The organism is Alloprevotella rava, assembly GCF_014195585.1.
In the GTDB taxonomy this organism is placed as follows: Bacteria; Bacteroidota; Bacteroidia; order Bacteroidales; family Bacteroidaceae; genus Alloprevotella; species Alloprevotella rava.
In genome coordinates, this window is record NZ_JACICA010000007.1 from 1 (window position 1) to 57,671 (window position 57,671).

General features: G+C 40.1%; 42 protein-coding genes and 2 pseudogenes (1 of these 44 running past the window's edge). 17 read left to right on the top strand and 27 right to left on the bottom strand.

Annotation, left to right across the window (positions count from 1 at the left end):
- The 5 genes and pseudogenes from FHS60_RS06735 to FHS60_RS06755 all read right to left on the bottom strand — a co-directional run.
- A pseudogene (locus tag FHS60_RS06735) lies at positions 1-417 on the bottom strand (DUF4372 domain-containing protein); the annotation flags it as partial.
- 616 nt (positions 418-1,033) lie between these two features.
- Complete coding sequence (locus FHS60_RS06740; protein ID WP_183696835.1) at positions 1,034-6,097, bottom strand: hypothetical protein; 5,064 nt, start codon at positions 6,095-6,097, stop codon at positions 1,034-1,036.
- 446 nt (positions 6,098-6,543) lie between these two features.
- Positions 6,544-7,800: a MobV family relaxase gene (gene mobV / locus FHS60_RS06745; protein WP_183696839.1), complete on the bottom strand. Its 1,257-nt coding sequence runs from the start codon at positions 7,798-7,800 to the stop codon at positions 6,544-6,546.
- A 332-nt stretch (positions 7,801-8,132) separates the two neighbouring features.
- Complete coding sequence (locus FHS60_RS06750; RefSeq protein WP_183696842.1) at positions 8,133-9,065, bottom strand: toprim domain-containing protein; 933 nt, start codon at positions 9,063-9,065, stop codon at positions 8,133-8,135.
- A 358-nt stretch (positions 9,066-9,423) separates the two neighbouring features.
- On the bottom strand, positions 9,424-10,617 hold the full coding sequence (locus FHS60_RS06755; protein WP_183696844.1) for a VapE domain-containing protein: 1,194 nt from the start codon (positions 10,615-10,617) through the stop codon (positions 9,424-9,426).
- A gap of 444 nt (positions 10,618-11,061) precedes the next feature.
- On the opposite strand from FHS60_RS06755, the gene FHS60_RS06760 reads away from it, so the two are divergent.
- The 5 genes from FHS60_RS06760 (at position 11,062) to FHS60_RS06780 (ending at position 15,560) form a co-directional block, all read left to right on the top strand.
- The gene (locus FHS60_RS06760; RefSeq protein WP_097626523.1) at positions 11,062-11,337 is read left to right on the top strand and encodes a helix-turn-helix domain-containing protein; all 276 of its coding nucleotides are present in this window, start codon (positions 11,062-11,064) and stop codon (positions 11,335-11,337) included.
- A gap of 8 nt (positions 11,338-11,345) precedes the next feature.
- Entirely contained in the window at positions 11,346-11,648 is a 303-nt protein-coding gene (locus FHS60_RS06765) for a helix-turn-helix domain-containing protein (RefSeq protein ID WP_097627585.1), read from the top strand.
- Positions 11,649-11,860: 212 nt separating this feature from the next.
- Positions 11,861-13,369, top strand: coding sequence for a 3'-5' exonuclease (locus tag FHS60_RS06770; protein ID WP_183696848.1), 1,509 nt, complete (start codon positions 11,861-11,863; stop codon positions 13,367-13,369).
- Between the two features lie 2 nt (positions 13,370-13,371).
- Entirely contained in the window at positions 13,372-14,034 is a 663-nt protein-coding gene (locus tag FHS60_RS06775; protein ID WP_097627589.1) for a DarT ssDNA thymidine ADP-ribosyltransferase family protein, read from the top strand.
- Entirely contained in the window at positions 14,031-15,560 is a 1,530-nt protein-coding gene (locus FHS60_RS06780) for an ADP-ribosylglycohydrolase family protein (protein ID WP_183696851.1), read from the top strand. The genes FHS60_RS06775 and FHS60_RS06780 overlap by 4 nt, the downstream gene beginning before the upstream one ends.
- 136 nt (positions 15,561-15,696) lie before the next feature.
- Here FHS60_RS06780 and FHS60_RS06785 read toward each other — a convergent pair whose 3' ends face one another.
- From FHS60_RS06785 to pheS, 11 genes and pseudogenes are all read right to left on the bottom strand, one after another.
- Positions 15,697-16,872, bottom strand: coding sequence for a site-specific integrase (locus FHS60_RS06785; protein WP_183696854.1), 1,176 nt, complete (start codon positions 16,870-16,872; stop codon positions 15,697-15,699).
- A gap of 4 nt (positions 16,873-16,876) precedes the next feature.
- Positions 16,877-18,105 (bottom strand): annotated as a pseudogene (locus FHS60_RS06790) (site-specific integrase).
- 697 nt (positions 18,106-18,802) lie between these two features.
- Positions 18,803-20,572, bottom strand: a complete 1,770-nt coding sequence (locus tag FHS60_RS06795; RefSeq protein ID WP_183696858.1) for a MutS-related protein — start codon at positions 20,570-20,572, stop codon at positions 18,803-18,805.
- Between the two features lie 414 nt (positions 20,573-20,986).
- On the bottom strand, positions 20,987-21,802 hold the full coding sequence (locus FHS60_RS06800) for a Cof-type HAD-IIB family hydrolase (protein WP_183696861.1): 816 nt from the start codon (positions 21,800-21,802) through the stop codon (positions 20,987-20,989).
- A gap of 122 nt (positions 21,803-21,924) precedes the next feature.
- Positions 21,925-23,670 (bottom strand): alpha-1,3-galactosidase-related protein, encoded by a 1,746-nt coding sequence (locus FHS60_RS06805; RefSeq protein ID WP_183696864.1) that lies wholly within the window; start codon positions 23,668-23,670, stop codon positions 21,925-21,927.
- Between the two features lie 61 nt (positions 23,671-23,731).
- Entirely contained in the window at positions 23,732-24,793 is a 1,062-nt protein-coding gene (locus FHS60_RS06810) for a DUF4831 family protein (RefSeq protein WP_183696867.1), read from the bottom strand.
- Positions 24,790-26,343 carry an NAD(P)H-hydrate dehydratase gene (locus FHS60_RS06815; RefSeq protein ID WP_183696870.1) on the bottom strand — a complete coding sequence of 518 codons (1,554 nt, stop codon included), beginning with the start codon at positions 26,341-26,343 and terminating at the stop codon, positions 24,790-24,792. The genes FHS60_RS06810 and FHS60_RS06815 overlap by 4 nt, the downstream gene beginning before the upstream one ends.
- A 45-nt stretch (positions 26,344-26,388) precedes the next feature.
- On the bottom strand, positions 26,389-26,838 hold the full coding sequence (locus tag FHS60_RS06820) for a BT0820 family HAD-type phosphatase (protein ID WP_009346772.1): 450 nt from the start codon (positions 26,836-26,838) through the stop codon (positions 26,389-26,391).
- A 29-nt stretch (positions 26,839-26,867) separates the two neighbouring features.
- Positions 26,868-28,589: a hypothetical protein gene (locus FHS60_RS06825; RefSeq protein ID WP_183696873.1), complete on the bottom strand. Its 1,722-nt coding sequence runs from the start codon at positions 28,587-28,589 to the stop codon at positions 26,868-26,870.
- A complete protein-coding gene (rfbA, locus tag FHS60_RS06830) occupies positions 28,579-29,454 on the bottom strand; it encodes a glucose-1-phosphate thymidylyltransferase RfbA (RefSeq protein WP_183696876.1) in 876 nt (291 codons plus the stop codon). The genes FHS60_RS06825 and rfbA overlap by 11 nt, the downstream gene beginning before the upstream one ends.
- Positions 29,455-29,655: 201 nt before the next feature.
- The gene (gene pheS, locus FHS60_RS06835) at positions 29,656-30,696 is read right to left on the bottom strand and encodes a phenylalanine--tRNA ligase subunit alpha (RefSeq protein WP_183696878.1); all 1,041 of its coding nucleotides are present in this window, start codon (positions 30,694-30,696) and stop codon (positions 29,656-29,658) included.
- A 100-nt stretch (positions 30,697-30,796) separates the two neighbouring features.
- On the opposite strand from pheS, the gene FHS60_RS06840 reads away from it, so the two are divergent.
- The 10 genes from FHS60_RS06840 (at position 30,797) to FHS60_RS06885 (ending at position 45,770) form a co-directional block, all read left to right on the top strand.
- A complete protein-coding gene (locus FHS60_RS06840) occupies positions 30,797-31,624 on the top strand; it encodes a DUF4348 domain-containing protein (protein WP_183696881.1) in 828 nt (275 codons plus the stop codon).
- A gap of 2 nt (positions 31,625-31,626) precedes the next feature.
- Positions 31,627-32,643 carry a UDP-N-acetylmuramate dehydrogenase gene (gene murB / locus FHS60_RS06845; RefSeq protein WP_183696884.1) on the top strand — a complete coding sequence of 339 codons (1,017 nt, stop codon included), beginning with the start codon at positions 31,627-31,629 and terminating at the stop codon, positions 32,641-32,643.
- A gap of 16 nt (positions 32,644-32,659) precedes the next feature.
- Positions 32,660-33,496 (top strand): MBL fold metallo-hydrolase, encoded by an 837-nt coding sequence (locus tag FHS60_RS06850; protein ID WP_183696887.1) that lies wholly within the window; start codon positions 32,660-32,662, stop codon positions 33,494-33,496.
- Between the two features lie 102 nt (positions 33,497-33,598).
- Positions 33,599-35,980, top strand: coding sequence for a transglycosylase domain-containing protein (locus tag FHS60_RS06855; protein ID WP_244957460.1), 2,382 nt, complete (start codon positions 33,599-33,601; stop codon positions 35,978-35,980).
- Between the two features lie 3 nt (positions 35,981-35,983).
- Positions 35,984-36,745, top strand: coding sequence for a 3-deoxy-manno-octulosonate cytidylyltransferase (kdsB, locus tag FHS60_RS06860; protein ID WP_183696890.1), 762 nt, complete (start codon positions 35,984-35,986; stop codon positions 36,743-36,745).
- 3 nt (positions 36,746-36,748) lie between these two features.
- Complete coding sequence (locus tag FHS60_RS06865; RefSeq protein ID WP_183696894.1) at positions 36,749-37,861, top strand: MORN repeat-containing protein; 1,113 nt, start codon at positions 36,749-36,751, stop codon at positions 37,859-37,861.
- Positions 37,862-37,994: 133 nt separating this feature from the next.
- The gene (locus FHS60_RS06870) at positions 37,995-40,031 is read left to right on the top strand and encodes an alpha amylase C-terminal domain-containing protein (protein ID WP_183696897.1); all 2,037 of its coding nucleotides are present in this window, start codon (positions 37,995-37,997) and stop codon (positions 40,029-40,031) included.
- 45 nt (positions 40,032-40,076) lie between these two features.
- Complete coding sequence (locus FHS60_RS06875; protein WP_183696900.1) at positions 40,077-41,225, top strand: DUF6057 family protein; 1,149 nt, start codon at positions 40,077-40,079, stop codon at positions 41,223-41,225.
- 848 nt (positions 41,226-42,073) lie between these two features.
- A complete protein-coding gene (locus FHS60_RS06880; protein WP_244957461.1) occupies positions 42,074-44,467 on the top strand; it encodes a TonB-dependent receptor in 2,394 nt (797 codons plus the stop codon).
- Between the two features lie 34 nt (positions 44,468-44,501).
- On the top strand, positions 44,502-45,770 hold the full coding sequence (locus FHS60_RS06885; RefSeq protein WP_183696902.1) for a hypothetical protein: 1,269 nt from the start codon (positions 44,502-44,504) through the stop codon (positions 45,768-45,770).
- A gap of 153 nt (positions 45,771-45,923) precedes the next feature.
- Here FHS60_RS06885 and FHS60_RS06890 read toward each other — a convergent pair whose 3' ends face one another.
- The 11 genes from FHS60_RS06890 to dnaN form a co-directional block, all read right to left on the bottom strand.
- On the bottom strand, positions 45,924-46,193 hold the full coding sequence (locus FHS60_RS06890) for a PqqD family protein (RefSeq protein ID WP_183696905.1): 270 nt from the start codon (positions 46,191-46,193) through the stop codon (positions 45,924-45,926).
- 15 nt (positions 46,194-46,208) lie between these two features.
- Entirely contained in the window at positions 46,209-46,721 is a 513-nt protein-coding gene (locus FHS60_RS06895; protein ID WP_183696909.1) for a peptidase S41, read from the bottom strand.
- Positions 46,718-47,635 (bottom strand): hypothetical protein, encoded by a 918-nt coding sequence (locus tag FHS60_RS06900; RefSeq protein ID WP_183696913.1) that lies wholly within the window; start codon positions 47,633-47,635, stop codon positions 46,718-46,720. The genes FHS60_RS06895 and FHS60_RS06900 overlap by 4 nt, the downstream gene beginning before the upstream one ends.
- Before the next feature lie 20 nt (positions 47,636-47,655).
- The gene (locus tag FHS60_RS06905) at positions 47,656-48,024 is read right to left on the bottom strand and encodes a hypothetical protein (protein ID WP_183696916.1); all 369 of its coding nucleotides are present in this window, start codon (positions 48,022-48,024) and stop codon (positions 47,656-47,658) included.
- A 263-nt stretch (positions 48,025-48,287) separates the two neighbouring features.
- Positions 48,288-49,145 carry a sigma-70 family RNA polymerase sigma factor gene (locus tag FHS60_RS06910; RefSeq protein ID WP_183696919.1) on the bottom strand — a complete coding sequence of 286 codons (858 nt, stop codon included), beginning with the start codon at positions 49,143-49,145 and terminating at the stop codon, positions 48,288-48,290.
- A 33-nt stretch (positions 49,146-49,178) separates the two neighbouring features.
- Positions 49,179-50,843: a tetratricopeptide repeat protein gene (locus tag FHS60_RS06915; RefSeq protein WP_183696921.1), complete on the bottom strand. Its 1,665-nt coding sequence runs from the start codon at positions 50,841-50,843 to the stop codon at positions 49,179-49,181.
- 3 nt (positions 50,844-50,846) lie between these two features.
- Entirely contained in the window at positions 50,847-52,508 is a 1,662-nt protein-coding gene (gene recN / locus FHS60_RS06920; RefSeq protein WP_183696924.1) for a DNA repair protein RecN, read from the bottom strand.
- 4 nt (positions 52,509-52,512) lie between these two features.
- Positions 52,513-53,409, bottom strand: a complete 897-nt coding sequence (gene porD, locus FHS60_RS06925) for a type IX secretion system protein PorD (RefSeq protein ID WP_183696927.1) — start codon at positions 53,407-53,409, stop codon at positions 52,513-52,515.
- Positions 53,391-54,584, bottom strand: coding sequence for a bifunctional phosphopantothenoylcysteine decarboxylase/phosphopantothenate--cysteine ligase CoaBC (coaBC, locus tag FHS60_RS06930; RefSeq protein ID WP_183696931.1), 1,194 nt, complete (start codon positions 54,582-54,584; stop codon positions 53,391-53,393). Before coaBC ends, porD begins: the two co-directional genes overlap by 19 nt.
- A complete protein-coding gene (locus FHS60_RS06935; RefSeq protein ID WP_183696934.1) occupies positions 54,581-55,351 on the bottom strand; it encodes a 3'-5' exonuclease in 771 nt (256 codons plus the stop codon). The genes coaBC and FHS60_RS06935 overlap by 4 nt, the downstream gene beginning before the upstream one ends.
- Positions 55,352-55,429: 78 nt before the next feature.
- Positions 55,430-56,551 (bottom strand): DNA polymerase III subunit beta, encoded by a 1,122-nt coding sequence (gene dnaN / locus FHS60_RS06940; protein ID WP_009346746.1) that lies wholly within the window; start codon positions 56,549-56,551, stop codon positions 55,430-55,432.
- A gap of 159 nt (positions 56,552-56,710) precedes the next feature.
- On the opposite strand from dnaN, the gene FHS60_RS06945 reads away from it, so the two are divergent.
- Together FHS60_RS06945 and mtgA are read left to right on the top strand one after the other, a co-directional pair.
- Positions 56,711-57,109: a DUF3127 domain-containing protein gene (locus FHS60_RS06945; RefSeq protein WP_009346745.1), complete on the top strand. Its 399-nt coding sequence runs from the start codon at positions 56,711-56,713 to the stop codon at positions 57,107-57,109.
- 76 nt (positions 57,110-57,185) lie between these two features.
- On the top strand, positions 57,186-57,671 hold the 5' portion of the coding sequence (gene mtgA / locus FHS60_RS06950; RefSeq protein ID WP_009346744.1) for a monofunctional biosynthetic peptidoglycan transglycosylase. The gene runs 201 nt beyond the window's last position; the window shows 486 of its 687 coding nt (coding positions 1-486); it begins with the start codon at positions 57,186-57,188; its stop codon lies beyond the right edge, outside the window.

The window sequence follows — 57,671 nt, forward strand, 5'->3', positions numbered from 1 at the left end:
TCCTTTGAGAATGTTGTCAAAGAGCGTGATTGTGGTAGAATCTATCATATAAAGCTGCTTCTCCCACGCTTTTTGACAGCCCACAGGTCGGCTGTCCGCTAAAAATGGAGTATAACGTTCCAATAGAGAGGCATAAATCTTGGCAAAGAAATCTTGTGGACGCCGCAGGTTGGCTTCTGCAAGCGTACTGCGACGGACAACGTAGTCAAGACCCAAATGAGAGAGTTTCGTCGTCTCGGCTTTCATTCCAATCTCCAATTCACGCAGAGAATCAAAGTGTTTGAGAACACCAAAGAGCATAATGATGAGGTGTTTCCAGCCTGTCAAACGCTTCACATAGCGTTCGCTCCCTAGCGTTTCGAGACTAATTTGTTGAATTTTGGCTTTATCCAGCAATTTTATGACCTGACTATAGACCGGCTGTCCGGTAAAAAAATATGATTTCGGTCTAAATGCTTAAATTACAAGGCTCTGCGATAAAACACAGGTCGTATAGGTAACGATTTAGAAATGAGCGAAGTGCACTGATACACAATATTTTGAATAGCCAAAGAACGCTCACTATTTCACTTACAAAGATAACCCTTTTCGAGGAAAAGTGAGCGTTTTTTCATGTTTTTCTTCTTGTCAGTGAAAGAAAAAAGCGATTATAGTCGTTGTGAGCGGTTACGATGAATGAGCTGTTGCCGTACTCGTATCGCCACCTGCTTTTGGTGCCTCTTTACTACGGTGCCATCATAGAAGCCATCTTGCGGAGCATCAAACAAATATTGCACAAAAGAGGTAGAAGCTATTAAAGAATCTCTGGATAAAACTTAGCTCCTCTTCATAGACCTTGATTTCTCGTTGTTGTTCTGAGATTGTTTTGTCTTTTCCCTTGATGGTATCCTATAAGAGAATCACCTTCCTACGGATTTCGTTCTTCTCCTTCTCTTTGAGGGGCATTGTTGTCCTACCTTCTTTCTCTAATTCCGTAATACGCTCAAGTTCAGCGTTTCCAAAGAACGAGTAGAGTGTTCCTTCTACTCGCAGTTTACTTAATGCTTTTATACGTAATTACATTTTCTCTAAATAAATATGCTTCTGACGAACCCAAATCAACCATCCGGTTTAAAATCCAAACATAGTCATCTATTAGAGTTTTGTCGTTTTTGATTTTTGAAATATGATTATAGAAAAGTCGCTTTATCATTCTCTCCGATGACACAGATGTCAATGACAAAGAGGCGATGTTATTTGATTTGAAAAGGCCTGACAGCCAACTTATTCCTTCGGGCAAAAATTCTTTTCCTCCAATTGTAGAAAACACGTTTATTACTGATGAAGCATTGTTTTTCCCTTTTTCAAGAAACACTTTTTTATAAAACTCTTTTTTCCCATTTAAAATGCTCCAATCACTTTCATTCGGATTACCTTGATAATCCCATAGCAAATATCTAATATCCAACAAAAGTTTTTGAATTAGCGGGTGTGTTCCATCACTTGGGATTAAATCAAACAGAACTTCCCATAGATTCCAAAAGTTGGTCTGTTGCTGTGAGTATTTTGTTTGGTCAATTTTTGAATTTCCATTGTCATATAATTTCAATACAAAATAATCCAAAGTAGTATTCACAAATTGGAACAAATCGTCTCTTCCAAATCTTTGTCTTTGCGTATTTTTTGACAGTGAATTGACCAATGTTGTTAAAATAGATTTTGAAAAATCAAAATTTGCGTCCAAAAATAAATTGGCAAGATATTGTTCAATATCTGAAATTGATTCGTGATGAAATTGTCGAGATTCTCTTCCTCTGTTATATGAAAAATCTTCTTCTTTAGTTAAGTCGCCAATAACTATCGGTAATATGTGGTTTATGAAATATGTAAAATCTTTATCTGCTGTGTCATATGGCGTAATTACAAAAGCTCTTGCCAATAAATAACCTTCTGATTTTTCTAAACTTATTTCTGCAAGGTCTAATTTTAAGTTTTTGTTAGATGCAATTTCCTGAACAAAATCATTTTCCTTTTTTAAACTTTTTTCATCTTGATTTCCATAGAAATTAGGATTTGCTTTTTTGAAATTAGAATACATAATGAGACCAAGCCAAACTCTTTTTGCTTCATTAGGAAATTGTTTGAAAAATACTTCTCTAAAGTATCGTATGATTTTGTCAAATTCGTGGTCGTGGAACGGTGCGAATAGCATATAAATCATTGTAGCTATTATGTCGTTTTTATCTTCTTCGTTATCAACATTTTGCAAAAGTAAATGGAAAGAAGATAAAGCAATTTCTTTTTCCATTATGCAGACACTCATATTAAGGCTATAATCTCTGCTAAATGTATCTTGAAGAATAGAAGTTGTTGCATCAGTAATTATTTTTATACACTTTGTTTTTTGCTCTTCATTTATGTTTGTTGCAAAATCTCTCAGTCCTAATACGGCTAACGTGATTGGTCTGTCATAAAGGATATTTAAGGATTTTGATGAAGAATATTGTTCATAGCAAGATAACCAAGATGAAAAATCAATAATTTCTTTCTTTTCGTAAGTTTTTGAAAGTTGTCCTGAAATATTCAAAGACTTTTTATCTGCTTCAAAACTTTCTTTATTGGATTCAATAAACTTTACAACTTCATCATCGTATTCAGGTTGAATAGGAAAACCACCAAGTTTTTCATCATATTCTCCAACTTTATGGTTTCTGATATCCATTTCAATTAAATTCTTTTTCCATATAACATCTTTACCATCATTTCGTGCTTTTAGTTTGTCAATTATTTGGTGAATTTCTTTGTTTAATTTTCTAACATTAAATTGGTAGTCTAAAATAAAATCTCGAAGCCCTCTTTGATATTTTTTTCTATGTGGAAGTTGATTTGATTCCCAACGCTTTTTTTGTGCAAATGAAATACGTCTATCCATTGGGGCAAGCGCTGAGCTTTCTTGAAGTGCTCGACTTAAATCCCACTCATAAAATTCCTTGACAGACAATAATGGCAACATCGCTTCTTCAACTTCTCCGGGATAAGCAATAGCAACGCTCGTTAAAACCGCTATTGGAGCAACATTATTGCTGTTTTTAAGAACATAATCAAATATAAAATTCAAGTTCTCTCTACTAACATCTGTCTTTCTTTTAGCCGTTTCTAATAAAAACTTCTCAAGGCTCATTAGCAATGATTCCAATGCGTAGTTTGTAACGCTTAAACCTCTGTAAGCCGCCCATAATTCCCACGCCGCATATAGTTTTGTTTTTGTTCCGTCATTCTGTTCTATTTCAATTTGAGAAATTTTATGCTTATATTCACAAGTAGCGTTTACATAAAATTCAACCGAATCATTGATAAAATCAATGATGAACTTCAAACCAACGATTGGGTGAATCCACAATAAATTGTAAAAAGGCGTTTTGTAAATTCCCGAAGGGAAAAAGGAATGTCTATCTCTTATTCCCCAACATTCCTCATCACGCAAAGAGTGTCTTGATATAAATCTAATTTCATTTGGATAATCAGATTCTTTTGGTGGTATATATTTCCAATTTTTCCAAGCTGTTTCAATAATCAATTCAGGCAATTCTTTTATCAAACGCTGGTTTCCTATACCTGAAAGACAACTTTCAATTACATTTTCGTAAAAAGAATTTAATCTCCAAGATTCCCGATTTTCTTTCTTGGTAAATGCTCTTGCAATAAGTTGTTTAATTTCTTCCTTTGAAATTGAAGCCAAGTCAAATAAAATTGAAATCAAGTTTGATGATTTACCTTTGACATTTTCATCTTGCCAAAATTCTTTTTCTTCTTCAACTTCTTTCAAATAGGTTAGGACAATAGATTTTGCCGCCTCTAATTCTGCGTTTTCAATTTTTTTGTATTGAAAAAGTAATCGGTAATACCAATTAGTGAGAAAATTGAGTATTGTAAGTTTTATTGATTCTAATTGAGTATTGTTCTTTTGAATAAAAAACAATGCTTCTTTCCAACCCGAACCAATCGGCAAAAGCAAATTGCTGTTGTTCGTTTTTTGGTCGCTTTCTTTGCAGCAAGTTTTTATGATATGCAAACATCTATTGAAGAAAACAGAGTTGTCTTCAAGAAGTTCTTTTTCAAAAGAAGTAAAAAATGAATTACTGTTTTCTGACTTAAATACAGCTACCAACAATTCATCTGCCCAATATTTCTCAATAGTTTGGTCAGCAATTGTTACCTTGATCAGTTCATTTATTTTACCATTGTTGTCAATTAAATAGTCTTCCACCCAAAGACGAAATGCTCGTCTAATAGCCGGCTCGTTTCCTAAATTGTTGAAAAAATCTTTTGGATTTGGAAAGTCTTCAAACTTTGAAGAAACATATTTTACTAATGCCCAATCTTCTAATATATCGTGAGTGGGAGAATACTTTCTGTTGTTGTTTTCCTGAAATACAATTTCATCATTTTCTAAACAGGCTATAGCCTCTGCATCAGACTTATCAGGTTTAGTAAAGAGTTTCATTTCCTTTGCTCTCTTTACTGCAATTTCTTTAAAGGCTTCTTCACGTTTAAGTGGAAGTCCATTTTTTGTATTGGTTGAATCTACAACTAATGAATTCCATAACTTGTCTTTAAACTCTGTCTGCGAAACATTAGCATAATCATCGTTTGTTTTACTAATTGCTAAGATTGAGAAGTCCAGATATTTTGGACTTTGCAACAACTTTTTGACTTTGTCGTTTTTTAGAACACTATTTAACTGCGGAAACTTTTCAGCTACAAGTTTTAATTCTTCTTCATTAAGCGTTGGAATGTCAATTATACATATATTGTCTTTATCAATACCAAATTTTAATGTAATTAAATCAATCGCATATTTCCGTGACGAAGCAATTAATTTAATTTCTGGGTGCTCTTTAAGTAACGCTAATAACTGTTTAAAGGCACATTCGGGGTCTGCTTCCAATAGCTTTTCCAAGCTATCAACGAAAATAATTTTTTCAGGAATAAGGGAGATACATGAGAAAATATTTTGTATTGTTTCATTTACCCCTTGACTTGAGAAAACATTGGCGAGCGTAGATTCATTGAATTGGTCTGCTCTGAAAACAAACACACTTGCATTAGGATAATCTTTTTCAAGGATCTCTTTGATTTCAGCTGATTTCCCAACTCCAGGTTTTCCTGTCACAATCGTTAGTTGGGAATTACTTAGACCAACTAAAATTTTTTCTCTTAATTCTGATCGTTGTAAATGAAATTCGTTTTCTCCTTTTCCAATATAAGTTTTTATTGGTCGTAAAATCTCATTGCTGTCTGATTTAAGTTTTTCAACGGCTTTGAAGTATGGAGTTAAATGTGTGTTATCAAAATGCTGAAAGAAATCTTTATCTTTAATACTTTCAAGTGTCACACTTCCACCATTTGGATTAAGCGTAGCAACATAAGCAAAAATACTGTCCCAAATATCTTTTTCGGTTGTTGCCGAATTTTTGTTTTTACTGAGCTTAATCAGATTGAGAAAATATGTTTTATCAATACTCCCTTCGTTTAGGAAATCATATTCCAAAACATCAACACATTTCAAAAACTCCCAAAGTTCTTTATCTGTCAAATATGTATTTTTATTTGCTTCTTTTAGCACCTCACGAAAAACATCTAATCGGTCTTTCTTTCCTTTTATCCTGTTTACTTCGGTAATAAAATCTGCTTCTGTTGCGTGATTTTTTGCCCAATTAAAAAGCGATTTAAGATGATTTCTTTCATCTTTAGTTAAACCATTCTTTATTATAATAAGTTTATCTTTTGATTTGTCAAAAATTGAAGTATTATTATAGTCTTTCCAAAAAGCATTAATTACCTCTTTGAATATTTCATTATCAACAGTAAATGATATATCGTGTTTTACCTGAATCAATATACGATGTTCACCACTTGCTGATTTTGCCGTAACCATAAAATCATCAGTTTCATAGCCTCTGTTAGTTACTTGTAGTGCAACCTCCGATAATTCACCAGAATCAAGACATGGAGCATTACCATGAATGATAAGAGTTGTAAGAAACGCCGTTTGAACGAGTTGTTCAAAGTTTGTCCCACCTCCTCCTTTTTGAAATACGCTTCCCTTTTGTGACATATTAATTTATTCCTTTAGTATCCTCCCCATTTTAGACAACAGGTTGGTGTTTATTTTACTGTTACAAACCTACTTTTTTTCTTTCTATAACATAGTTATTTGCTGTTGCTATGTAGTTGCTACTACCCATATTATATGCTACCAATTATTTTTAATACTTTGGCAGGGTAGTTTAAAGTTGTAGAACTTTATATTCCTCCCAATACCTTATGAAAAAGTCAAGAAAATAAACTCGTCAGGGCGAGAATTATTGACCACCCAGTAAGGCAAAAATAGTTTGCTCCCCTAAAAATATGATTTCGGACTAGATGGCTAGATTACAAGGTTCTGTGATTAGATGCAGGTCGTATAGAACACTCACTATTTCAGTTGCAAAAGTAACACTTTGTGTGGAAAAGTGAGCGTTCTTTCGTGTTTTTCTTCTTTGGCGATGAAAGAAAAAACGATTACAGCCGTTGTGAGCGGTTGCGGTGAATGAGTTGTTGCCACTTCTGCTCACACCAATCTGAGACGGACAGACCATTGATGGTGAGGACAGGCTGACGCTTCTCATTAAGAGTGATACGCAGCTCGGCATTCTCTTCTGTGAAGTTACGTTTGTACATTCCCGAATACACATCAGCCGTACTACGTACTGCTACCTGCTTTTGGTGCATTCTGACAAAGGTATCGTCATCGATGTCCATCTTGCGGAGCAGTAGACGAATATTAAGCAAGAGGTAGAAGCTGTGGAAGAAACGCCGAATGAAACTCCGCTCCTCCTCATACGTCTTGATTTCCTTTTGCTGTTCAACTATGGTCTTGTCTTTAGCTGCAACGGTATCCTGCAGGAGAATTACCTCCTTACGGATTTCGGCTTTTTCCTTTTCTGAAAGGAACTTCTGATGCTCCATCTCCTTTTCCAACTCTCCGATACGCTTCTCTGCCTTGTCAAGTTCCGTATTGCCAAAGAGCGAGTAGAGCGTACCCTTTACCCGAAGTTTACCTGCCTGCTTTTCCAATTCCCTTATCTTTTCGATAAGTTCGGCTTCTTCGGTTTGCTTCTGTTCCGTCTCCTTGAGTATCTCCTTGTAATACTCCATATTAGAGCGGTGTTTGGCTTCCGAGCCATATATACCTCTCTCCAACCCGAAAGGTTTCATCTGTTCTGCGTATGTAGTTTGGTACTCTTCCAATTTCTTCGGGGTAAGCACATCATCGGCACAGAGCCGTATCTTGTCTTTCTTTGTCTTGTACTTCCGCTTGCCATTCTCAGCTTCCGTCTTGGCTTTCCGTCTTTCTCCTTGCACGATGGGTACTATCGTAGCATGGATATGTGGTGTTTCCTCGTCTGCGTGAAGTGTAGCTGCCACTACATTTTCCTTACCAAAGGTGGAGTAAAGCCACTGCATCGTGCTGTCGCACCACTCTCCCAAACGCCCCTCGCTTTCAAGCCGGAGCATATCCTCGTGCGAGCCGGAAAGGATAAACCGCAAAGCCTTAACTTGGTTGTCTGCCACCTTTCGATAAATGTTTGCCGTGGCAATGCGGTGTTCTATGGCTTCCGTGCGGTTGGTGACATCTGCGGGGAATTGCACCAACTCACGGTTGAGGTGCGTGCGGGTGGCATCGACGTTGTTCGGCACGAATGTACGCTCAATGTGGGCGGTCATTGCCGAATCGTTGCCCCGAGCCTTGTCTATGTGTAATACTGCGTAGCCCATAAGTTGAATATTGCTTTAAGGGGTATCCAAAGGGGCGGAGACCCTTGGCTCAGGAGGGCTTTTTCAGCGGTAACGGAGTGGAGCGTGAAGAAAATGCCCTAATAAGCTATGGTATTTCTACTAAATGCCGCTCCGCCCTGTCCGAAGTCCGCCTTTACGGTTTTTGCATTCTCAGAATGCGCAGAGAGCTTTGTTTCTAAGTTTCTTTTGAGGAAACTTGCAGTTGGGAAACTGCCATCGCTTTCGAAACAAAGCCATCTGTCTGCTTTTGTTCTCTTTTTAGTCCCTAAGGATGCCCGATTGATATTTGGTTTTGGTTGCACTCTTTTGCCTTATCTGCGAAATCCCCGTTTGACAACCGATTGAGGTTTCTTCTGTCTCTGTTCCATCGCTTTCTGACGAGAAACGTGGTACTCGTTACGGTCTTTATATCCGCCATAATGTCGGCTCACATCCTCTACGCTCATTCCTGCCGATTGAAGAACCTGCAAGGCTTGCCGTCCTGCTTCATCGTTGTCAAGAAACGCACGAACGTAGGCAATATGATGTTCACGGAGATATGCAACGGCTCTATGAATATTGCTTACGGAGTTCAGCACAAGGCAGGGGACTAATTCTTTTCCTTTCATAGTAAGATAGGAAAGGAAGTCCATAAAGCCCTCGAAGATGCAGTGAGAGGCGTTGTTCGTTTCTCCTGCAATCACGGATATATCCTTTGGAGCGATTGTTCCCTTAAACGTCTTGTCGTCCCGGAGTTCATACCCTCCTGCACGGTTGGAAAATCCTATGGCGGTGTAAGTTCTTCCTCCCACTTCGTAGCATACGAAACGCAGATAGGGTTTGGTAAGCAAAAGGTCAATCTTGCGTTCCTCCTGCAAATAGTGTTGCAGATGTGGGGGCACCTCCTCGCTGATGCCGAGAATGTGCCTTACGCTCGGGGACAGTGCAGCGACCTTTTCCTTTGGAGGAGTTGCACTATGAAAGGAAAGGTTGTTCCCTGCCAAAAGGCTCATTGCTTTGTGAGCATCGCACCCTTGCAACAGCATCACAAGGTCTATGATGCTGCCGCCTTTGCCCAAGCCGAAATCGTACCAGAGGTTGCGTGCAAAATCCACTTTCAGACTGGCATTATGGTCTTCCCGATAAGGTGCGTTGTAAAGTGCATAACTGCCGTATTTCTTGATGGGCTGTATGCCACAGGCATGAAGATAGTCCGCTATGGGTATGTTCTTGATGTTTTGTAAATTGTAATATTCGTTGTTCATTGTTGTTATCGTTGGATTTGGATTGTTCGATATTTTATTGTTCGCTCTGTTTTCTCTTTTTGGAATTTCCCTTTTTTATCTTACTACCCTTCGACATGGATATAAGTAATTGACAGTGAAAGAAAAAAGTGTAACACTTCTTTCGGTTTTATCTTTCTACATCTCCTTTTTACGCCTTTTCTTATTCATACTATCGTAGAAGCGTAGAAAGATTGTAGTAAGCCGTGTCGCAAGATGGATACCTCCTACAATCCTTTCTCTTTCACCGTATTATCCTTGTTTGTAGTAATGTAGTAAGGAGAATAGGAAAGAAAAGAGAAAGGAGTATTGCAAAGGGGGGGGTGATAATAACAGAGTGTTATGGCGGTTGCTCGGGGTAAATCTTACGGACTGCATAGACATATACAGGATTGCCGTTTATCCTGCGACACTCCCTTGTATAGCCAGCCTTTCGCAAGGCTTCGCCCATCCGTTTGGCGGAGAGGGATTGTCGGGTATAGCAGGAGAGGTAACCCACTATCTCCGAATTGGTCATATAGAAGCGTTTTGTTGCCGTCTCCGCTTCCGAAGGAAAGGTGAAATAACGGAGCAACAGTTCCATTTCTGCCGTATAGACTTGGAAAGCCTCGCTGTTTCGGTGCAGTTCGGCAATCTCCTCATCATTGAACCAATAGCGAAATCCGTCTTTCAGCAATGCTTTCGCTTCGCTATACACGGCATCCATCGGGATTGTCTTGGCACGTTCTATATCTATTGCAAGCACCTCAAATGGGAGGAAACGTCTGCTCCCAGTCGGGTCGGTGAGGAAATCGTTGCCATTGACCGATGCTACGAAGCTCGCCAAGTGCGGTCGCTCTTCGATGTGCTTTTCATAAGGCATACGGTACTTCACCTGTGGGCAGGTAATCAGGTTCTTCAGTTCATTCTCGTCTCGCTTGTTGAGGGCTTTGAGCTGGTCATCGATATTGATGATGAAGTTTTGACCGATAAGGCTCAACACGTCCTTTTTCTGCGGATATATCTTTCCCGTATATTGATAGTCTGACAGTGCAGGTGGGCAGAGCAGGTCAAGAAATGTGGTTTTGAATTTCCCTTGCTCACCTGTCAGTACAAGACAGGTGTGGTTACGGCACTGCCTGTCGTCCATCGCATTGGCGACCACTGCCACCAACCATTTGGTAAGGTATTCCCTCCATTTCTCTGGATTGGCTACGCTCACGCAGTCGGCAAGGGCGGTAATCGCTCCTTTCTTGGCTTCTTCCATTATCGGTAAGCTGTGGAAATAAGCCTGCACAGGGTTGATGCGTGGGGAGAAATCGCTTTCGATGATGCTGTACAGGTTCTCGGGCGAGGTCTGTACATTGATTTCCTTGTCCAAGGCTCGCTTTAGGGTATTGATGCGGTAGCGGTCTATCGCCACATAGTTCCCTGTTTCTCGCGGACGGTATTCTGCTCGATACAGTATGGTGCTATACCGAAACTCATATCGCTCCGAAAGGAACTCCTCTATTTGGATGTTCTTTGAGATGTTGTCGCTGTTTTCTCTTTTCATTGTGCGGATTGCTTTCTATTACTTGTTTTTGATGTTTGGCAGGTTTTCGAATGCCAAAGCCAAGTTAGGTAGCCTTTTGCAGTGAGCCAACATTTGCGGTGTTTCTGCATCGGAGTACATTGCTTTTCTCTGCTATGGCACAACGAAAAAGCCCCTTGTCGCTCCAAAATGGAGGGAAAGGGGCAAAAGAAGTGCACGGATTGCACGGTGGGAAAGTGTGAGGTCTGCAACTGTTTGCAGAGTTTTGCACTATCCGAAAGGAACAAATGACTTTTCGGGCGGTGCAGGAGAATTTGAAAGGGGAAAAACAGGGATGTATAGTGTGCGGACTTCCTGCCGTTTCCCTCTTCTTCCCTGCTTATCCCGACCTCTTCGGGAATCGAAATCCACTGCTTACTTTTGCGTCAGAAATCAATAATAACGCAAATAAAACAATAACGAAAAATGAGATTTACAGCTATTGATACCTCCGCTTGGGAGGAACTGAAAGAGAGCATCGTGGAGCTGACCGACTGCTTTAACGAGCATTTCGCCCCACCTGCCGAACAGCCCGACCTCCTGCACAATGGGGACGTGTGCCGAATACTGAACATCAGTAAACGGACACTTCAACACTATCGGGACACCTCCGTGCTGCCCTTCATTCAAATCGGGCATAAATGCTATTACAAACGTGAGGACGTGGAGACACTACTCGCTAAGTCTGACCCTCCTAAATAAAATGAACTATGGAATACGAAACTATCAGCAAAGAAACACCCGAAATGAAACAGCTCATTTCGGACATCAGAAACCTCACAAAGCGTGTGCGGGCAACGGCACAGACACACCGCCCCCTATTCGGGGGAGAACTCTATCTCACAGGGAGAGAAGTATGCGAGAGGCTCTTCCTCTCTCCCCGCACTTTGCAGGACTATCGGGACAAAGGCATTTTCCCATACACGCAGATTGCAGGGAAGATACTTTACCGATTGACTGACCTGCAACGAATTTTGCAAGAGAATTATGTAAACAGAAACCTGCATCAATAATGGTGCAGTTTTTTTTGCTCTTATCTTGAAAAATCTGTCGTTCTGTGTTAAATGCTTTGTTTTTCTTTAGAATATCACAGAAAAACTATAATTTTACAATTGAGCATATTGTGTGCTCATACATTTTGGTAAAAAAAGAGGCGTTATGCCCTATTCTTGTATGTACGAGGCCTGAGAAACTTCCCAACAATACATATTCAAAAGTAATTAGAATGCTAAAAAAGATTATCCTAAAAGGAGAGCAGAAAAGAGTTTTGTTTCTTCCTCCGACAAAGCCCATTCAAATAAAAGGCGTAGCAGGCAGTGGTAAGACTACAGTCGCTCTATACAGAGCAAAGCACCTATTAGAAACTCAAAATACACTTTTTAAAGAAGCAAAGATAGCTATTTTTACTTTTAACAAGACATTAGCAGCCTACATAAAAGCAGTAAGTCCTTATATAAATGGTGGATATCAAAAAGACACTGACGAAATAAATCCTAAAACTCCAGATGGGTTAAATGTTACCATTGTGAATTTCCACAGTTGGGCTTATCGCTTTGCTGGAATTGGATACGATACCACTATTCTGAAACCAGAACAAATCAATATTATAGAGAATATAAAAAGATCGGGGAAAGTAATAAACTCAAACCTACTAAATAAAAGCTCAGAATTTTTTCTAGAAGAGATTTCGTGGATAAAGGGTAAACTTTTCAATTCGAGAACGGAGTACTTAGAAGCAAAGCGTATTGGAAGAGGTATATCAGACAGAGTTACTGCAAGTGATAAAGAAACAATATGGAGTATTTACACAATGTACAGTGAAGAGTTGAAAAATAGAGGAAAAAAAGATTTTGATGATTATGCGATAATTAGTTTACAAAAAATTGAAAACGATTCATCTTGGGAGCCGCCATTCACTCATATAATTATTGATGAAGCTCAAGATTTAAACAAAGCTCAAATTCTAGTTATTTCGAAGTTGGTCTCTCAAGAAACAGAGAGTATATCAATCATAGCAGATGCTGCTCAAAGAATTTATAAAAGTGGCTTTACTTGGTCTGAAGTTGGTCTAAATGTTCGTGGTGGTAGAACCATAGAATTTAAAAAGAATTACAGGAATTCTGTACACATTGCTAGGGCTGCGCTTTCTTTATTGGAAAATGAAGAAGACAAATCGGAATTCACAGTAGTTGAAACAGCTCTTTCAGGTGGTGAAAAACCTACATTATCCCTTTTAGGAGGTTTTGAGGAACAACTTGCTTATTTGAAAGATGAGCTGCAAAACCTAAAAAATACAGGGAAAATGAATAGCACAATAGTTTTGCACAGAACAAATGATGGTGTAAATAGAATTCAACATTATCTTAACACTAATGGTTTTCAAACAGAACTCGTAAGATCAAACCTGCCCGTAAGATACGAAAGTGGTAGTATTAAAATCAGCACTATGTCCTCCGTGAAGGGGTTGGAATTTGATAATGTGTTTATTATGGATTTGACAGATGAAATAATTCCTTATCCTCCAGGATTTATCGAGACAGATGACGAATTTCATATTTCTACTGAAAGGAGGCTATTATACACCTGTATGACTAGAGCAAGAAATATTCTCTTTCTAATAGGTGATAAGAATAATCCATCAAGATACATTGCCGAAATTGATGCAAATTTTCTAAATAAAGTATCAACACTTCCTTCTGAATGTGCTTTAAACGATGATTACTTACCTTTCTAGTTATGGATAAAAAAGCGGACTACATATATTTTCAAGAAGAAATATCAAAACGAGGAATAGAGTTTCTGATACACTTTACGCCAACTATTAATCTTTATAGTATACTAGAACAAGGCAAGCTGATGTCAAGAAAAACTCTCGAAAATTTAGATATTGAGCAATTCGACATATTGGACTATGCCCAATTTACTGATAACGTTAGATACGATGATAAAGGCTTTATCAATTTATCCATTTCGGGACCAAATACGTTCCTCTTTTCAAAATTTCAGGAGAGAACTAAAGATGATATGACGATAGATTGGTGCATCTTGAAAATTGATCCAAAATATATCTATGAAAAGGAAACGAAATTTTCAGTAACAAATGCTGCATCAAATGTTGCAAAGGCTATAGGGGTAACGGGAGACTTGGATAAATTTAAAATGCTATTTGCAAATAGTATTAATATACCCTATGGCATTCGTGGCAAAATTAATTCAAAGTACCCAACGAATGTCCAAGCTGAGGTTCTGGTAAAAAAGGATATACCTGTTGAGAGTATTATTGAAGTATGTTTTAATTCTATAGAAAGTTTTGCATCTGCTAAAGCTGCATTGTCAGAGTTTGATACAAGTAATTTTGTTGTTGATATGGAGATTTTTTCACCAAATAGAACATTATGAAACCTGAAACCAAATATAAAGGAGCAATAAAACTTGCTGCAATTGGGGATGCCCTTGGCTGGATAACAGAATTTGAAAGGAACTCTGATACCTTAAAGTCAAAATACGGAACAGTTTATGTTTCTAAGTTTTATGATTGGGAAAAGAAAGTTGGTGGCAAGTTCAATGGATACATAGATAAATTAAAAAAAGGGTCATATTCCGACGATACCCAACTAATGCTTTCTGTAGCGAGGTCTATTATGGAAAATGGTGCTATTGATCGTGAATATTTTTCTAAAGTAGAATTACCAAGTTGGATTTTGTATGCTCGTGGAGCAGGTAGAACCATAAAAAATGCCGCGAGAAAAATTGAACGGAAATCAGCGAAATGGAATAATAATTTTTTCACCTATAAGGCTGGTACCATAACGATTGACTACAGAGAAAGTGGTGCAAATGGAGCAGCAATGCGTATTCTTCCTATTGCTCTTGCAAATTTTGGAGACATTGACAAAATCAAGAAAGAAATTTTTGCAAACAGTATTGTGACACATGGTCACCCAAGGGCGATTATTGGTGCAATGCTTTATGGCTATGCAGTTCATACAATTCTAAAATTTCTTCCTGAATACTTTTCTTATAAAACATACTTAACTGAGCTTGGAAAAAACATTCATCAAAAGCTTTCAATCCCTTTTATTAAAGAACATGATTTTGATAGTTGGGAAAATGAATGGAATAGTAAAGCCCAAATATCATTCACAGATCAATACCAAGTAGTACTTGACGAGACACAACAGTATTTGCGCAATATTTACAAATGCCTGAATCATAATATAGATGACGAAACAGCTTTCCGCATATTGGGTTGCTATAATTTGGATACAAAGGGTTCAGGAACTTCTACTGTAATTGCTGGTATTTTTCTTTGTTGTAAATATCATAATGAACCGATAAGGGGTATAGAACAAGCTGTTAACTTGATTGGAACTGACACTGATAGCATTGCTGCTTTCGCAGGTGGATTAATAGGTTCACTACACGGTACTTCTATTATTCCTGATAGATATAAATTAATTCAAGATTCTGATTACCTTGACAAGGTTGCTGTTAGACTTTTGAAAATATCTGAGAATCGTGTAGTAAAAGAGAAAGTTCAAAATTATCTGGGCTTAAAATCAATCAATACTATAACTGATGATAACTTTGACTTAAATGAATCTATTTATTTCGAGCCTCTTGGCAGAGGAAAGATAGTACATATTGACAGGCAAAATACTTTAACTAAAGGGAAGTATAATCTGTTGATTGATGTTGAATTTGATTTGGGGCAGAGTTGCAGGTTTGCTAAGTTAATGAATAAAGAACGTAAAACTCTCCCAAGCTCTACATGTTCTGATTTTCAAGATAAAAAGCATCAAATAAAGGTATTCTCCTCGGAGACTCAAAATTGCATAGACCTTTTTATGAGAGAGTTAAATCAAGAACAGCAGAAACACTTTAATGATATTCTAACTTTGATTCAACTAGAATATGATGATTAACTAATTTGTCTTGTGTTTATAATTTCTGTGTTAGCGACTATTGCATTAATGGACAAAATTGGTAATGGTCATCATTGATATGGATTTTAAACAAGGCGAAGATCAGGATTAAAACATTCTTCGCCTTGTTTCTTTGTTACTCATATTTCTCTATTAGCCTATCCATATCCTTTGAAATCTTATTATCCGTGATTTGAGCATAAATCTGTGTACTCGCAATGGAGGCATGTCCCATCATCTTGGCAATACTCTCAATCGGTATGCCTGCTTCCAATGTCAGCGCACCGAAAGAATGGCGGGCTACATGAAAGGAAAGGGACTGTCGAATGGCACAAGCCAGACCAATAGCCTTGAGGTGCATACCTATCTGTATTCTACTCATCGAGGTTGCAAAGATGGGGGTATCCTCTTTCTTGTCTTTCAGTGGGTAAAGCGAGAGTATCTGCTCGGCAATCGGGTGCAGGGGCGTGATGCTCTCTACACCTGTCTTTTTTCTGTACTGACGGATATAGCGTATTCCGGCATTGTTCGTCTGAATATCACAGTACCGCAACTTGCTAACATCAGCAAAAGCCAAACCTGTGAATACGGAGAAAAGAAACATCCTCCGCACAAATTCCGCCTGTCCATTTTGCAAGGGCATAGCCAACAGACGGGCAACCTCCATCTTACTCAAACAGCGAATTTTTCGCTCCACTCGCTCATACTTGGCATCCTCAAAAGGATTATAACGAATGGTTTGCCGGCTCACAGCCCTATACATCAAACGACTTAACCAAAAGAGATTTTGTTTCGTTGAGGACAAGGCATAACCTTTTCTTTTGAAGTGGATGCGATAATCATCGAAAAACTCCATAGTAAGAGTTGTCAGAGGAATATCCGCTACACCTTTACTTTCCACAAAACTTTCCAACTGCCTGTGATAGCTACGGCAGCTTTGGTAAGTACCTGAAGCCCTTGTGGATTGAACGATTGACAGTTCCTCTCGGCTAAGAGCAAGCAATGTGGTAGGATTTGAGCCGACACCTTGCAAGTGGTTTTTAAGCAACTCGGCACTCACCGCACCAAATTGCAGAAGCAACGTATTATAGCCCTGTTCAATCTTCTTTCTAAACAATTGTAAGCGTTGATTTAGTTTCTTATTATTCGACGCTTGTCGCTTCACACTCCAATCTTGGGGAGAGATACTTTCTCCTGTGGACATTACCACTTTTGAACCGTCTATCGTAATACGGCAAAGGATAGTCGTAGTGCCATCTGTTCTCAGTTTGCTACGATTGATGTAGAATAGGATATTGAATGTGCTACGCATAATATTAAAGGCTAAGGGTTAAATCTGCGGTGAAAGAAAGAAAACGACCAAACTCCTCGAATACTTTCTTCGGTGTTACATGGGCATAACGCTCGGTGGTCTCAATCTTGCTATGACCAAGCATTTTACTCACAGTTTCAATCGGCACTCCATTCTCCAAGGTTATCAATGTTGCAAAGGTGTGCCGTCCTATATGTGCGGTCAAGGGAATGGCAATCCCTGCTCTCAGTTGTAGGGCTTTCAGGAGGAAACGGTAGGTTTCGTAACTGATAGTCGGCAAAAGCGTGTCCCGTTCATCCGAATGGTATGTATCAAGCAGAGCAACGGCTTGGGGCAGAAGTTTTACCCGACAAAGGGTATTAGTCTTTTGTCTTCTGAATTTAAGCCACATAGCCCCTGCATCATCCTGCACAAGATGTTCCTTGCGCAGATTCATCATGTCGCAAAAGGCTGTGCCTGTGTTGCAGGTGAACAGGAAAAGGTTACGGGCAAGTGTCAGTTCTGTTTCATCCTCCTCTAATCGAATTTGCCTTATCTTGTCCAAAAAAGCCCTGTCCAAAGCTCTGGGCTGTTTATTTTCTCCTCTGTCTATCTTGACAAGGTCAAAGAGAGGACGGTCTATGATACCCTCACGAAAAGCCAAACGGCATACTTTCTTGACCGCCAAAGCCATCTTGCGGTAATAACTCTGTGAATGACCATGTTTCCCCACGCTGTATTGATGCAAGCCGTCCAAGAAATCCTCGGTTAGTTGCCCAAAGGTGATGTCGCCGGTATGGTATCGCTCTTGTATAAAGACTTGCAGATGCTTTCGGAGCATGTAATACATCGAGTGCCAACGTGCCGTAATCTCCACACCAACCAATTGCTTCTCGTCTTCCACCATTTGGTCGTAGCGTTGCAAGAACGTAGTGCGGTTCTGCATTGAACCCTGAAACTGTTCCTTGATTTCTTTTGCAGAGGACTCTATACCTCTATCACAAAGCGTTTGGTACGCTCGTTGTACAGAGAGGAGCAGCTGTTCCAACTTTGCATTGGTTGCCACTGCTTCATGGCTCTTGCCATTCAATCGGCTCTCTCGCACATTCCACAACTTTGGGAGACACGAAAGCTTACTGCTGAATTGAGCCATCGTGCGATTGTAGGTTATCCGTCCCATAATCGGAGCCTGCCCGACTTGTCCAAACCGCTCTTTTTGAGGTAGAGCAAAACCTTCATTTTTCCTTTTTGCATACGCTTCTGTTTTTGTGGGCAAAGTTACCCGTTTTTGAAGCGTTTTCGGTTATGCAAAATGTTGTGAGTCAGTGCATAAACACCATAATATCAAAAATCGATACCACTGTACAAACTGCTTATCGTTACCTCGCTTTATCCACACACATTTGGCTAACGATTTGGTAACGTATCTTCTGCACAAATCCACATTTTCTGCACTTTCACCATCAAAGCAGCACGCGGCAATAATCCGTATTTCTCACACATTCTCAACCACTTACCATCAATCTACATAAATCAACCTTTTTCTTGCATTTGCCCGGTAAAATATGTACTTTTGCTCATGTTACTAGAGTTTTTTTGCAACAAGCAAAGTAACAAAAGAGACTGGAATCCTACAAGAGGGTTTCAGCCTTATTTTTTTGCCGTGTAAAACTTTTACCGGACAGCAATAATTTCCAAAGAAGCCGTGTATCAATGTACAAAGGACCATTGGCATACAGCTTACATTGTTCTGAATTCGTCGAACTCACGTTATTTTTATTGAATACCAAAGATTGCAGGAAATCCTTACTCAATAGTTTGGAACAAATTATTTGATTGATATCTATATGTTCACATTCTATTCCATCCCTTAGAAGGACCCCTTTTAAGTATGCAGGATTAAACATTGGAAATGTTGAGAACGTTGAAAACGTGTTTAATATGAGAGTTTTCATTTATGTTGTTTTTGCAAAATACAATTGATTAAAAAAGTAGCATTCTTATTCTGGCATACTCCATTGGTTAGTTTGTAAGGATAACTCGGAGGATTTTCTGCGGTTATCTCAAAACAATAGTTCCTTTTAACTCCTGATAATTCCAAAGATGTAACATCTATATCATGTGTTGCTAATACTGTTGTAATCCCATTTTCCACAAAGAAACTCAAAAGTTTTTTAGTCCCTTCTAACTTGTCTACAGAATTAGTTCCTTTAAGCACTTCATCCAGAAAAAGAATTACGTTAGGAGTGTTTAATGCAACGTCTATAGCTTTGTCCAGTCTTATTATTTCAGATTGAAAATAGGATATCCCACCTTTAATATCATCACGAGTTCTCATACTTGTAAATATTTGCGAGTTGGGATTAAAATAGAACTTATCAGCAGGAACACGACATCCATTTTTTGCCAAAATAAGATTAAGAGCTATCGTTCTTAAAAACGTACTTTTACCAGACATATTAGCTCCCGTTATAATAGAAATAGAACCTTTTGAAATCGAGAAATCATTTCCAACACCTGAGTTTCCCAAAAAAGGATGCTTCCCATTTTTCATATTGATTAGCATATTCTCTTGCGGCTTTGCAATGCAATAATCAGCGTGATTAAAATTGAATTGAGCAAAGCTTGCTAAAGTCTCAATCTTCCCTATACTTTCTAACAACGTAGGAAGGCTTGCTAATCTTCTTACTTTCCATCGCTGAAATTTCAGAACTTCCATAACGTCTATCGACAGAAAGCCATTCAGAAGCAACCATAAAAAAGGATTCGCTCTCAAAGCATATATACTTTCAATTCGTTGAATTGATTTTAAATCCTCAAGATACTCTTGAGCTATATTACGAATTTCCCGAAGCTCCGAAGCCTTAAAGTTATAAGCGGAAATCTTTTTAATGACAGGCATATAACCTTTATTGAAGTCTATTATTGATTTGGAAACACAAAAGGCTGTTTTAAGCTTACTGCTTAACGCTATCGTTATAAATAATTGTAATACAAATAATACTGTTAAGGTTGCCGATGTGATAGAACTTATTTTTCCTACAAGTATGTAGCTAAGTATAAGATACAGAATCAACAAAAAACTACAAATAGGAAATATTTGAAGCCATTTAATGTTTTTATCTGGCATCGTATTCACATTAGAGTACATGCTAGTTCCCCTCACTTTAGACTTAAAGTGAGGGGTTGATAAATAATCCTCACGAAAATCTGACGACAACATAAGCTCGTTTATTGCATCCTGGTCTATATCGTTCTTAGATATTCTTGTGTTCACATTGATCAGCCTGTGTGCAAGAGCTTTCTCACCAGGCACTGTTGTGGTTCGGTTTAATCTTTGAAACAAAGACCCAGGGCCAAATATATCTAAATCATAAGAATATGGCGAGTGTATATCTATATATTCACTGCCGTCTTGAAAAGAAAACTCATTACCCAAATATCCAATCTCATCTTCGTAAAATTGTATCATCTGTTGGTTATGCTCTCTTTTTCTATCAACTCTATTATCTGCATACACAAAAAATAGATAAACAAGAAGGCATATGACCGAGAGAGACAACCATATATTAGGGAAACCATCCAGTCCATTCCATCCAGCAATAATCATAAGGCAAAATGATATTAATTTTCCCCAAACCAAAAGATGGCTTCTCTTAGATAAAACTCTTTGTGAAACCAATAGTTTATTAACCTTATCTACATAATATAATTTACTCATTCTTAGTTTAAAGGATTTATGTTATTGTCTTTTAGAAGACGATATGCGTGTGATTGGACAACATCTGAATAAACGTGGTGATGTATTTGGGGCAGAGTGCATATCTTGCCAAAAAGATACTTAATAAAGTATTTGTATAATGTTTTATCAGACCAAAATCCATAGTATATATTCTCAACAAAAGCACCAGACATCACTTTGGGATAATATGATGTTTGCTCTAGTTCAATAATTTTACTTCCTGTTTCTTTAGCTATTTCAACAGTCTTAAATATCCTTATTGCGTTTGAAAATACAATAAGGATATCAGTCGACAGAATAAGGATGTCAGCTGACGCGCTTATTGTATTTTTAGGAGTAATAATTGCGAATGTTTCTTTCTTAGGCTTACCTTATTATTTGCCGAAAAAACTCTTATTTTTGATCTAAAATGAATTTTTCTACTACGTGGGCAACGCCTTCTTCTTCGTTGGAGTAAGTGACGTAGTTAGCTTGTTTCTGAATCTCGCTTGGAGCATTGGCCATTGCAACGCCTAGACCTGCAAAATTTATCATACTTAGATCGTTATAGTTATCACCACACGCAATGATTTCTTCAGATTGTATGTGTAGTTCTGTGATAAGCCGGTTGAGCGATGTTGCTTTGTCAATACCTACGGGTACACATTCGAGGAAGTAGTCCGCAGAACGATATATATCTATCTTTCCTTTTAGTTGTTCAGCCAATTGTAGTTCTAATTGATGAAGAGGAGTGGGAGCGCCCACAATGAGACATTTATTAATAGGATATTCAATTTGTTGGAGGAAATCACTTGCTTCCTCTACTTTCATCTTGTTGATAGAAGCTTCAATTTGAACGTATTGATCTGTCTTTTTTGTTGCGATGATGCCCTCTCCCTTATAGGTTAATATTTCCAAGCCTGCTTCACGACTGCTATTGTAGAGTTTGGGAACAAGCGTTTCGTCGAGCGTTTGTTCAAATACTACCTTGTTGTTTTTGCAGTCAATAATACGCCCGCCATTGAATGCTAGAATATAGCCTTCAAAGCGTGGTAGCTCCAATTCTTCGGCGAGCGCAGTGATGCCATAAGTAGGACGGCCTGATGCGAGAACTACTTTCAGTCCTTGTTCTTGAGCTTTGATGAGTGCTTCTTTTGTGCGCGGCGTGATTTCTTTTTTCTCATTAGTTAGTGTTCCGTCCAAATCGAGAACGATTATTTTATATATCATCTATGCAATTTCTTTTTTGTGCTAAGTCGTGTTCAAGGAAGTAGTCTTACTCCCTTTGCTGCATTTGAGCCGTTTTTGCTTGTTGGGCACATTTCTATGACCTTTTGCTTTGTGGAGGAAGTCTAATCCTTTGTCGTTTTTTCTACTTTTTCTGTAATTATGGATTGAGTATTATTTAAGAATGGAGAAAATTCGGAATTCTTCTTCACCTGATTGTTTCTGAAAATTAGATGGCGAACACTTTTAGCATACACCAGTGGAGTACCAAAAGTATCAAACAGATTCTTTTCTATGGAAATGCGATTATGGTAGTAATTACGCTGGTTTTTAAGTTCCGGAATCTCTGGGTAGATGGAAATAATAGCGTTGGTAAATTGATATCTACTTGTGAGCGCATTGATGAAACGATTCCTCCGAATGATTACATTGTTCACAGGGCCACTTTCGTACCAACCGTTGGCATCTCCACTAAGAAGGATCGCAGAACCTGAAGTGTGGTCGAAAAGATTGTTTTCGCACAGGGTGTATTTGGGGCTACTGAAGAGTGCGCCTCGAGCACGATTATTGCGTATTGTATTACCCGAAAAAACGATAGAAGGAGTCCATTCAAGGTTTTCTATACAATCTGCATCAGATGGTATTGGATCACGAAAACTGATGAGGAAACTTTTCATTCCTTGCAATGTTACAGCATCTTGTGGACGGATCGCCGTGATAATATTTGTCTGTACAGAGTCAAGTGTGGAGGAGTTGATGAAGCGAATGCTGTCGCCCGTGTTTCCCCAATTAAACCCATACGCTTGACTATGCATGAAGGCGCAAATTGCAGTATGATCATCCTTGCGCTGAAGGATACGGAGATATACTCCATGTACGTTGATAGCATCGTCCATCATTCCCTCATATGTGCCTTTGCATGAAATAATTTTTCCGCGGCATTGCGAAAAGTGGGTGGCATCTGCTTGTGTGGAGAAATAGCGCCCTTGGGAAGGATATACATTAAAGCTGTTGAGGGTGATATCTGTACAACGCTGTGCGATAAGTCCCATTCCCCACGCATAGTTCACAGTGACATTTTGAAGCTTTGTATTTTTGCTCTCATTTAGAAAGATAGCGGGGCAGGGGCGATTGAAGTTGCGCATTGCTACAATATTTCCTGTTTTGAGTCGCAAGTCTTTCCAATTAGGTGCATAAAAGGTTTCTCCCCCTTGACGGCAGTTAAGAAGGTTTATGCCTAAATCGCCAGTGTTATAAAGAATGTGGCGTGTTTCTTTGTCGAAACCAATTCCCCAAGCAAAGTGGGAACGCCAGTTTTCTCCTTGTGTCTCAAAATATCCCTGTTCGGTAAAAAACCACTGATACTCTTTGTCTTTATGAGGAGATGGCGAGAGCTTAAAGCGAATTCCCGTGGTGTCACTTTTAACGATTTCTACTTGTTCTATCTGCGGATCAATAAAATCAATCGAAAAGTTTTTTAATGTGACATTCCCACAATAGTTCAATACTACAGGGAGTAAGGCTCCTTGGAAGAGAAATTGTGCTCCACCTCCGTCAATCGTAAGATTTTCGTAGTGGTTCAGATAGAAAATAGCCTTTCTCAAAGGCTGTTGGTCATGGTTTGAAATATAACATTCTATCTCTGGAGCTTCTTCTAGGCGAAAGTTATAGGTGCCTTTATCAAAGCGGAGAATAATTTCATCTTTATTTCCCAATTGGGGGGGATGGTTTTGGAGAAACTTTGTTAAGGCTGCAGTATTATCAGAGTTGTTGGGGCGAATACCGAATTGACTCATTTTATATACTACTTTACGCGCCATCAAGGGAAAGCACAAAAGAAGTAAAAAGGAAAGAGCGAGAGTTTTTTTCATTTTGAATTAAAGAGAGGATGTTATAAGTTATAGATCAGCATCTTTAAATGAATGTTACATCTTATTGATTCTGTCCTTCCGCCTCAATGCGAAGAATCCCACCTGTTTCTGGAGAAAAGGTGATATGTGTTTTCATTTTCTTATTAAATAAATCACCTCCAAGATGTTCAATACGGCCGAGTTGTGCAACAGGTGTTTCTAAATTTGTATATATTTGTTTGTCATCAAAAATCTTAACTTGGGCTACGGCAGGAACAACGTATCGAACATCGTCTTCTTGTTTTTTCTGTGTAGTTTCAACCGCTTGGGGAAGATTCTCAAGAGAGGTCATACAGATATAGACAGGTAGACCTTCTGTATCGTCTTGATTGAGTAGACCACGTTGAGAGGAAAAGCGGCAGAGTATTCCTTTTTCAATAGGAACATTGAGTACACAATTTACAGTACTGACGCGAGTTTCAGAAGTACGTGTTCCAAGGAAAAGTTTTAGAAGTCCTGCTTCTTGTTTGTCTAAACTTGCCATCATTAGTTTTAATTGCTCGCCATCTTGCGGCATAAAGTCAGCTTCTCCTTTAGCCAAAGCAGAGCGGCTTTCACGAATATTGAAAATCTCTTCGGCAGTGAGTTGAGCTAGTTTATCGATATTGCCAGCAGCAAGCATTTCCTGTGTTCCAAAGTTTTCAGCGGTATCTACAACAACCTGTGTGATGGAAGGTTGCGTAAGTTCTCCTGGCAATCGTATAGCAGTATTGATTCCTAATAAGAGCCCTTCGCGTGTGAGGCTTACAAGAGGGGCAGAGGTACGTGGCTTCAACTTGATGGTATAGGCTTGGCTCTTATCTGGTGTGCCATAGGGCTCAATGCGTACACTCTGAATCGTCCATTCATCATAGGCCTCTTTCGACACATTGTTTTGGCGCAGATATACTTCCGCGTATGCAGCTAAGCGTCCCGGCTTGTATGAGGTGCGCGTCATTGTTACTACAATGTGGAATGCTGTTTTAGGTAGAAAGTAAGTAATACCATTCTCTGTTATCCCTGGTTGGTAGGGAGTTACTTCTGTTTGTGCGGTTGATAAAAGACTGTAAAAACAGCAAAGTAAAAATGCGAAAAACTTTTTCATTTCAAAATCAAAAAATCTGGTGAAGGTGCCTTTTCAGCATCTTTGGCTGAAAGTTGCAAGAAGGCTTCTGGGATTGCTTCAATAATGTCAGAAGCAATGAGTGAGGTTTCGCCCAGTTTGTTAGCAGCAATGTCACCTGCTAATCCGTGTATATATACTCCCAATCTGCAAGCTTCCGTCTGTGTGTATTTTTGTGCTAATAAAGCGCATATAATACCTGTAAGGACATCGCCACTACCTGCTGTTGCCATTCCGCTGTTACCTGTAGAATTGAAGAATGTTTTGCCTTCGGGCGTGCAAATTGCCGTGAAATGTCCCTTAAGGATAATGAAGAAACTATGCTTTACTGCCATTTCTTGTGCTTCGGTAAGCGCAGAATAGGAGTCGGTGCAATGAGAACCGATGCGCTGCATTTCTCGAAAATGCGGTGTAAGAATGGTATCAGAAGGGATTTGTTGTATCCAGCCTTTATGGTCGGCTAAAATATTAAGGCCGTCTGCATCAATAACTAAAGGGATGCGAGTGCGTCTCACCTGTTCAATAAAAGCTACGGCAGTGTCGTGGCTCGTTCCAAGGCCTGGACCTATAGCTAAAGCGTTATAGTCATCTGTATTGATAGGCGCCGAAAAATATTTCTCGTGGCTATCGAGATTTAGCACTGCTTCTGGAACCGCTATTTGTAGGATGTTGTTGTTGCGATGAGGAGTTCGGACTGTGACTTTTCCTACACCGCTACGAAGACAAGCACGGGTTGCAAGAATTGCTGCACCTGCCATTCCGTACGTACCTGCAATAAGGAGAGAATGACCGAAGCTCCCTTTGTGTCCAAAAGAATCGCGCTCTCGTATAATATTCTTAATGTCTTCTTTATCCGTGAATTCATAGTTAGAATCTAATCCTTTACTTTTTCCATCTGAGAGGCCGATATCTGCCACTATGAGCTTACCCACAAATTCGTGGTTGTCGGCCATCAGTTGAGCGATCTTAGGAGCACCAAAAGTTATCGTTGTATTTGCCCGCACGATATGGTTGCGTACGTTCTGTGCATTGTTCTCGCACATAAGTCCAGAGGGCATATCAATACTAACAATGTGCGCTGGAGACGCATTGAAGAATTGCACCAAAGCTCCAAAACCTCCGTTGAGTGGCTTGTTGAGTCCAGTTCCGAAAAGGCCATCAACAATAACGGCATCTTCAGAAAGCTGTGGAGGCTCAAACTTTTCAGTAATCTCTGTAAAGTTTACATTGGGGCATTCAGCCAACCGATTGCGATTTGCTTCGCAGTTGCTACTTAGTCCTTTGCCTATATTGAAGAGATAAGCCGTGACGTTGTTGCCTTCTTTTGCTGCTAGCAAGCGAGCTACAGCTAATGCGTCTCCACCATTGTTGCCTGGTCCTGCAAAGATGACGTAGCGGGAATAGCTAAGGCTCGAAAGGTATAGACTGACGTATTGAGCAGCACGTTCCATAAGATCTATGGATTTTATATTCTGTTCTTGAATGGTAGCTGCATCAATGTCGGGCAACTGTTGTTGAGAAAAAATCTTCATAGTTTTTGTTTTGGACGTATCAGTGAATTGCTACTCTTTTAGTTTTTAGAAATTCCACCAATGCTTTTTCTTGCGAGGTTCTTTCCTGGTGGCATGGCCGAGTTGCTCTTCTATGTATTGCTCGTAGCTAATATGTCGAGAAATCATTTGATAAATGGCTCCCCAATCGGGCAACCCTCCTACATTACGATCATCTATGAAGCAATCTACTTTGAGTTTGCGACTATAATGTTTGTTCGATCTTCGCTCCGCATCATGGTCTTCGGTATTATCCTCATCTAAATATCCATTAACAGCATAGAAGCGAACGCCATGTTCGGCACACCAATCAATAGCTTCTTGCTGGAGATCTCCCTCACGCACTGTCCACAGGATGAGCTTATGACCATCCTCCATAAGCTGGCGGAGTGTGGCGGTAGCAAATGGAATTTCTTTTCCGATAGTTGGATAGCGGTGCTCAACGATTGTGCCATCAAAATCTACTGCTATAATCATTCTTGTTTTTTGTTTTATTATTTCTAATCTTAATATTTCTGTTCTGTATAGGGGTTTATCCTTATTCTTGACGGAGCTGCTTCAATGTGAATATAGGCTCGAAATGGGGATAGCTTACTATCCTTTGCTGCTTTAACAAAACTCTGTCCTTCATTGCCTAAGAAATAGGCTTCGTCTGTTTGATTTATTTTTAGTGCCCCGTAGTTACTACGGAAAGCTGCTTTAGGAGCCATATCTGTGATAAAATCCCCTCCCGTATTTGTCAGGATCAATATAGTTTTAGCTCCAGTACTCCGAATGATGACTGGGACATTGGCAGTTATTGTATTTGTGGGAGTAAATTTCAACTGGCTATCAGCATAGCTTTGTAACTCTTCAGCTTGAAATCCATCTGGTACTACTGCCGTAAAAGGAATACAAAGTGTCTCCCAATTCTTATCGATGAGTTGGCGTGAGTAAGTTAGTTGTCCTGCATCAGCATTAAGACTTTTTCCTATGCTTACTTCCGACCTGTCTGTCAGTTCGCCTCCTCGGATTAGTTGTTTGTTTGTTGCTATTAAAGTCCAACTTGTAGGAATGCTACCGATTTGATCTTCCGCTATATAAGTTATTTGATTTGAGGTCTTACTTCTTTTCTTGAAAGATTGCGGATAGCGTGGGAGAGTAATATGCGATAGATCTAAATTACCCCCTTCTTCCCATTCTATATTGGCCAAAAGACTTGCGCTCCATCCTCCTTGCAAAATACGAAGACCTTCTTTTATTTCACTCGTGGGATTATTTTGTACCTTTCTGAAAATACAGGTATTACCATCTTGGACCTTGCTGCTTAGAAAGAAAACTCCATCTTTTTCCAAAAGAAATCGGGGGCTAGCTTCAAGTGTTGCTATTCTTCCATTTAGGATTTGCCACAAGTTTTCAGCTTTTTCATTGGAGAGATTATATTGTAGATATGCTTCAGATATATCCATAAGCATAAAATGCTCATTGTTTACTTTTGCTGTCCATACAGAATAATCACCAGAAGCCAAGCTACCATCGCAGAGCAGAACATCTGAGACATCAACTGATGGAGCCTTATGTAAAAGCTGATTTTGTGTTGAGGTAATAGCAACGCGTTGGCCATTGGCTGGAAGTGTAGCTTCGCCTTTTTTTTCTTCTGCCGGACCAGCATATTTATAGAGTATTACACCTGGCTTGTCTGCTCCTGTTTTTGTGAAATAACCAAAATAAGAAGAGTTTGCATCATAGACAGCAAGCCCAATGGAGCGTTCTTTGTCAGTATTATTACAGATAAGAAAACGATTTCCTTCATAGCCTTTAATAGTCCATGTATCTCCATTATTAGGATCACTGAGGTATAGGTCTCTAGCTTTCGCAGAAATAGCTTTTTTCTTGTCAGATGTAAGGATGGAAAATCCTTGAGCTTTCGTATGGAGTGTCCAAACTTCGGCCGCATTATTAGGAGAAAGAATAGAGGGAATACCGTTAGGAATAAGGCGAGCTTGTAGTTTGTTTTTATTTTCCTTATTCGTCATGGTGTAAAGGCTTTCATCTTTCGTGTCTGTACCTCCTATGAGGATAAAAGCACCATCTTGCAGATCGTCTAACGAAGTGATTCGGACAAATGTTGCAGACGAAAAGTCGGGGAGACCTTTCGTCTGTGCAAAAGTAGGACTGCATATAATAAATAGCAGAGCTACTAGAAATTGAGATAGCTTAGTAAGCATACTTTTCTTCTTAATTTTCAATGAGTTTTAGCAGGTATTGCCCATACTCATTTTTCTTCATTGGTTCAGCAATTTCTTGCAATTGTTCTGCTGTAATCCATCCCATTTCATATGCAATTCCTTCGAGGCATCCAACCTTTAGTCCCGTACGTTTTTCGATGACTTCAATATAGGTGCTTGCTTCGCTGAGTGAGTCGTGAGTTCCAGTATCTAGCCATGCAAAACCTCTGCCAAGTGTCTGAACCATCAGTTCATTATCGTTGAGAAAGCGTTCATTGACAGTGGTGATCTCCAATTCTCCACGTTTTGAAGGTTTAATGGTCTTGGCAACATTGACAACCTTATTAGGGTAGAAATAGAGTCCCACCACCGCGTAGTTTGATTTAGGTTGAGTTGGTTTCTCTTCAATACTTACAGCTTTACCTTCATCATTAAACTCTACAACACCATAGCGCTGCGGGTCATTAACATGATAGCCAAAGACGGTGGCTTTACTTTCCTTTTTTGCATTGTGAACAGCTTCAATAAGAAGCTGACGGAAGTCGTTGCCATGAAATATGTTGTCGCCTAGCACAAGGCACACACTGTCGTTTCCAATAAATTCTTCGCCAATTATGAAAGCTTGAGCCAAGCCGTCGGGACTAGGCTGTTCTGCATAGCTGATATTTACGCCATAGGAAGAACCATTTCCTAAGAGTCGTTTGAATCCGGGGAGATCCTGTGGAGTAGATATGAGTAATATATCGCGTATTCCAGCAAGCATTAGTACGGAGATGGGATAGTACACCATGGGCTTGTCGAAAATGGGTATAAGTTGTTTACTAATACCTTTTGTTATAGGATAGAGGCGAGTACCACTACCACCTGCAAGAACAATTCCTTTCATAGTTTGGGTATAATCTATTTCCGCAAAGTTAAAATAAAAATGATGAAGAAAAAAGAAAACTTATTTTTTTGTACTTCTGTATGATAAAATCAGGAAGATGACAAAGTATTGTTTTTACAGAGCATCGTTTAGAAGTTTTAAAAACAGCAAGCCCCAAGTTAAACTTGGGGCTTGCTGTTTTTGTATGTGTGAATGAAGAGTTTAATGAGCAGCCATAAATTCTTCTAGGAATCGTTTGTCGTTTTCAGAGAACAAGCGAAGGTCGCGAACACGATAGAGCAAGTTAGCAATGCGTTCAAGGCCTAATCCGAAAGCGTAACCAGTGTATTTCTTGCTGTCAATACCATTGAGTTCAAGAACATTTGGGTCTACCATTCCGCAACCAAGAATCTCTACCCAGCCTGTGCCTTTACACAGTACACAATCATGATCGCCATGACGACCGGTACCTCCACAGATATGGCAACTAATGTCCATCTCTGCACTAGGTTCGGTGAAAGGGAAATAACTTGGACGCATACGTATCTTTGTTTCGGGGCCGAATAATTCACGGGAGAATGTCAGCATAACCTGCATGAGATCGGCGAAAGAAACTTTTTCGTCAATGTAAAGGCCTTCTAACTGATGGAAGAAGCAATGAGCACGACTGCTGATTGCCTCATTGCGATAAACACGTCCTGGGCAAATTACGCGAATAGGCGGCTGTGTTTTTTCCATGACGCGTGCTTGAACGGAGCTTGTATGAGAGCGGAGTACTATGTCGGGATGCTGTTCTACAACAAATGTGTCCTGCATATCGCGCGCTGGATGGTCTGCAGCAAAGTTCATAGAAGAAAATACGTGCCAATCGTCTTCAACTTCAGGTCCTTCTGCCATCGTGAAGCCCATTCGGTTGAAAATATCAATCAAGCGATCACGAACGAGACTGATAGGGTGACGTGTTCCTATCTCAATCGGATAGGGTGTGCGCGTCAAATCAAGATCGTTATGGTCGTCTTCCTGAATGGCTAAGCTCTGTCGGAGAGAATTGATTTTGTCTTGAAAAGCTGTTTTTACTTCGTTTATGCGCATACCTAATTCTCGCTTCTGCTCATTGGGAACATTGCGGAATTCTGTTATCAAGTCATTGATTACACCTTTTTTACTTAGGTATTTAATGCGTAAAAGTTCCAATTGTTCAGCATTTTTCGCTTTCAAATCCTCGACATGTGCAAGGAGCTCTTGTATTTTTTCTGCTAACATTGCGTTTATTTTTTCTAAGGCGCAAAATTAACTTATTCTGTTAGAAGTGCCAAATAAAATCATTATCTTCGCGGGCATTATAAAGAAACTCGATTCGTATATGAAATGTTTTTTAGGACTTTTCTCAGTTCTTCTCCTCTTGTTTTCTTGTGGAGGAAATAAACCCTCAGAGCAAAAAAATGTAATGAGAGAGGACACTACTGTAGTAAAAGACATACCAGCAGATTCACCCCAACTATCTGAAGCAGAACCGCCTGTAGCGGCCGATGGCGTTTTTGACGATTTTGCTTTCAATTTTATGTCGAACCGCCGTTTTCAATCGGAGCGAATTTTATTTCCCTTGAAATATGTTGTTGATGGGAAAGACACACAGATAGAAATGGACAAGTGGACATTTGACCCGCTTTATTCTAAGAAAGAAATTTATACGATGATTTTTGATTCGAAGAAATCGATGAAAAATCAGAAGGATCCTGATCTTGCTCATGTAGTAGTGGAATGGATTTACTTGACAAAGAATAGAGTGAAGCAATATGTTTTTGATAAAACAGAGGGTCGCTGGATGATGACCTCTTTAATTGACGAACAGCTTAAAGAAAATGAAAATAGTGATTTCCTTAATTTCTATAAGCAGTTTTCAAGTGATCGCTCTTATCAGATAAAGCATATCCAGAGCCCTTTCTCTCTTATTTTGCAAGACCCAGATACTTATAAACCTATTTCTGGTGTGGGAGATCCTGTTCAGTGGCAAGATTTTGCGCCAGAACTTCCAAAAGGGGTGATTACTAATATAAATTACGGACAGAAATATACAAATTCGAAGCAGCGTCTGCTAATGGTTGCAGCTTCGGATGGTGCGATGTCTAGTATTATTACCTTCAAAAAAGTTCGTGGACAGTGGATGGTAACACGTTTGGAAAATAATTGAGGATGTTTAAGCAGCAAAATTACTCTTTATTGAAGCACAATACGTTTGGCATTGATGCACATTGCCGGATGTTTATTGAATACAACTCTGTTGAAGAATTGTGTGAATTGCTTTGTGATACAAATCTACCTAAACCATTGTTTCATATAGGTGAGGGAAGTAACCTTCTGTTTACGAAAGATTTTGACGGAACGATTTTCCACTCTTGTATCTTGGGAAAAGAAATTGTAGAGGATGCTGTGGATTCGGTTCTTCTCAAGGTTGGAGCGGGCGAAGATTGGGATAATTTTGTGGACTGGACTCTAAATTATGGCTTTTATGGTTTGGAAAATTTGTCCCTTATTCCTGGCGAAGTGGGTGCAAGTGCTGTACAAAATATTGGAGCTTATGGCGCAGAAGCTGAACAGTATATAGAAAAAGTTGCAGCAGTATGTCTAGCTACTGGAGAATCTCGTATCTTTCTGAAAGAGGAATGTGACTACGCATATCGTAGTAGTATTTTTAAGCATGCTTTACGTGGACAATATATTGTTACTCATGTGTATTATCGTCTTCAAAAAACTTTCCAAATAAATCTAACTTATGCTGCATTGTGTAGGGAACTAGAATCGAGAGGTTTGGCAGAGGCTAATGTGACAGCGCGCGAAGTACGCAATATTATTGTAGAAGTGCGTCGCAATAAATTACCAGATCCCAAAGAGATAGGAAGTGCTGGTTCTTTCTTTATGAATCCCATTGTTAGCGAAAAGATGTTTCAGGAGTTGTTGAGCATCTATCCTGAAATTCCTTATTATAAGATGCCTACAGGTGTTAAGATTCCCGCAGGTTGGCTTATTCAGCAGGTGGGTTGGAAAGGGAAAACTCTCGGTCGTGCAGGTGTTTATCCTAAACAAGCCTTGGTGCTCGTCAATTTGGGTGGTGCAAGTGGAGAAGATATTATGAGCTTGAGTAATAAAATAATACATGATGTTCAACAGCAATTTGAAATTGAACTAAAGCCTGAAGTAAATTTCATCTGAAATAGACTTTATAAATATGAAACTGACCTTTTTCGGGACAGGAACAAGTAGCGGCAATCCATCCCTCGGGTGTGATTGCCGTGTTTGTTCTTCTGACGATCCACGTGATCGGCGTTTACGCACTTCTGCCTTATTGGAAACAGAGCGAGGAACTCGTGTTTTGATTGATTGTAGTCCAGATTTTCGTTATCAAATGCTGCGTTGGATTTCAACGCTTACAGTGGATAGTCCTTTTCGTAGTTTTTTATCAAAAGCAAAGCAGAGTAATTGTATCCCGCAATTGATAGACGGAGTCTTGGTGACGCACTTTCATTATGACCACGTGGGAGGATTGGACGACTTGCGACCTTTCTGTATAGCTCAACCAATGCCAATTTATGCCGACGCAAAGACATGTGATTATATACGAGACAAATATCCTTATTGCTTTTATGAGTCAGAATATACATTTGTTCCTCGTTTTCATACAATTAAACTTTTTCCATTAAAGTCTTTTAGAATTAGAGAACTCTCTGTTCTTCCTCTTCAAGTGTTGCATGGCCAGATGCCCATTTTAGGTTTCCGAATAGGGAAGATGGCATATCTTACGGATTTAAAAACCTTGCCCGAAGAAAATCTATCATATCTTCATGGTTTAGATACTTTGGTTATTGATGCCTTGCAGCGAGGTGGCAATCATCCTACTCATGAAAATATACAAGATGCTTTAGCTCTGGTAGAACGCCTTGCACCGCGTCGAACATATTTGATTCATATGAGCCATAATGCAGGCTGTCATTCCGAAGCTCAGGCTTTTTTACCTCCTTCCGTATCTTTTGCCTATGATGAATTAGCGGTAGAAATCCCCGAGTAAGAATAATTTATATGATTTGAGCGGTAGAAAGTAGGCAAAATGCTTCTTTTTATTTAACTTTGCTGCGGTAACATAGGCTTTAGCCTCGTTGAAAACTGCGGAATGAAGAAGTTAATACACATTATGTGGTACGTTTATGGCGCACTTGTCACTATATGCGTTCTTGGTGTGGTTTCGATAAAGCAGGGATGGATTGGTTATATGCCTCCCTTGGATGAACTAAATGATCCTATTGACAAATACGCCTCCCAAATCTTTTCGGCCGATGGAAAGATGCTTGGGACATGGTCTCAAAAGGAAAACCGCATCTTTGTACCCAAAGATAGCATTTCCCCTCATATGTTTGAAGCCTTAGTAGCTACGGAGGACTCACGTTTCTATGACCATTGTGGTATAGATGGTCGAGCGTTGTTACGTGCCATAGTTAAGCGAGGTTTTATGGGGCAGCGTAGTGCTGGTGGAGGCTCTACGATCACACAGCAGCTTGCTAAGCAATTATATTCTTCTACAGCTTCAAATACTTTACAACGTTTGTTTCAAAAGCCTATAGAATGGGTTATTGCTGTAGAGCTAGAGCGTCATTATACGAAAGAGGAAATAATAACGTTGTATCTGAATTATTTTGATTTCCTACATAATGCAGTTGGTATAAAGACCGCGGCAAAAGTCTATTTCAATAAAAGCCCCAAAGACTTGTCCGTATCTGAGTGTGCAATGCTTGTGGGAATGTGTAAGAATCCTGCTTACTTTAATCCTGTGCGTGAGCCAGAGAGAGTTCAAGAGCGCCGTAATGTTGTGCTTGATTTGATGGTCAAAGGAGGATATATCTCTGTTGCAGAGTCGGAAAGTCTAAAGTCTACAGATTTGGGACTTCACTTTCGTCGTATAGACCATAAAGATGGCCAAGCTGCCTATTTGCGTGAGTATCTCCGACGTATTATGATGGCCGAAAAGCCCCAAAGAAAAGATTATATGGCTTGGCAAGAGCAGCAATACTATCAAGATAGTCTTTCTTGGGAAAAAGATCCACTTTATGGGTGGTGTAAGAAGAATTCCAAACGTGATGGCTCTAATTATAATATTTATACAGATGGGCTTCGTATAATTACGACAATTGATAGTCGTATGCAGCAGGATGCAGAAGAGGCTGTCTATGGCCATGTTGCCAATTATTTGCAGAAACAATTTAATAAAGAGAAGAGGGGAAGTGCTAATTTCCCCTACACGTCGTCAATTTCCCAGCGTCAGTTACGTTCTATCTTAGCCCGTTCTGAACAACAGAGCGATCGTTATCGTGCTATGAAGGCAGCAGGAGCTTCTGATGAAGAAATCCGCAAAGCTTTTCATACGAGGACTGATATGACTGTATTCTCTTACCATGGGGAGATAGACACCGTTATGACCCCATTGGATTCAATCAAATACTACAAATCTTTCTTGCGTGCTGGCTTAGTTTCTATTGAGCCCCAATCGGGCTATGTGAAGGCCTATGTTGGAGGACTTGATTTTACACATTTCCAGTACGATATGGCAATGGTGGGGCGTAGGCAAGTAGGTTCTACTATGAAGCCCTTTGTTTATGCGATGGCAATGGAAGATGGGCTTGAACCGAATTATATGGTGCCTAATGTTCAACGCTCTTATGGTAGTTGGACTCCACGGAATGGTAGTCGCCGTCGTTATGGTGAACAAGTACCGCTGAGTTGGGGGCTTGCTCAATCTAATAACTGGGTGACGGCAAACTTGATGGCTCAGGTAGACCCTTCAGGGCATAGACTGATTGATTTCTTACGTGAGGGAGGTATTTCTACTTATAAGCTCTATCCTTCAATGGTGCTATGCCTTGGTCCATGTGAAATTACTGTTGGCGAATTGGCAAGTGCTTACACTATGTTTGTAAATAAAGGTATTCGTTGTGCACCATTACTTGTGTCCCGCATAGAGGATAGTCAAGGGAATATCTTGGCTGAGTTTACTCCGCGCATGAATGAAGTTATCTCGGAGCAGAGCAGCTACAATATGCTGAGGATGCTTGAAGGAGTTGTTAATAGTGGTACGGCCGGCCGGCTGCATTATAAATTCAAGCTTGAAGGTCCATTGGCCGGTAAAACAGGTACGACCAATAATAATGCTGATGGCTGGTTTGTTGGTATTGTCCCACGCCTCGTAACTGCTTGTTGGGTAGGAGGTGAAGATCGCGATATTCATTTTAATTCTACAGCAATGGGGCAAGGTGCAGAGACGGCCCTTCCTATTTTTGCTTATTATCTCACAAAGATTTACCGGAATCCTGCTTTGGGTTACTCGCCTAAAGAGAAATTTCCCTATGAGCAACTAACGAAGTCTGTTGGGGGGAGAGAAAAAACTTCTTCTTCAATTTCTGATGATTCTTCCTCAGATAATGCGGAAGAGCAAAATGGAGAAAAGTCTGTACCGGCACCTCATGGGAAGTCTCAAGTAACGGGGGAACACTTATTTGATTAACGTATGAAATTTTTAGCTTTAATTCCTGCACGATATGCCTCAACACGTTTTCCTGCTAAACCTTTGGCCCGTTTAGGAGGAAAGTATATCATTCAGCGTGTATATGAAGGTGTCAGTAAAGTATTCTCAGATGCTTATGTTGCTACGGACGATAAACGCATTTACGATGTTGTTTTGAGTTTTGGCGGAAATGCAGTAATGACAAGCATGGAGCATAAGAGTGGAACAGATCGTTGTTTTGAAGCTTTGCAGAAGTTAGAAGCCAAAGGCAATAAATATGATGTTGTTGTGAACATTCAAGGTGATGAACCCTTCATAGCTGCATCTCAATTGGAGAGTATAAAAGATTGCTTTGATAATTCCCTGACTCAAATCGCTACTTTGGTGAAACCTTTTGCTTCAGATGCTCCACTTTCTGAATTACTAAATCCTAACTCTCCCAAGGTTGTGCTGAGCAATGAAGGCAATGCGCTTTATTTTAGTAGAAGTGTTATTCCATATCTGAGAAATGTTCCACAAGAAGAGTGGTTGCAACATCACACTTTCTACAAGCATATAGGACTTTATGCATATCGTGCTGACATTTTAGCCACGATAACATCACTTCCTCAAGGAAATCTTGAACAATGTGAGTCACTCGAACAACTTCGCTGGTTGGAAGCAGGGCTAGCCATAAAGGTGAAGGAAACAAATATAGAAACCATCGGCATTGATACTCCTGAAGATTTGCAGCTTGCCGAAGATTTTCTTTCAAATAATCAGTAAAATATGAATATCCGCAATAGCATATTAATATCCCTAATTTCCTTTTCTGCTCTCACAGCCGGAGCTCAAAAGATACAAGTCGGTTCTTTTGTTTTTCGTGATGGATCGGTTTATACAGGCGACCTCTTTAGTGGTAAACCTAATGGACATGGCAAAACAGTTTTCAAAAATGGAGATATATACGAAGGAAGTTATTTGAAAGGCAAGAGACAAGGTACAGGTACTATGGTTTATGCCACAGGAGAGAAGTACGAAGGTCAATGGTTTCAAGATTTGCAGCATGGCCGTGGAGTATATTATGCTTTAAATAATAATCGTTACGATGGACTTTGGTTTAAGAATACCAAGGATGGCCAAGGCATAATGTACTATTACAATGGCGATGTCTATAATGGTACTTGGAAAGAGGATAAGCGTAGTGGTCAAGGAACTTACACCTATAAGAGCGGTGCTTTTTACAAAGGAATGTGGGCGGATGATAAAAAGGAAGGAACTGGGATCTTTGACTGGAAAGATGGTTCCAAGTATGAAGGTTCTTGGTCTGGTAATTTACGTAATGGCCGCGGTACTTTTTTCTATGCGAATGGAGATAACTATTCAGGTGAATGGAAAAATGATATGCAAGATGGGAAAGGCATCTATAAGTTTAAGAATGGTGATGTCTACGAAGGACAGTATCTCCAAGGAGAGCGCACTGGCGAAGGAGTCTTTACTTATGCTAATGGGGACCGTTATGTTGGACAATTCCTCAATGGTGAGCAGAGTGGACAGGGGACTTACACTTGGAAAGGACAAGCATCTTATACGGGGCAATGGAAAAGCAATAAGCGAAATGGATATGGCACATACAAATCAAAAAATAGCTATGAATACCAAGGCTATTGGAAGGATAATATGATGGATGGTGAAGGTGTTCTACGTATGCAATCAGGCGAAAAGTATAAAGGCATATTCCGCAACAATAAAAAAAACGGAAAGTTCACTGTTATCTATGCTGATGGCTCTCGTTTTGATGGTTCTTTCATGGATGATGAGAAGGATGGTAAATATGTAGAATACGACCGTAATGGAAATCTAACTTCAAAAGGAATTTACAGTTACGGGCGCAAACAATAGCACGAAATTAACTGAGGAGGGCTCTTGTCTCTCCTCTCTCTCTTTATATATTTGTATAAAGCACTTTAGTTAATAACCTTTTAACGCAATCTGTCCAATCAAGTATTTGTGCGGAAGGGCTAATTTGATTATTATGAAACAAAAAAGCAAATTCTTGAAACTCGTGAAGAAAGATTCATGGTTAGAGCCTTATAATGATGCCATTCAAGGTCGCCATGATCAGGTGTTATGGAAGCTCAATCAGCTTACCCAAGACGGAAAAACTAGTCTTTCTGATTTTGCAGATGGACATCTCTATTTCGGTTTACATCGCACTGATCGAAATTGGGTTTTTCGTGAATGGGCACCCAATGCCACTAGAATTTTTCTCATAGGTGACTTCAATGGTTGGAAAGAATCAGAGGCTTATGAGCTAAAACCTATTGGCACTTCTGGCAACTGGGAGGTAAACCTTCCGTTATCTGCTATGAAGCATGGTGATCTTTATAAAATGAAGGTCTATTGGGATGGAGGCTCAGGTGAGCGTATTCCTGCCTGGTGTCAGCGCGTAGTACAAGATGATGATACGAAGATTTTCTCTGCGCAGGTTTGGGAACCAGCTGAGAAGTATGTATTTAAAAAGCAAAATTTCCGTCCTAAGCGCAATCCTCTTCTTATTTATGAGTGCCACATAGGAATGGCACAGGATGCAGAGCGTGTAGGCACTTACAATGAGTTTCGCGAGAACGTCCTTCCGCGTATTATTAAGGATGGTTATAACTGTATCCAGATAATGGCAATCCAGGAGCATCCCTACTATGGAAGTTTTGGTTATCATGTCAGCAGTTTCTTTGCAGCTTCTAGTAGGTTTGGTACGCCAGAAGAACTCAAGCAGCTAATTGATGAGGCCCACAAACATGGCATCGCCGTTATTATGGATTTAGTGCAAAGTCATGCAGTCAAGAATGAAGTCGAAGGCCTTGGAAATCTTTGTGGTGATCCTCATCAGTTCTTTTATTCTGGCGAGCGTCGCGAACATCCAGCTTGGGACAGTCTTTGTTTTGATTATGGAAAGAATGAAGTTATTCACTTTCTTCTCTCTAACTGCAAGTATTGGCTGACAGAATTTAATTTTGACGGCTTCCGCTTTGATGGTGTCACTTCGATGCTCTATTATAGTCATGGACTTGGAGAGTCTTTTAATGGTTATGGTGACTATTTTAATGGGCATCAAGACGGCAATGCTATCACTTATCTCACATTAGCTAATCTCTTGATTCATGAAGTCAAGCCTTCAGCCTTTACTATCGCTGAGGAAGTGAGCGGTATGCCTGGTCTTGCTGCGCCGTTTAAGGATGGCGGTTATGGCTTTGATTATCGTATGGCCATGAATATCCCCGACTTTTGGATTAAGTTGATAAAAGAGTTTCGCGATGAAGACTGGAAGCCAAGTTCTATCTTTTGGGAGCTTACAAACCGTAGAGCAGATGAGCATAATATCAGCTATTGTGAAAGCCATGACCAAGCACTTGTGGGCGACAAAACGATTATCTTCCGCTTGATAGATTCTGATATGTATTGGCATTTCCGAATTGGTGATGAGACCATTGGTGTGGATCGAGGTATTGCTCTACACAAAATAATACGTCTCTTAACTGCATCAACCATCAATGGCGGTTATCTTAACTTTATGGGTAATGAATTTGGTCATCCAGAATGGATTGATTTTCCGCGTGAAGGAAATGGGTGGAGCTATAAGTATGCACGTCGTCAGTGGAACTTGGTTGACAACAAAGAATTGTGTTATCAGTATTTGGGCGAGTTTGATCGTTTAATGCTCGAACTTCTCAAATCGGAACGTAATTTCCAGAAGTTGCCGGTTGTTGAGGTATGGCACAATGACGAAGATAAGGTTTTGGCTTATAGTCGTGGTGATCTTTTGTTTGTCTATAACTTAAATCCTCAGCGCAGTTTCACGGACTATGGTTTTCAAGTTCCTGAAGGTACTTATTATATAGCTCTTAATACTGACTCCTATTCTTTTGGGGGGCGTGGTATTATTGGCGATTGTAAGTCCGTATTAACTGATCCAGATCCTTTGCTCAAGAAATATGGCAAAGGCTGGTTGCGCCTCTACATTCCAGCGCGCAGTGGTATAGTTTTGCGCAAAGTAGCTAAGGGAAAACGTTAGATTTATGTAGACGGGAATTTTAATCTCTAATAAGATTGTATTCTCATGAATATAGCAGATTATATCAGACGTAAGAGAGTGCGTGCAATCTTGTGCGCACTCTTTATGGTCTTTGCCACGGTCTATGTTCTTTCCTATGAATGTGATGTAATAGTATTCACTTTTAATAAATTATTGGGAAAAGATAATTTCTACGATACATCTTTAGGTCCATGGCTTCTTATTTTTTCGCTTCTATTCTTGCAACGATTGGTCAGCAAAACTATCTATTTTCGTGATCGCCACTATACTCTCACTTTTTTGCCTTCTGCCATTGTTGCCGTCTTGCTTACATCTTTTGTGCCTTATTGCAATTGGATTTCTTTGCTTGTTACGCTGCTCTGTCTAACCTTTTGGATTGTTCAGCATCGCATTGATTATCGTAGACGCGAGAAGGATCGTAAGCGAGCTAGCTATCGTTTGGTACCCCGCCTCACCTGGCATTGTATGTGGCTCTTAGCACTTATTGCTTATATGGGGTTTGCTGGAAATGCAGATACTTATTTCCATCAAGAACTCAAGATGGCGCGACTCATTTCTGACGGACACTATCGAAGTGTGGTAGATTTCTCCGTAAATCCTCCTGGCACTTCGATTATCACAGCCATGCGAGCTTATGCTCAAAGCCGTTCTGGAAAGAGCATTGCTGACGAACTTTTCCGCTATCCATTGCAAAACGTTGGAGATAGTGTATTGCTGCTTCAGCATCGTGATGCAAAGCGTACTCCCTTTCAAGCATCAGCCATTTTCCAGCAAATTGGAATCTGGCCGCATAGGGGAGAGTCTATATCTCAGTATTTGGAACGAGGGGCAAAGTTCCGTCCTTATGCTTTATTCACCCCCGGGCGCGACTATTACCTCTGTGCCCTTTTGCTCAATAAGCAAATAGATCGTTTTGTGAGTGAGTTTCACAAGTATCATACTTTGAGCGATACGCTCTCTATGCCTCGTGCTTACGCTGAAGCTCTAATTCTCTATCAGCGCATTCGTTCTAACAGACAGGTTCAGTATAAAAATGAATTGTTGGCAGCTAATTATCAAGATTTCATAGATAAGCGTAATAATTATCCCTCTGAGTACGAACGCGCCAATGTCTTGGCAGTTCTATACGGTGATACCTATTGGTGGTACTATTATTATAGTAATTTGAAATAACAGCTATGTAAGTTATTCATAGCTGTTTGTTCTCCGGCGTTTTTTGATTCCGCTTTTACAGGAGATAGAGCTTTCCGACTTATTTATTGCTTGCAGACCTATTTATTGACAAAACGTTTTTCTAATCTAGCGTGAGAAGTTCCTCTCTTTTTCAAAAAACATCTTTGTGTAGCCTTGATTTTTCATGAAGATAGGGTTGAATTTTGCTTTATTGCAGTTTTTTCAAACAAAATCAGCTTTTCCTCCTTAGGAAAAGGCATTTTTTCCCTTATTCTGTTCAAAAATGCAATAAGGAAATGAGTTGACATCCTTATTGCGTTCAAAATTTCCCTTATTGTATTTTCAATTTCTCAAGGAGAAAATAAAATTTGTAGTATAGAAAATAAAATTTCTCCTTGAGAAATTGAAAATAAGCCTATTTTAGTGATGCGCCAAAACTGCGTTATTTCTATTCGTCGGTCTTTTAGTTGAATTTTAAACCATTCTCGGGTGTTTAAAATGCGAATTATGTTTACAAATCTTTTTGTTTTGAGTTCTCTTGTACTACTACATGAAGGCTTGAACTATGAATGTTTAAGTGCGATAAGAGAGCATTAAAATGTGAAGGAAAAGTCTTCTTGTTTTACCATTCTTAGGGTATGGAAGTTTTTTGTTTTCGTTCTACTTTTGCATGCGAAAACGAATCGTAGCGGTCTAGTTTATCAGTGCAATTTTTGTTTGATAGCCTTTTCCTTACGCGGAAGAGCCCTAACGGAGCATATTGTTATCCTAAAAAACTGAAATTTATATTCTTCTGCGTGAACTCTTCTGAGCGTTTAATTTTTAATCTCTTGTGATAAATGACAAAAATGAAGACTAAGAATAATCCTTTTTTAAAGTTGTATTCCTGGACAAAAGAGGCAAAGGGTAGGGGATTTCTACTTTTTGTGTACCTTTTCTTTTGGGGAATACTTTCTGCTGCAGCACAGCAGTCTGTGATTTATGGGAAAGTTTCCGATGCAAAAACTGGTGTTCCTCTTTCTGGAGTTACGTTGTCGATTGCTAAGACAAATGTGCGAACAACTACTGATGCAAAAGGCTTTTATCACTTGACTGTGGTAGAGAACAAACGTGTGTTGCTTCTCGTGCGATGTGTGGGCTATAAGTCCGTGCAGCAAGAATTGATAGGAAAGGATAGTTTGTCTTACAATATCTCACTGCAAAGCACTGAAAAAATTCTTGGCGAAGCTACGGTAGTGGCGCGAAGTGAAATTCGAGCATTGAAAGAATCTGCTATGCCTATTTCTGTTATCGGGCAACGGCAGTTGCAGGGGACGGCTTCAAACATCAACGATGTTTTGGCACGCACCGTGGGCATTACGATAAGGAATACGGGAGGCTTGGGCAGTGCTTCGCGCATTTCAGTACGTGGACTTGAGGGAAAGCGCATGGGAATGTATATAGATGAAACTCCTATGTCACAATTGGGCAATTTCGTGGCGCTCAACGATATTCCTACAGATATGATTGAGCGCATTGAGGTGTATAAAGGTATAGTACCATATAAGTTTGGAGGTTCTGCACTTGGAGGTGCCGTTAATGTAGTTCTAAAAGAGTATCCTCCTGTTTATATGGACTTTTCTTACGAGTTAGGATCGTTCAATACCCATCAGGCTTCAACTATTTTTAAGCGTACCGACCGTAAGAGTGGTTTGCAATTTGGTATAGGCGGTGTTTTCTCTTTCTCAAAGAACAACTATAAGATGAAGCTGACAAATCTTGATAATCGTATTGTAAGAAGAGATCACGATAGTTTTCATAAAATTATTGGCGGTGGATCTATAAAAGCCACAAAGTGGTGGTTTGATGAAATGAAGTTGGAGGCTGTTTTCATGAAGACGCGACAAGAGGTGCAAGGCATCGACCTAGATGTGAGAGAGGCCTGCAATCACTCCACAAGCTTTGTGACGGCATTCTCACTGAAGCGCAAAAACTTCTTCCTTGATGGTCTTGATTTCGACTTTGATGCTGGATACGTTTGGGGCTGGTATGGTTTGCAGGATAAGGCAAAGCATCGCTACGACTGGGATGGGCGAGAATTGCCACCTGTGTCTTCTTTTGGTGGAGAACAGAATAATTATCCTTCGGATGGAAAGAATAAATCAAAAGAATTTATCTCAAAATTTAATATGGGCTATACGATCGATGAGCATCATTCTATCAATCTTAATATCTATGCCGACCGCACACGGTTGAATCCTAGCGATTCATTAATGGATAAGGCTTTAGGCTTCAAGTCCAATTTTCCTAGTAGAATGACCACTTTTACTGTTGGCTTTTCCTATGATTTATCGCTTTTTGACGGACGATTTCAAAATGCCTTTACACTGAAAAACTTTTACTTCTCTTCTCATTCGCGCAGTATCAACGTATTCTCAGTAACTTCACCAGAACCTGTCCATATCTCAAAAAAATATGTGGGATTCAGTGATGCTATGCGCTACAAGTTTAGCCCTGACTTGATGCTCAAGACTTCCTTTAATTCGGAGGTTCGCATCCCAACAAGCGAGGAACTTATAGGCAACGGTTCTTCTATTTTGGCCTCGCCAGCTCTGAAACCTGAGCGAACAATAGGGGTAAATGTCGGCCTGCTCTATCGTCGGGTGAAAAATGATGGGCGTCTCATAGAATTGGAACTGAATACTTTCTACAATCATTTGACCGATATGATACGCTTTACTCCTGATGTGATACCAACTATGGCGCGATACCGCAACTTTGGAAGTGTGAGCACGAAAGGAATAGAAATGGATGTAAAAGGAGATATTTTGCCATGGCTTTATCTTTATGCCAACGGAACTTATCAAGACTTGCGCGATGTTAGACAGAATATCCCTGGTACGGCTGTAGAGAATCCCACTTACAATAAGCGTATTCCAAATGTGCCCTACTTGCTATTCAATTTTGGAGCAGAATTTCACAAAGAAAATCTCTTTGGAGGAAAGGAGCAAAATTCTCGCTTTCTTTTCGATGCGTCTTATATTCATCAGTATTTCTACGATTTTGAAGTAAGTCGCTATCAAGAGCGCAAGATACCCACTTCTTTCACAATGGATGTGGCTTTAGAGCATAGCCTAAAAAAGAATCGCTGGACATTTACGCTGAAAGTGAAAAATTTGGCCGACCGCCGCATAATGTCTGAACTGAATCGCCCTCTACCAGGCCGTTATGTGAGCTTTAAGGTGAGATATTTATTTAAGTAGGCAATCAATAATTTTTAATTCTAAAATATAACTAATGAGAAATCTAAAATCAATGCTTGCAGTTGCTATGGTGGCAACTCTTGTTTGTGGATGTAGTAAGGACGATCCCTCTCCTAATCCAACTCCTAATCCTCACGGAAAAACTTTTGCGGGGGTAGTCTTTGCCACAGGTATTACAAATCCTGAAGGAAATAGTGGAAGTGTCTATATGCAGGCACTTACCGACTTATTGCCAGGAACCTACGACAACTCAAACAGCATTCCCGTGGGCTTTGGCTCTACTCCGATTGCAACAGAATCTGGAAATATCTATGCTTTTCCTGACTATATGGGCAATACAAAGGCAGAGATTGTACGCTATCGCTTGGATGCTGCCGGAAAATGGATGAAACAGGGAGCTCTGCCAATCCCCGCGGGGGCTGCTGCTGCCAATATCGTGGAACTTAATAGCGAAAAAGCATATGTCAGTTTGCAAGGTCTCGGAATTGTTATGGCTTTCAATCCAACGACGATGACGAAACTAACAGATATTGATCTTAATTCGCTCAAACAGCCAGAAACGAATGTTTCGCCTGCTGCTATGATTATCCGCGATGGTAAACTATTTGTAGGTCTCAATCAAATGAATGCACAATATATGCCAGCGCGCAATAATATTGAGTTGGCTTTGATAGATACGAAAACAGATAAATTGGAAAAGCACATTGTCAATACAACTCTGGGGTTGAGTTTCGCAACACGACCGATTGACGCTGGCTCTATCTTTATGGATGAACAGAAGAATATCTATATAAATTGTATTGGTGCATTTGGCTTTATCCCACAATTCCCGGGTGGTATTGTGCGCATCAAGAATGGTTCAACAGATATTGATCCTAACTATTGTATTCACTTTAATAAGACAGACGTTGCAGGCTTGTCTACCAAGCACGCCGATTTTCTTAGTACAATCCTTTATGCAGGCGACGGAAAAGCTTATGCTTATCTCAACTCCTTTGCTCTTGATCCCAACGGCTTGGAGAATCCCTATGTTAGCATGACGAACGTTCCTATAGAGATTGACTTGAAGCAGAAAACGATGAGTGTGATTCCAGGAATGGAAGTTTCTAATCCGCAGGGCATCGCGATTGCACGCCACAAGAATGTGATTGTTTTCGGTAGTGCAAATAAAAAAGCAAATGGATTTTATATCTATAATCCTGCAACCAAGCAGGTTGAAGGACCTATTATTACAGTAAAGGGCAATCCGAGCTTCTTCCATAGCTTTGCTAAAGTTGGAAATCCTGTTAGCAAGACTCGCTAGTATCTTAGACTTTATCAAATGATAAGGGCGACCTTTTGATGGTCGCCCTTATTTTGTCCTTTATTGTTTGTGTGGAACTTTCTGAAAAGAAGAAACGCAACCAGAACTGTATATGATTCGTCTGGTTACGCTTAAAAATTCTTACAGAAAGTGTTATGCTTCGAGTATTCTTAGCTTTTTCCATTCCTCAACGAGAGCGTGAACATCTTGTTGAGCTGTTTGAGTATCGACGTCGTATTCTTCGCAAAGAGCCACAGTAAGCTGTTCTTCAGAAAAATCTTCATTGCAAACTTTTTCCCATAGGAAAGCTGCCGACTCGTTTAGGTTTATCATCTTGCTGAAGTCGAGGTTTTCAATTCCTTGAGGGATGATAACTTTCTCTCCGCATACGTCGCGGAGTTCTAATCCTTTTTTTACTCGCATGGTTATTTTCTTTGTTTATTGTTCAAGTTTGATAGGGAAAAGGCGAAGCCAGATATGCCTATATGCCGCTAAAATCCAGCGACGAATAGGTGTGAGAAATATCCAGATGCGTGAATAGATGCGCCATTTTAATCCTGTTACTAAGTCGGGTGTCTGTCGGCCTTTGCGATAAAATCCTAAGGCTATTCCCACAATGTCCTTCTGCTCGCACACCTCTCTTCCTATGATATTGCCATCACCACGAAGGATGATTCTGTCTCCCTCAATCTGAATGACACGATGGAGTACATAGCGTGGTGCACTGATAACTTCGTCGGTCGTTGCTCCGCAGAGGCATGCGCTGGCAAGAATTACATCGCCCACTTTTGGCTTTTCGTTACACGGACCCAGCAATACTTTGTCGCGCCGGTCTTCTACAAAGATGCGCATACTAAAGCCGCGGACATGAAACGTGGCCGTATGTCCTTCGTCTATTAAGTCTTTGATTTTGGGTATAAAAGTGTCGTTAGGTAAAGCGATTGTTTTCATGCTTTGTCAGCGTTTATGAAAACGTATTTTTTGCCCGTACAAGCTTCGAAGCTTATCTTCGCAGCTTCTTCGTCTGGGCGATTTTTTAGATGGAAGACAGGAACGATACTAGCTACAGCACTGGCTGTATCGCAGATAGCGTTGTAGGAGGATTTGTCCCAAATCATGGTAGAACATGAGGAGAGAATTGTTGCAAAACCTTGTAGCTTGTGTTCTTTCTCAATGATATTTTCAGGGGCTTGCTCTAAGCGTACATAAGCTCCTATAGGAACGCTTAATTGACGGTAGAAATTACGTTTTCCACTCCAAGGAGTGCCATATACAAAAGGCTTTCCATCCACTACGCGTATTGCGGGATTATCGTCATTGAGGATTTCTGTTCCTGGAATATATTTGTTCCATAAATCGTTATGAGTGCTCTTACCAGTACCGCTCTTTCCTAGGAATAAGTAGCCACGGCCGTCGTGTAGAGCTACAGAGGAATGCATCAGCAATATGCTATGGTGCGCTCCAGCAAAGGCAAAGGCCACCATCATTGCATTGTTAAGACCAAAAGCTCTGTTGAGCAGATTACCAAAGAGGGATATCTGACAATCGGAAAAGTTGGCATTGGTCTGGAGGGCACATGCTTTTTCGCCATTCAGGTTGGAAATAATCATCTTATAGCCTCCATTGGGTAATAAGTAGACGCCGTGGTTATTGCCTCCACAGTCAAATTGCCCTACCTCTGAACCTTCGGGCTCGTCATTAACGAGACCATCGCCAACGGTCATTGTAAACATTAGATTCTCCTTGGTTTCTTTAACGTAGAAAGGAGCGTATGTCTCTAGATAGCGGCGGCCGTCAACGTCGTCTAAAAAGTGAACGCGCAGATAGGCTCCGGCAATGCAGAAAGAAAGATCTTGCTTATTCATTTCTTGAAAGTCTGATAAAATTATTGTTCCTCAGTTTTATGAAATGCAGGAACACTGAATTGGAAGTCAGCGGAAGAAATTTCTTTGAGAGTACCAGGTTTTTCCTTGTTCATTCTTCTGCGAAGTTTCAAGTATTTCTTTTCTAATTTATTGCGATCTGTTGCGAAGAAAATAGCACAAGTTTGATTGCTTTGGTATTTAGCCTCCAAATACTGTTGAAACTCTGCAGCATAGGTACTGCGATACTCAAGAAAACCTGTCTTCTTTTGAAGGGAAGCCCCTTGCAAATCTTGTACAGCAGATATATAAACGATGGAGTCTTTAAAGCTTGTGCTTACTCCAAAAACATAAATTCTGCCATCATCTTTGGCTTGCATGGCTATAGCCATGAGCATGGCGATAAAACCGAGGAATATCCTTTTCATTCTAATTTGTTATTTCTCTGCAAAGATAGTATTTTACCATGAATTGCAAGTTTTAGTTCCTTATATAATGGATAAAGAACTAAAAATCACTTTCTTTGTGAGAATTTAAATACCTACGAATAGAAAACTCTATCCCTGAGTGAAGACTAAGGATGGTAACTAACTGTATAATATGAAAAATCTGCAAGCGGTTTTAGGTTGCTTGCAGATTGGAGACCCTTAAAAATTTAGAGATATGTTTTTAGAATTGTACATTCATGAGCATTGCGCAGAAGGCTGATACCTTTTTCTTTGATTTGTCGGACTCGTTCTCGACTCAGATTCATCTTTTCGCCGATTTCTTCTAAACTAAGTTCGGGATAGCCGATGCCGAAGAACATTTGTACGATTTGGCGTTCTCTTTCTGGCAGTTGATGAAGGGCTCGATCTACTTCTTCTTTCAATGATTCGTTTGCGAGATGGCTATCGGTAGATGCATTCTCGGGGTTATAGAGCAAGTCTAGTAGACAACTATCCTCATCCTCAATGAGTGGGGCATCGAAAGAAATATGTTTTCCTGATGAGTGCAGAGCTGTTGATATCTTATCTGGTTCTAGTCCTGTTCCGTCTGCTATTTCCTCAATCGAGGGTTTGCGTTCGTTCTTTTGTATAAACTCATTGTAGAATCTCATCACACGGCTGGCATAACCCACTTGGTTCTGAGGAAGGCGTACGATACGACTTTGTTCTGCTAAAGCTTGTAAGATAGATTGTCGAATCCACCATACAGCATAAGAGATAAATTTAAAACCACGGGTTTCATCGAAACGCTTTGCTGCCGTAATAAGTCCGAAATTTCCTTCGTTGATAAGATCTATAAGACTCAATCCTTGACCTTGATACTGCTTGGCAACGGAAACGACAAAACGTAGGTTTGCGCTGGCTAGTTTGTTGAGCGCTTTATCATCGCCGGTCTTGATGCGACGCGCGAGTTCAACTTCTTCGTCAGCATTGATGGTTGGTTCTTTACTAATATCTTGCAGATACCGCTCCAAGGATTCTCCTTCGCGGTTGGTAATCATCTGCAGAATCTTCAACTGTCTCATAGGTTCAAGATTAGAAGGTTGAAAGATGTATTTTTATTGGTATTTCTTTATGAAAGATTCTACTGAAGTATCGCCGAGTTGCTTTGCTTTGTTTAGATAGCTAATAGCCTTTGTCTTGTTTTTTAGTTCTCCATAGGCAATTCCTAGGAAGCGGTACGCATCTGCATTATCGGGGAGCTCCTTTATCAAAGCTTCTCCTGCATCAACCGCTGTTTGGAACTCACCAGCAATAAGCCATAAAGAAACTTCTTCGAGGCGATAATCGAAGTATTCAGGTTTCTGAGACAGGGTCTGCGCATAGCGGATGTCATCAATGGCTTGTTTGTACATACGACATGAACGTTCGGCTTGCTCGCGAATATAATAAAAATTTGCAGTAAGGGATGCGGGACCCATTGCACTTTCATAATCATTGTAGTCTGCAACAGCTTGGCGGAACTTACCAAGGCGTGTCAGATACTGAGCACGAACGAAGAGATAGTTTGCATCACTTTTGCTATAAGGCTTATTGAGGCGACTCACACAGCTATCAAGAAGGGCCAAAACTTTTGTGCTGTCGCCTTTCATAAAGGATAGTGCGTTGGCAGCTGCATAGAAAGATTCTGGAGAGGAAAAGTTTGTGGTATTTACTTTATTATACGCATCATAGGCCTTGTCGTATTGCTTATCGGCGTATAGGCAGTGGCCTTGCTGCATGAGGTAGAGCGGATTTGGATTAGCTTGATAGGCTAGTTCTGCTTCTTCTAAAGCGCGCGGAAGTGTCCAATCTGACTTGTTGGGAGTTCGCAGGGCAACGTTATACATGAGTTTGCTAAGAGTAAAGTGTATGCCATCAGCTTTAATTGTTGATTTTTCTGTATTTTTTGAAAGAGCTGTCTTAAAGTCTTTTTCGGCGAGAGAGTAAAGTTCTTTTGTAGCATAGAACGTACCGCGATTAACGAATCCCTCTGCATTGTCGGGGTATGTCTCAATGAAATCATTGAGTGTTGTTACATAGGTCGTACTATCAGCAGAACTTAGAAGGTAAATATAGGCTAGTGCTGCTTTCTCGTCAGCAGGAAGTGCCTTTTGGATCTTGATTTCCTTTAAATCGGTATTGAGTGCCCCCGTCTCTGTGATATTAAGCGTATTGATGGCTTTTATATCAAGAGCACAAGCTGTAGTTGCTCCGTTTGTGAAGTTCTTTTGTACGATGGCAGCTACGCGGCGATTGTTGTCGATAAGTGGGCAGCCAAAGTTCTTATCAACATTCTGAGCATTAAGGTCAAAGTATTTGTACTGGTTAAAGTCGGATACATTCGTGATAATGGCTGAAACTCCATCGCTTTTATAGTTTGCTAAATGGAGTAGTGAGCCATTGTCTGGCATTGTAGTGGCCTGTTCTAAAAAGGGTGTTTTGCGGGCGTCAGTGCGGAACTTTGTTAGGTCAAGGACACTATTCGCTCCCAGGATGCGAACTACATTATATTTTTTCCCTTTAGCATCAATAATTTCTGCTCGGTAAGCACCTTTTAAAAGATTGAAGGAGACGACTCCTTCTCCTTGATTGTTGATGAAAAAGCCATAGCCATTGGCCAATATAGTACCATCGGCTTTATACGCAAATATGTTGAAGACTGCATCAGAGGGACCTGAAATACCTATAAAAGGGAAGATCGTAGATAGAGTTAAGGTGAAGGAAAATAATAGTTTACGCATGTTTTATTGAAGTTTTAGTAAGGATTTTGCATTGTTGATAGCAGCGTCAGTCATTTGTGCTCCCGAAAGCATATTTGCAATTTCTTGTATGCGTTCCTCGGTGGATAATAAATCTATATGACTTGACGTGCCGTGTTCATTTTCTTTTTTGAATACGCGATAATGATAGACGCCAATCGCTGCAATTTGCGGGAGATGAGTGATGCAGAGAACCTGGCAATTTTCCGCCATACGGTTCATTACTTCTGCCATTTTTTCCGCCATAGTACCTGAAACGCCTGTGTCGATTTCATCAAATACAATTGTAGGTAAGTTGCGACATTGTGAGATTATGGCTTTTAAGGAAAGCATCAATCTAGCTATTTCACCGCCTGATGCAATTTGTGCTACATCCTGCATTGCCATATTTTTATTAGCACTGAAGAGGAACGTGACTTTATCAATACCATTATTATCAGGTAGACTTCGGCGCTCAAAAGAGAAACTAAGGCGGACACCTGGCATTCCCAGTTCTTGCAGTTGGGCGATGAGTTCTTTCTCAATTTTTTCTGCTGCTTTTTTGCGACTAGCAGTCAGCTCTTTCGCTGCGGCATACATCGCTTGTTCTGCTTTTCTGACTTCTGCAGTTTTCTTTGCTACTTCTTCATCGATGTTTTCAATTTTGTTGATGAAGTTTTTAAGTTCCTCCTGCTTTATTAGCAACTCTGCAATAGTTTCGACATTGTGTTTCTTTTCAAGCGAATAGATTGTATTAAGTCGGTCATCAACAAAAGCTTGGCGCTCAGGGTCAAACTCAACAGATTCTAGTTGATGTTCTAGTTCATCGGCAATGTCTTCAAGTTCTATCTGTACACTGTCTATTCTTTCTGCGAGAGAGCCTGCAATGGGGAAAACCTTTTGTATAGATGAAAGAATCTGACTACTGATTTTCAGTTCTATGACAGGATTGTGCTCCTCGGTAGAAAAAAGTCCTGACGCCTGGAAAAGGCTTTGTTTTATTTCTTCTGCATGAGAAAGCGTGTTTGATTCTTCTTCTAACTGTTCCTGCTCGTTTTCTACGAGTTGTGCTTCTTCGAGTTGTTGTAGCTGGAATTTGAAAAACTCTGTATCACTCTTATCTTTTGCTGCCTGCTCTTGGAGCTTTGTTAATTCTGCGTTAGCACGTTGCCATGCAGAGTATTGTGTAGTATAGTTCAATAATACTTGGGGAGTGGCAGCTATGGTATCGAGTGTTTCTATGAGGAAATGCTCGTGCCCCAAAAGTAAGTTTTGGTGCTGTGAGTGTATATCTATTAAATGGCTGCTTACTTCTTTTAGAAGAGAAAGTGGGACAGGGCTATCGTTGATGAAGGCGCGACTTTTTCCTTGTATGGTGACTTCGCGGCGCACAATGCATTCCTTTTCATCGAAATCAATGTCATTGTCTTTTAATAACTTTTCAAGTTGAAATCCCTTTACTTGAAAGATTGCTTCGATATAACATTTCTTTTCTCCTGTCTTGATGGCCTTAGCGTCAGCCCGCTGCCCCATGATGAGACCTAAAGCTCCAAGAATTATACTCTTTCCGGCACCCGTTTCACCTGTGATGACAGAGAAACCATTTGAAAAGTTGATATCTAACTTCTCAATGAGCGCATAATTGCTTATGTGTAAGTGCTGTAGCATAGTTTTATTTCATTTGTCGCCAAGACGAATTCTTTGATGCATTGATATTGGATAGTATTTCTACAATCTTTTCTTTTTCTGCTGTAGTACCTTTTCCTTTGTAAATATTAACCAATTCGTCGGCTTTTATGTCTGTAAAAACTAGTGGTAGGGAAGAGAGTGATTTGTTTTCGTGCGATTTTTGTAAAAGTCCTATAGCTTCTGAAATAGCTGCTCGTCCGCGGTCTGCATTTTCAGCCATGATGTCAAGTCCTTCTCTGTAGTATTTATATTGCATACGGCGGAATGGCTCCATTCCACTATCTAACATGTCATTGATAATAGCATATCGGTTCTTAGAATCGTCAAAAGCTTTCCAACCTTTAGACGGAAAATTCTGAGCATTATTCACAATGCTTTGTGCTACTGTCAATGCATCGGTTCCTCCAAGGGGTGACATGGTATCATTATCTATTCCTATAATTAAATAGGCGTAGTATGCAACAAGAGCTGTCAATTCATTATCAATAACATCTGGGCGAAATTCTAATTTATCGTACTGTTGGAAGCGGAAGTTGAACGAGGGATCTTGAATACTAAAAGCAGTGGTAGTATAAGAAGCATTATAAACAGGGCGGACACTTTGCACGCTGAGAGTACACTCAAACGAATTATCTGATTCGTTGTATTTATTTACAATAATATTGAATGTACACCTAATTCTTTCGTTCTTCCGAAATTGCATATTCGTCCACTGGCGGGTATTGATAAATTCCGTCAGTTGTTGCTGCAAATCATCGAAAACCGCAGTTGAGGACTGGTTAATCTTCTGATGATTAATACTAACCTTAGCTTCAAGTTCTTGAGCTTTGACTTGCGTACAGAGCGCAAGGAAAAAAAGTATTATTCGAATAATCCGCATAAGAAATCTATAATGTCCCGTGCCACTTCTGTTTTATTTTTCAGTGGATAGGGATACTCTTTTTCATTATTTAGAATAGTGATTCGATTTGTGTCGTATTGAAAACCTGCATCTTTATCGTTGAGAGAATTAAGAACAATAAAATCCAGATTTTTTTTCTTTAGTTTCAGACGTGCGTTGTTGTGCTCATCTGTTGTTTCAAGAGCAAAGCCCACAAGCCTTTGATGGGGCATTTTTGCAGCTCCAAGGGCCGCTGCAATATCTTGCGTAGGTTTTAGCTCAAGAGTCAGATTTTCTCCCTTACGTTTTATCTTCTCACTGGCTGTTTGTGCCATGGTAAAATCAGCAACTGCCGCGCAAAGAATCGCTGCATTAGCTTTTTTGAATTTTTCTGTGGCTGCTTCGTACATTTGCTGTGCACTTTCAACATCTGTGCGAACGATATTTGGGTGATGCGTAGTAAGATTTACTGGGCCAGCAATGAGTTCTACTTTTGCTCCTCGTGCTGCACATTCCTCCGCTAATGCAAACCCCATTTTTCCGCTGGAGTAATTACCAATGAAGCGTACAGGATCAATTTTTTCGTAGGTAGGGCCTGCTGTAATGACTATTGTTTTTTCTGCCAAACATTGTTGGGCGTTGAAAAAAACTTTGAGATTTTCATATATTTTCTCAGGTTCCTCCATTCTGCCTTTTCCTACGAGATGACTGGCCAATTCTCCTTGTGTAGGTTCTATGATATAGTTGCCACGTTGCTTCAGAATTTCGAGATTCTCCTGCGTAGAAGCATGGGCAAACATGTCCAAATCCATTGCTGGAGCTATAAAAACTGGAGCCTTCATTGATAAGTATGTTGTGATGAGCATATTGTCGGCAATCCCGTGAGCCATCTTTCCAAGTGTGGCTGCCGTTGCAGGTGCAACAATCATTGCGTCCGCCCATAATCCGAGGTCTACATGGCTGTGCCAAGTGCCATCGCGCTGTGAGAAGAAGTCGCTGATCACTGGCTTAGACGTTAGAGCCGATAAAGTGATGGGTGTGATAAATTCTTTGCCAGCAGGTGTGATAACAACTTGTACTTCTGCTCCCGCTTTAATAAGCAGGCGTATGAGTGTACACGCTTTATAGGCAGCTATGCTGCCAGAGATTCCGAGGAGAATATGCTTGCCTTTCATCGTGTCGCAGTATTCAGGCGTAAGCGCATAAGAGTTTGTTTGGTGTCTTGTGTGAAATCGCCTTGCATCATCCAGCCAAAATAGCCAGAATCTCGTTGCAAAACATCTGCAACAGACTGCCCCTTATATTTTCCAAAGTTGAATACGGGAGTTCCTTGCTCATCGTAGACAAAGCGACCTGCTAAGTCTACATTTTTGTTCTGGCGTGAAAACTCTGCAAGCCATTCTATATTGTTGTGAAGCTCTTCTCCGTACTTATCAAGCTGAGCCTGCAGAACCTCGTAAGTAGCTTTCGTATCAGCCAAAGCCGTGTGAGCATTCGTGAGGTCTTGGTTACAATAGAATTTGTAGGCAGCTGAAAGATTGCGCTGTTCCATCTTGTGGTAGATAGTTTGGACATCCACCAAGCGGCATTTGGATATATCAAAGTCTGCACCAGCGCGTGCAAATTCTTCTACGAGGAGAGGAACATCAAACTTATTAGAGTTAAACCCTGCTAAATCGGCTCCTTGAAAGATAGCAGCTAGTTCTCCTGCTTTATCTTTGAAATAGGGGCAGTCCGCAACATCTGAATCATAGATTCCATTCACGGCTGATGCTTCAGCCGAAATATGGATTCCAGGATTAAAGCGAATAACCTGCGATTCCTCGTTACCATTGGGGTAAACTTTTATAAAACAAAGTTCGACAATGCGGTCACTGGATATATTTAGGCCAGTGGCTTCAATGTCGAAGAATATAATGGGGCGTGTAAGTTGAAGTTTCATTCTGTCTTTATGTAAAAAAGAATTATACATTACAGCCTAATTGGGCGTAATGTATAATTCTTTAATCTGTTATATGTATCAATCCGGAAGCATGAGAGGCATCAGGATCATCTGAACCTCTTCGTTCTCTTTTTGTTCGGCAGGAATGATGACACCTGCACGACTTGCATCGGCCAATCGGATAATTACATCCTCGCCTTGGACATTGTTGATAATTTCAAGGAGGGACGGGCCTTTGAAGCCAATGCTCATTGGGTTACCAGAGTATTCGCAGAGCAGTGACTCTTCAGCAGACATTGCAAAGTCGATATCTTGAGAAGATATCGTCAATTTGCTCGGTGAGAGTTGGAGTTTCACAAGCGTGCTGGCTGCACCAGAGAATATCAAAACGCGACGGAGGGTAGCCATCAGCGCATCGCGATTAACAGTGACAATGTTGGGGTTGTCCTTCGGAATGACCGCACTATAGTTTGGGAATTTTCCTTCGATGAGTCGGCAACTCATTTCGAAGTTCTCTGTGTTGATGTCAGCATTGCGCTCATTGAAGTGGATGCGTACATCACCCGTTTCTTTTTGCAGTACATTCTTTAAGAGGCCTGCTGGCTTCTTAGGGAGAATAAAAGCTCCTTCTTTCGAAGCTTGGGTATTCAACATCTTGTTGCACGTAAGCTTTTGCGCATCTGTTGCAACAACAGTTGCATTATTGGGAGCTATATCGAAGAATACGCCGTTCATCACAGGGCGGAGGGGATCGTTTGCTGTAGCAAAGATGGCGCGTCCCAAAGCTTCATAGAGTAACTCTGCATCCACATTCAGTTGTGCGGCATCATCAGGCATTTCTGAAGTGATGGGATACTCATCGGCAGGTTGAGCCATAAAGTTATAGTGACCTCCTTGATATTGGATGGTAACATCAAGATTGCTACCAACGAAGAACTCCAGCGGTTGGTCTGGAATTTCCTTCATTGCATCTTGGATAGTCTTGGCGTTCACCGTGAAGCGGATATCTTGTTCGCTCTCGATGAGCTCAATCGTCGTTTTTAGTGTACATTCATTGTCGGAGGCTGTGATACGGAGCTTCTGTCCTTCAATTTCAAAAAGAAAGTTGTTGAGAATGGGTAGACTGTTTTTTGCTGTAATCACACGGCCTGTAAGTTGTAGACGCTGTGAAAGCAATGAACTATTGAGTACGAATTTCATGTATGTTTGTGATTTGTATTTCTTAATTTTATTGTGCTGACAAAGTTACATAAAATTCTGATATGAGTAAGAAAAAGCTTTTTTTTTAATCTAAAAATCCCTGTAGCTCTAATTTTAATTGTAATTTCGCGGTCATAGATAATTTAAACATAGATATAAATGGAAATTACAGGTAAAATTATTCAAGTTCTTGAAAAGCGTAGTGGTACTTCTAGTCGCAGCGGAAATGCTTGGGCTTCTCAGGATTATGTCCTCGAGTTTGTAGATGGAAATAGTCAGTTTCCTCGCCACATGGTGTTCAACGTGTTTGGTGAAGATCGTATTTCGCAGATGAACATTCAGGTAGGGCAGACTCTGACTGTTTCTTTCGATGTAGATGCTCACGAATATCAAGGACGTTGGTTTAATAATATCCGTGCGTGGCGTGTGGTTGCTGCTCCAGAAGGTGCAGTTCCTCCTGTTGCTGCCGCCCCTGTAACTCCTGCTACAGATATTCCTGCTCCTACAGCAGAAGCAGCTCCTGCTGCAGATGACAAGGTAGATGATCTGCCTTTCTAATTTAGAGAAAGATATTTCCTCGACGGATGAAACTGATGTGGCTTCAGTTTCATCCGCTTATTTTATATTCTGAGTTATGAAACTAAAATTTATCGCAAAGGTCTTGCGCTGGATTGTAGCTGGCTTCTTTATTTCTTCAGTAATTGCAGTAATTGCATATCGCTGGATTCCTGTGTACGTTACTCCTCTGATGGTGATTCGTTGTGTGCAGAGCGTTGCGAAGGGGGAAACACCCAAGCTTTATCATCACTGGGTGTCTCTTAATGATATGTCTATTTATATGCCCGTTGCAGTGATGGCTTCTGAAGATCAAAACTTCCGTCGTCACAAAGGATTTGATATGAATGCCATTGTGGATGCTGCAAAAGAAAAGATGGAAGGTAAGCGTCGGCGAGGCGGCAGTACTATCAGCCAGCAGACTGCAAAAAATGTGTTCCTATGGCCCAGTTCAACATGGATTCGTAAAGGCTTTGAAGCTTACTTTACTGTATTGATTGAGTTGTTTTGGTCGAAGGAGCGAATTATGGAAGTGTATCTCAATTCTATTGAAATGGGAGATGGG

What these genes read in the sequence shown, in the direction of transcription:
- FHS60_RS06850 (WP_183696887.1), top strand. Translation starts at nt 32,660, where the DNA reads ATGAAACTGACCTTTTTCGGGACAGGAACAAGTAGCGGCAATCCATCC.
- FHS60_RS06810 (WP_183696867.1), bottom strand. Translation starts at nt 24,793, where the DNA reads ATGAAAAAGTTTTTCGCATTTTTACTTTGCTGTTTTTACAGTCTTTTA.
- FHS60_RS06910 (WP_183696919.1), bottom strand. Translation starts at nt 49,145, where the DNA reads ATGAGACAGTTGAAGATTCTGCAGATGATTACCAACCGCGAAGGAGAA.
- dnaN (WP_009346746.1), bottom strand. Translation starts at nt 56,551, where the DNA reads ATGAAATTCGTACTCAATAGTTCATTGCTTTCACAGCGTCTACAACTT.
- FHS60_RS06775 (WP_097627589.1), top strand. Translation starts at nt 13,372, where the DNA reads ATGGATAAAAAAGCGGACTACATATATTTTCAAGAAGAAATATCAAAA.
- mobV (WP_183696839.1), bottom strand. Translation starts at nt 7,800, where the DNA reads ATGGGCTACGCAGTATTACACATAGACAAGGCTCGGGGCAACGATTCG.
- FHS60_RS06885 (WP_183696902.1), top strand. Translation starts at nt 44,502, where the DNA reads ATGAGAAATCTAAAATCAATGCTTGCAGTTGCTATGGTGGCAACTCTT.
- pheS (WP_183696878.1), bottom strand. Translation starts at nt 30,696, where the DNA reads ATGTTAGCAGAAAAAATACAAGAGCTCCTTGCACATGTCGAGGATTTG.
- FHS60_RS06740 (WP_183696835.1), bottom strand. Translation starts at nt 6,097, where the DNA reads ATGTCACAAAAGGGAAGCGTATTTCAAAAAGGAGGAGGTGGGACAAAC.
- FHS60_RS06870 (WP_183696897.1), top strand. Translation starts at nt 37,995, where the DNA reads ATGAAACAAAAAAGCAAATTCTTGAAACTCGTGAAGAAAGATTCATGG.
- murB (WP_183696884.1), top strand. Translation starts at nt 31,627, where the DNA reads ATGTTTAAGCAGCAAAATTACTCTTTATTGAAGCACAATACGTTTGGC.
- FHS60_RS06890 (WP_183696905.1), bottom strand. Translation starts at nt 46,193, where the DNA reads ATGCGAGTAAAAAAAGGATTAGAACTCCGCGACGTATGCGGAGAGAAA.
- FHS60_RS06780 (WP_183696851.1), top strand. Translation starts at nt 14,031, where the DNA reads ATGAAACCTGAAACCAAATATAAAGGAGCAATAAAACTTGCTGCAATT.
- FHS60_RS06865 (WP_183696894.1), top strand. Translation starts at nt 36,749, where the DNA reads ATGAATATCCGCAATAGCATATTAATATCCCTAATTTCCTTTTCTGCT.
- FHS60_RS06880 (WP_244957461.1), top strand. Translation starts at nt 42,074, where the DNA reads ATGAAGACTAAGAATAATCCTTTTTTAAAGTTGTATTCCTGGACAAAA.
- rfbA (WP_183696876.1), bottom strand. Translation starts at nt 29,454, where the DNA reads ATGAAAGGAATTGTTCTTGCAGGTGGTAGTGGTACTCGCCTCTATCCT.
- FHS60_RS06935 (WP_183696934.1), bottom strand. Translation starts at nt 55,351, where the DNA reads ATGAAACTTCAACTTACACGCCCCATTATATTCTTCGACATTGAAGCC.
- FHS60_RS06855 (WP_244957460.1), top strand. Translation starts at nt 33,599, where the DNA reads ATGAAGAAGTTAATACACATTATGTGGTACGTTTATGGCGCACTTGTC.
- FHS60_RS06815 (WP_183696870.1), bottom strand. Translation starts at nt 26,343, where the DNA reads ATGAAGATTTTTTCTCAACAACAGTTGCCCGACATTGATGCAGCTACC.
- FHS60_RS06945 (WP_009346745.1), top strand. Translation starts at nt 56,711, where the DNA reads ATGGAAATTACAGGTAAAATTATTCAAGTTCTTGAAAAGCGTAGTGGT.
- FHS60_RS06905 (WP_183696916.1), bottom strand. Translation starts at nt 48,024, where the DNA reads ATGGCTATAGCCATGCAAGCCAAAGATGATGGCAGAATTTATGTTTTT.
- porD (WP_183696927.1), bottom strand. Translation starts at nt 53,409, where the DNA reads ATGCGGATTATTCGAATAATACTTTTTTTCCTTGCGCTCTGTACGCAA.
- FHS60_RS06755 (WP_183696844.1), bottom strand. Translation starts at nt 10,617, where the DNA reads ATGAAAAGAGAAAACAGCGACAACATCTCAAAGAACATCCAAATAGAG.
- coaBC (WP_183696931.1), bottom strand. Translation starts at nt 54,584, where the DNA reads ATGAAAGGCAAGCATATTCTCCTCGGAATCTCTGGCAGCATAGCTGCC.
- FHS60_RS06805 (WP_183696864.1), bottom strand. Translation starts at nt 23,670, where the DNA reads ATGAAAAAAACTCTCGCTCTTTCCTTTTTACTTCTTTTGTGCTTTCCC.
- FHS60_RS06915 (WP_183696921.1), bottom strand. Translation starts at nt 50,843, where the DNA reads ATGCGTAAACTATTATTTTCCTTCACCTTAACTCTATCTACGATCTTC.
- FHS60_RS06795 (WP_183696858.1), bottom strand. Translation starts at nt 20,572, where the DNA reads ATGAGTAAATTATATTATGTAGATAAGGTTAATAAACTATTGGTTTCA.
- FHS60_RS06840 (WP_183696881.1), top strand. Translation starts at nt 30,797, where the DNA reads ATGAAATGTTTTTTAGGACTTTTCTCAGTTCTTCTCCTCTTGTTTTCT.
- FHS60_RS06750 (WP_183696842.1), bottom strand. Translation starts at nt 9,065, where the DNA reads ATGAACAACGAATATTACAATTTACAAAACATCAAGAACATACCCATA.
- recN (WP_183696924.1), bottom strand. Translation starts at nt 52,508, where the DNA reads ATGCTACAGCACTTACACATAAGCAATTATGCGCTCATTGAGAAGTTA.
- FHS60_RS06895 (WP_183696909.1), bottom strand. Translation starts at nt 46,721, where the DNA reads ATGAAAACAATCGCTTTACCTAACGACACTTTTATACCCAAAATCAAA.
- kdsB (WP_183696890.1), top strand. Translation starts at nt 35,984, where the DNA reads ATGAAATTTTTAGCTTTAATTCCTGCACGATATGCCTCAACACGTTTT.
- FHS60_RS06785 (WP_183696854.1), bottom strand. Translation starts at nt 16,872, where the DNA reads ATGCGTAGCACATTCAATATCCTATTCTACATCAATCGTAGCAAACTG.
- FHS60_RS06875 (WP_183696900.1), top strand. Translation starts at nt 40,077, where the DNA reads ATGAATATAGCAGATTATATCAGACGTAAGAGAGTGCGTGCAATCTTG.
- FHS60_RS06765 (WP_097627585.1), top strand. Translation starts at nt 11,346, where the DNA reads ATGGAATACGAAACTATCAGCAAAGAAACACCCGAAATGAAACAGCTC.
- FHS60_RS06820 (WP_009346772.1), bottom strand. Translation starts at nt 26,838, where the DNA reads ATGATTATAGCAGTAGATTTTGATGGCACAATCGTTGAGCACCGCTAT.
- FHS60_RS06770 (WP_183696848.1), top strand. Translation starts at nt 11,861, where the DNA reads ATGCTAAAAAAGATTATCCTAAAAGGAGAGCAGAAAAGAGTTTTGTTT.
- FHS60_RS06900 (WP_183696913.1), bottom strand. Translation starts at nt 47,635, where the DNA reads ATGAATAAGCAAGATCTTTCTTTCTGCATTGCCGGAGCCTATCTGCGC.
- FHS60_RS06760 (WP_097626523.1), top strand. Translation starts at nt 11,062, where the DNA reads ATGAGATTTACAGCTATTGATACCTCCGCTTGGGAGGAACTGAAAGAG.
- FHS60_RS06800 (WP_183696861.1), bottom strand. Translation starts at nt 21,802, where the DNA reads ATGATATATAAAATAATCGTTCTCGATTTGGACGGAACACTAACTAAT.